Source organism: Rhizobium sp. P32RR-XVIII (genome assembly GCF_012641395.1).
Taxonomy (GTDB): Bacteria; Pseudomonadota; Alphaproteobacteria; order Rhizobiales; family Rhizobiaceae; genus Rhizobium.
In genome coordinates this window covers 401191-457820 of record NZ_JABAIH010000003.1, presented here as the reverse complement: position 1 = coordinate 457820, position 56630 = coordinate 401191, and the positions used below count along the sequence as shown (strand labels likewise).

The window sequence follows — 56630 nt, the reverse complement described above, 5'->3', positions numbered from 1 at the left end:
CGTCGCTTTAAAACCGGCGGCTGACCTGCCTCGGCGCTCGGCGGTGCGCTGTCGTCGATGGCTGCCGTTGTCTCGTTTTCTGCTATTTCTGGAAGCGCCGACCCCAAAAGCCCTCCCGTTGCACGCTGGGTGCGATCTTTGAGCGAGGCGAGGTATCGCTCCCGTGCCTCCGGCATTGTCAGTTCGCCATTGATCCAGGATTGGATCAAGGCGGCAAAGGCCGGGTCAGGATCGATTTCAAGCCCCAGTCTCCGGGCACGTTCAAAGGCTTTCGCTGCAGCCGCCCGGCGCCTTTCAATAGTCATGCGGAACTCCGCTTCTCATCGAAGCGAAGATGCCATGATCCGGCGCAGCTGCATATATGCAGTGTTGCGAATTTAAGAAAAACCAGATGAACTTCGTCGAACCTAGGGGACCTGAGCATCGCGTCGCAATCGTCGCAGATCATCAGCATCCGGGCGTCGGCCAAACCCGCTGCCGTGGCTTCGGCCATTTGTCGCGTTCATATCGGTAGGGCCTGTTTTGCCTGCTCAAGGGACGGGGCGTGAACGATCCGGCAGCGCGCCTCGATAAGGTTATATGCGCCGAAAGCGGCCAAACCGAGCGCAACAAGCGTGTAGAGGACTGCTCCGAAAGGCAGCTTGCGGATCCATGCCAGCGCATCGCGCATGCTACCCGCCTGCCCAGGGTCAACGGCGGAGGCTGCATAGACGAGCAAGCCGCCGATGATGATAAAGATCAGGCCGCGTGCCGCAAGCCCGTAGACTGAGATCAGCGTCGCGGCGCTCTTTATGTTCCCATCGAGCCGAAGATACCTTCTGAAGCGTCGAGTCAGCCCTTTGAAAATCGTTACGCCGCCGCCTATGACGATCACGAGGCCTGCCACACCGACGAGATACCGCCCGAAAGGCTGTGCCATGAGCCATGCTGTCCAGCTTGCGCCTCCAGAGCCCTCGCCCACCCCAAGCCCCAATGAGTGACTGGCGGCATAGGCTGTCAGACCGAGGTAGGTCAGCCCGCTTGCGAACAACGCGGCGCGGATGACGTAGCCCTTTGCCGAGTGCTCGTGATTGTCGGCATTAGCGACCGATTGCGCGAGACGCCAGAAGACGAAACCGAGCAGGCCGACCGCAATCAACCCCAACCACACCTTGCCGAGCGGCTGGCTGAGCACGACTTGGAGAGCTGATTTCGAATCCGGTGCGCCGCCGCCAAAACTTGATAGCAGCGCCAGTCCCGCGATCAGTAAAAACACAATCCCACGCGCCGCGTAGCCGCAGCGTGCCAGCCATTCGAGTTTCGATCTGGTATCCATAACGTCTTCCCCTTGAAGCCAATGATGAAACGTGACGGCTTCAAGGCAGTTCCTTCCCGCACATGCGGGAATGCATCGTGATACTTGCTGCATCCTTGCCCTGCGTGCGCGTTGGATCTGGGCTGCCACCGTCGGCGCAGACAAGCCGGTCCATCATAAGTTTGACGGGTGAGGAAGGCTGATACCAGTTTACTGGCGTGACGATCATGATGCCGCGCGCCGCGACCCAGAAAAGATGGGAAACTTGGCACAACGGAACAGAGCCCTCGCTGGGAAGGTCCCCAGGGCAGCAGGCCATCAGGGTACTTGCCGGCGAAAGATGATGCTGAGAGGGCTAAAGATGCAACCGACGAAAACCTGAACGACCCGAAGGTAAAAAAGGTGTCAGACGCGATGAAGACGAAAGGGGTCGCTGAGCAGTCAAAGAGTGTGAGAGGCGATAGCGTGCTTGTTCGCCAAATAGCCGCCGGCCCCGTGAGGTCCGGCGGGCATCTGCTGTCTACTTGGATTTTTTGTCGCTTTGCTGTCCCGATTTTGACTGCTGCTCGCGAGAGCTAGCCTGCTTTCCGGATGTCGACGACTTTGAGCCTGAGGCGCTCTTGCTGCCGCCCGACTTGCCGCCGCTCTCGTGTGTGCCACTTTGTCCTGCCATTGAATGGTTCCTCCATAGACGAGACCGAACTAGCCTCGGTCTATGAACTTCGAAGTGCAAAACAGGTTCCAAAGTTACCTGCTAGAAAGCCGATTCCGCCCTAAGTTCTGCTAGCGCATTGCCCCGATGAGCCGCTTGAATTCCCGCTCCGGAGCGCCATAGGCGTCTCCGGCAAACGCCTCCAGACCGGCCCGGTCGCGGACTGTAACCAGCCCTCTTTCAGCGACGATGAAGCGGTAACCCTCCAGCATGTGGAGCGCTGTCGTAACGCTCGGGCGCCGGACATTAAGCATCTCCGCCAGAAAATCATGAGTAAGCAGAAGACGATCCCCCACCGTGCGGTCATGCACCATCAGTATCCATCGCGCGAGGCGCTCATCGATCCGATGCGTCGCGTTCGAAAGAGCTGTGTAGGCGGTTTGCACGAACAAAGCTTGCGCATAACGGCTCAAAAGCTTGCGCATGGAATGGCTCTGTTTAAGAGCCTCGAACAGGTCATCATTTCTGATCCTGTGGCCATATCCTGCGATTTGCATGAATACCTTGAAGGGTGCCTGGTTATCCTCAAAAAGACTATTGGGCGGTGACATTCCCTCGGCGCCGAAAATCCCGACTTCGGCGGTTTGCCCCGAAGGAGACATACTGATGATCGAGCCGATGCCCGCTTCCAGAAAGAAGGTGTATTCTTGAGGTTGGTTGGGCTCGGAAAGGGTGAAAAGGCGTGGCAGATCGACGGGCTCCAGCTTTGCCAGCAACGGTTCGCGGTCCTTCATCTCGAGAAGACTGAGGATCTTGTTGAACATCGCCTTCCCCTCCCTGAGACTGAACAGTAAAACAACTCCCTCCCGCAGGATTGAACTGCAAGAAAACCGGAAAGTTCCGTCTTCGCCGACCTGTCGATGGTGCCGAAGGTTCGACAGTCCTTTCTGAGGCAGGGCCATTCCCAAAAACAACTGCGCGAGCCGCCCGATATAAACTGGAGTAAGTCTTATCGCTCCAGCTACAGATTCCGTGTTACTATAGTTTCTCTCACTATTATAAAGAACGCGCGATGCGTTAAAAGCATTTTTTCCGATCGATCTCTGTGCAAAAATCGAAAACCGGGTAAAGATGCGTCGCATCTCCTTGTCCAAATATTTCTAGGATTAAGAGCGGACGATGAAAATCGGCGTGTTGATTCCGGAGTTTCCCGCGCAGACACATATCTTCTTCCGGCGCGAACTCGACGCGCTGCGCGAATTTGGGATCGATACCGAAACCATCTCCACCCGCCTGCCGCCGGCGGCCCTCATGTCGCATAGCTGGGCGAAAGAGGCCGCGGAGTGTACGACATATCTCACACCGCGCGGCATTCCGGACATCGCATCGGCAATCGCCGCGCTTGTGGCAGCCGGACCCGTCAGGCTTGCCCGCGCCGCCGCTTCCATCGCGCGCGCGGATGGGCTCGGACTCATGGGCAAGGCCCGCCTGATGGCGCTCGCGGCCATGGGGGCGCGGCTCAAGCGCGGCGCACACGACCGCGGCATTTCGCACGTACATGTCCACTCCTGTGCCGACTCGGCGCACATCGCGATGTTCGCGCACCTCCTGGGCGGACCTTCGTACAGCATCACACTGCACGGCTCGCTTAGCGACTACGGCCCCAACCAGCGCGAAAAGTGGCGCCACGCTGCGTTTGCCGTGGTCATCACCGAACGCCTACTTGGGGAAGTTCGGCAAGAGCTCGCAGGTAGCCTGCCGCCTACCCTGGAGATCGCACCGATGGGCGTAGAAGCGGAACGATTCGTGCGCTCCGCCCCCTATCGTGCATTTTCGGGAGACAGTCCGTTGCGCGTGTTCTCATGCGGCCGGCTCAATCCGTGCAAGGGCCACAGCGATCTTATCCGCGCGATCGCCGAACTGCGCGCGCGCGGCTTCGACGCCCGTCTCGAGATCGCGGGCGAAGACGAGCGTGGAGGCGGCGGCTATCACCAGCCATGGCCGACGCCATCGAACGGATTGCACGGGACGTGAATTTGGCCTCAAAGCTTGCAAACTCGGCGAGAGCGCGCGTCGTCGGCAGCTTCGACAGCAAACGCAGCGCGTCCCTGATCGCGAAGTACGTTCACCGGCAGCCGTCCGCGAACACTGTTTAAGCCGCTGAATGCCGACATTTGCCGCGAGCCTTATGGCGCCCCATCCTCTGCCGGAGGTTCAGCGCGTCCTTTACTGCGGGAGCGCCCTTTCCATCAGCCGCGCCAGCCGCTCGGCAAAAGCGCGAGGATCGATCGGTTTATCGCCGTCCAGTACGCGTGCCTGGTCGAGCAGGAGAAAGGCCGCATCTTCGCGAAGAGATGAATCGATCGTGTTCGCCGCGAGAGCTTTGATCATTGGATGATCAGGATTGATTTCCAGAATCGGCTTCGCAGCGGACTGCAATCGGCCAGCGCCCTGGAGGATTTTCTCAAGCTGGCGGTCGTAACCCTGCTCGGAGGCGACCAGACAGACAGCACTTTCCGTCAAGCGATCCGATGCGCGAACATCGGAAATCTCCTGCCCCAGCTTATCCTTGGCAAAGGCGATGAAGCCCCTGATGTCGGACGGCGTTTCCTCGCTCGCAGCCGCTTGTCCATCGACCTTCTTGAATTGCGCGAGATCGGCAGAGCCTTGCGTAATCGACTTGAAGGCCTTCCCCTCGAACTCCGGCGCGTTCGTAACCCAAAAGCTGTCGACGGAATCCGTCAGGAGCAAAACTTCGATACCACGAGCCCTGAAGCCTTCGAGCTGAGGCGATGCCTTCAGCTGCTCAGGGCTGCTGCCCGTCAAATAATAGATAGCGGTCTGGCCTTCCTTGGCATTCTTCACATAATCCGCAAGCGACCGATAACCCTCGCCGGATGCGGTGGTGCGGAAGCGCGAGAGCGCCATCAGCTGCGCACGCCGTTCGTAATCCTCGTAGATGCCTTCCTTGATGACACTGCCAAAGGCTTCCCAGAGCTTGATGAACGCGTCGCCATCGCTTTCGGCAAGCTTTTCCATGGCGGTGATGACCCTGCTCGTCACGCCCTTTCGGATGGCCGACAGGATGGGGCTTTCCTGGATCATTTCGCGAGAGACGTTGAGCGGCAAATCGGCGCTATCGACCAAGCCGCGGACGAAGCGGAGATATCGTGGCAGAAGCTCGGCCTCATCGGTGATAAAGACGCGTTTGACGTAGAGCTTCATCCGGCCCTTGCGGTCGGGATCGAAGAGATCGAAGGGCGGGGAGCCGGGAACGAAAGCAAGTGCAGTATATTCGTGCCTGCCTTCGGCGCGAAAATGCACGTTAAGCGCTGGTTCATCGTATTGACCGGAGACGCCACGATAGAAGTCCGTATACTCCTCGGGCGTGATATCGGTTTTTGACTTTGCCCAGAGGGCTGTCCCGTCGGTCAGTTGCGCCGGCTCGTCACCCGGCTTCACGACGATGCTGATGGGCACCGGCACATGACCGGACTGCTCCTTGACGATGCGCTCGACGCTCCAGCGGGACGTATAGCTCTTGGCCTCCTCCATCAGATGCAGGGTGATGCGAGTCCCCCGCGCGGGAGCGTCAACCGCATCCACGGGAGCGATCCGATAATTCCCCTTGCCTTCGGAGGACCAGAGCCAGGCCTCATCTGCGCTAGCGCGACGGGAGACGACGTCGACGCGATCGGCCACCATGAAGCAGGAATAAAAACCCACGCCGAACTGCCCGATCAGCTGAGTCCCTTCGCCAGCCTTGTCAGCTTCGATGCGCTCCATGAAGGCGCGGGTCCCGGACCGAGCGATGGTGCCGAGTGCTTCGATCAGCTCGTCGCGGCTCATGCCGATGCCGTTGTCTTCGACAGTGAACTTACGGCCTTCCTCATCGAGCGAGATCGTAATCCTGCTGTCGGTATCGCCGGCAAGAAGTGCCGGATTTGCAATCGCCTCGTAACGCAGCTTCTCGCAGGCGTCGGCGGCGTTTGAGATCAGTTCGCGCAGAAAGACGTCCTTATCCGAATAGACGGAATGAACCATCATGTGCAGAAGGCGGGCGACGTCGGCCTCAAAGACGTGGCTCTCAGCTGGCTTTTCTGCGGTGGACGTCGTCATGTGTCATGGTCTCCTGGAGGTCTTAAATCGCCGGAAAAGTGGCAAACGGCGGCCCGAAATTCAAGACGGCCGTCCCGTCCTTCAACAATCGTGCCCTTCACGATCTTCTGCGGCGAGTGCGACCAGTGCAAGCCCAAGAATTATTCCGTTTGCGAGCGAACGCGCCCTCCCTTCGCTACGAGGCACAGAGATCTTCAGCGACCTAGACGGTGATGGTCGCGACAGACCGCTCCCTCTATCGAAGCATACGCAGATCGGCCAATCTCTCCTGCATCTCATCGACCAAACGGCGATAGCGGCTGCGGCGAGGTACGGCTGTTGCCCGACTGACAAGAAGGGCGACTGCCGTTGCGGCCGCGGCCGCTATCAGAAGCGCCAGTACGGGACGGAGTCTAACTGTGGCTTCAGTTTGCTGTGGAATTTCGGCCGCCCGGCTTCTCACCTTCTTTGCAACTTCGGCAACCTTAGCCTTCAAGCTGTCGATTTCCTTGCGAAGAGCGCCTATGTCCGCCTCCGAGTCGCTTTCAGGCTGCGGAGCGCTGACAACCTTCTTGTGCTTGTCGATGATCCGCGCTCCTATCGCAGCGGTCTCGCCGGTTTTCCCCTTGCGCACTGGCATGAACTGCTCTCCTTCCCAGATCTATCTGCTTCTGCGTTGGGACGCGATCAGGGCAACTGCAGCGGTGGCGATCCCGCTCAGCGAAGCGTGGCGAAGCATCCGGGCAACGATCGACGTCACCGCCATCGCGCCAAAGAGCTTCAGCCAAGGATATTGGCCTAGCTGCGCATGTGCACTGTCATCGATCCATTTGGCTTCTGCCCGGACGGCGTTGTGGGACGCTTGAGCCGCCGCACTGGCGTGCCGCCGCAAGTCTGCTACCCGCTGTCGCAGAAGCGCGACTTCCACCCTCAGATGCTTCCGCGATTGAGCAGCCGCACGACGAGCGGTCTCGAAGTCGTTTGCGCCCGTTTCCTCGACTCCGAAGACAGCCTCGCCGACTAGACCGGAGCTTGCTGCTTCCTCCGCCGACGAACGCTGCGTCCACGTTTCAGGTCCGTGTCCCATTTCGTTCTCCCCTTGCATTCCTGCAAGTGTCGCGGTTCTGTCGCAACACACTTCAATCCAAACCGCGATGCCGAAACCACTCACACGGACGAAATCACCCGGCATCGCGTTGGTTGAAACCCCTTTGAAAGATAGTTGTTCCCTGTCTCGGGAAGAGCGGAATGCGATGCAGGTTACGCCAAAACTGCCGTCGTCAGCCCGCTCTGATGCTGAATTCCGACGGCGCTTCGTCAATCGCGATCGGCTGCACCTCGACGTTGGACACTGCAGCGCCGCGGGGGCCTTTCCGAAACTCGCTCAGCATGGCGGAAACCGCAGGGGTCTCGCCCGCAATCAAGGCTTTGACGGAGCCATCAGCCTCGTTGCGAACCCAACCTGTCAATCCGAGACGCCGAGCCTGGTCGCGTGCCCAGAGGCGGAAGCCCACGCCCTGTACCCTGCCGGTTATTCGCACCAATGTTGCCTGGCGATCATCCGTCATAGCCCTCTCCCTCGGCTCATGTCCGCGTGAGTGCGGAAAGGTCGCTTCCGCCGTCCAAGCTTACGCTATTTTGGGCGGCGGATCAGCCGCCGATGAGCGCTGGCCGCGACGCACGGGCTGCCCTTCGTTGTCACTCCCCGAAGCAGTGCTCGTTGTTCAGCTCGAAGGCGGTCGAGAGCCGCGTGCCGGTTGAATTGCCGCATGGCCGCAATAGCTGTTGCTTGAGGAGGAATGTTCATGAACATCGTGACATCGGCGCTGCCATCTCGGATGAAGGCCGCGGTGCTTACGGGTGCTGGCCAGATGAGAGTCGATACCCTGCCGCTTCCCGAACCGGCCGCCGGCCAGGTGCGCGTCGCACTCGAAGGCTGCGGTGTCTGCGCTTCGAGCCTCACACCGTGGGCTGGGGCCGAATGGATGAAATTTCCGACAGAACCTGGCGGCCTGGGACACGAAGGCTGGGGGGTCATCGATGCCGTCGGGGCAGAGGTCGAAGATCTTTTCGTCGGGGATCGCGTTGCAGCGCTGAGCGATCACGCCTATGCGACCCACGACATCGCCGATAAGAATGCCGTCATACGACTGCCAGACCAACTGGCCGGCCAACCCTTTCCGGGAGAGCCGCTTGGCCGCTCGATGAACATCTTCAAACGCAGCCTGATCCGAACCGGCCACACCGTCGCGGTCGTCGGCATCGGCTTCCTCGGCGCACTGCTGATGCAGCTCGCAGTCTCGGCCGGAGCACGCGTGATCGCCATTTCCCCTCACCAGTTCTCGCTGGCACTGGCAAGACGCGCGGGTGCATCCGAAACCATCCCGATGCATGACCACTCCCGGATCATCGACGAGGTCAAGGCGCTCACCGATGGCCGCTTCTGCGACTGCGTTATCGAGGCCGACGGCAGGCAGTGGCCGCTCGATCTCGCCGGCGAACTTACGAAAGAACGCGGACAGCTCATTGTTACCGGCTATCATCAGGGCGATGCACAGCAGGATAACATGCGGCTTTGGAACCAGCGGGGATTCGATGTCATCAATGCCCATGAACGCGACCCTGCTGTTTGTGTGCAGGACGTTCGCGATGCCGTCGAAGCTGTTCAGGAAGGGCAGCTCGACCCCTCAAGCCTTTACACGCACCACTTTCCACTGGAGCGGCTCGACGAGGCGCTCGACATGACGCGTGACCGGCCTCACGGATTTCTCAAGGCATTGATGATGTACCTGTGAGTGAGGGTTTCAAAGCGCGAGAGGCCTAGTAGCCGTATTCCGGCCGTTGCAGATCAGGATCAAGCCGTCAGCTCTTCCACGCGCTTCAGGTTGAGAACCGCCTTGATGGGCAGGTGGTCGGAGGCAACGCGGGCGAGCGGCGTATCGTGCGCCTCGACCGCGGTGAGCACGCCTTTGCGGTTTGACATGATGCGGTCGAGCGCCAATACAGGCAGGCGTGCCGGAAAACTCGGAACGGCAGCGGGTTGCGAGTGGAAAGCGGATTGAAGCGTGTTCAGCGACGAGCGGTCGCCGAGCCGCCACTCGTTGAGGTCGCCGAGCAGAACCGTCGTCACCTCCGTGCGATCCGCCATCAGCTCGACCAGCATTTGCGCCTGTCGCGCGCGCGAATGGTGCAAAAGCCCAAAGTGCGCGGCAATGATGCGAAGCTCTCCGCCGTTCTCCAAAACCAGTTCCGCGACCAACGCGCCACGCGGCTCAAGGCCGGGCAGTTTGATCTGGTGCACGTCGCGCACCAAACCTCTCTTGAAAAGCACGACATTTCCGTGCCAGCCGTGCGCCTTTGACATGCCAGAAATCGGAACCGGAATAAGCCCTGTCTCGCGCTCAAGCCGCGCCAGGTCAAGGATGCCGGTGCGTTCGCCGAAACGTGTATCGGCCTCCTGGAGAGCGATCACGTCCGCGCCGATCTCGTGGATCACGCGGCTTGTCCTCTCAGGATCGCGGCGCCTGTCGGCGCCTACGCATTTATGGACGTTGTACGAGGCGATCAGTGTGCCCTCGGATCGAGGCTTTGCCTCTGCAAGCATGGCATCCAGCCGCTTTTTCCGGTTGCGGATCGACGTCAGAATGCTGGCGGGGAGATTGTCTTTTCGGGCATGCATCGGAGGTTGCGTGTGCTCCGTTGATCGAAAATGGCTAGGCCGGGGAGTATAGGCCGAACAGCGAAACTTGCCACGGTTTAGGCTGACAAAAAATCAGAGGTAAGGCGATCCCAGCCACAGAATCTTTTCGACAAGCCGCACCGGGAAAGGCCGCGCCCGCAGGCCTTTCAAGGTTACCGGCACCGCCGATTTAAGCATCTCGTCTATATGTTCGTCGATTTCCGTCGCAAAGCCTTCGTTCAGCACTTCGAGATCCACTTCAAAATTCAGCCGGAGCGAGCGAGGGTCGAGATTGGACGACCCGACATAGGCCCAGACGCCGTCAACCGTCAAAAGCTTCGAATGGTTGAAGCTGCCGGTAGCGCGCCAGATGCGGCAGTAATTCTTGAGGATCTGGTCGAATTGTGCCGTCATCGCCCGATCGACCAGCAGGAGATTGTTGACCGCCGGCACGACGATATCGACCTCGACGCCGCGTCTGGCGGCCGTCGTCAGCGCGCTGATCAGTTCGCGGTCCGGCAGGAAATAGGGCGACATGATGCGGATTGATTTCCGCGCAACGGAAAACGCGCCCATGAGCATCTTGTGGTTGGTTTCCAGGCTGCGGTCCGGTCCGGACGCCACGACGCGCATGAAGACGGGATCACCCGGCCGGCGTTCCGGCGTCTCGACTCGCCACGCCTCCTCGTTCAGAACCTCGCCTGTGGTAAACCGCCAGTCTTCAGCCGCGACGTCGAAGAGATCGGCAACCGCAGAACCCGTAACCGAGAAATGCGTGTCGTGCGCAAAATCGTCACCGACAAACGCCTGAGAGAAGCCTTCGCGGATATTCATGCCGCCCGTAAGCGCCAGGCGTCCATCGACGATCAGAATCTTGCGGTGGGTCCGGAGATTCGCATAGGGCAGCCGCAAGCCCATGATGACATTGCCATTGAAGACGGAAACCCTCACGCCGCCGTCGCCGAGATAGCCGAGAATGCTCGGCACGGAATATCGTGCACCGACCGCATCAATCAGCACGCGCACCTCCACTCCCCGTTTCACGGCCGTAATCAGCGCGTCGGCGATTTCGATGCCGACTTTGTCACGGTCGAAGATATAGGTCTCGAGCAGAATGCTGCGCTCGGCTGTGTCGATCGCAGCTTTCATCGCCGCGTAGGCATCGTCCCCGGTTTCCAGGACGTCGATCGTATTGCCAGTGGTCAGCGGATTGTTGGTGATACGATCGCCGAGCGTTTGCAAGGCCGCAAAGCGCCGCCCGTAGCCGCTGATGACTGTCTCCGGCTCGGCATCGAAACTCTCAAGCTCATCCAGGGTCTCTGAAGGTAGCAGAGCATCGCGGCGCAGGCTGAGCGATTTCCGCCGAATGCGGTTGATACCCGCGATGGCGTAGAGCACCGCTCCAACAATGGGAGACAGGATGATGACGCCGACCCAGCCGATGGCCGCGCGCACTTCCTCCTTCGTCATGGCGGCATGGATCGCCGCGGCGGCGCCCATAGCAAGCGATATGACGAATAGAATATGCGGCCAGTAGGTCGATATGAGATAAAACATTGGAAGAAGATATAACGGCAAAGCGGTGGCGTTCAAATCGCCACGGCTCGACTGAAACGCGAATTTTTTTGCATCGCTATTTTCAGCAGATCAGGATCCAGGTGCCGGCTTGTTTCTGCGCCGGAACAAACCTCTTCCAGATTGGTTCAGGCCAAAGACAAAAGGAGGAAGCCTGATGAATGTCGCGCCGAAGCTCGGGCCGGATTTCGCACTGGAGAACGCAGACGCCAAAGACCTCGGCGAGTTGAAGGCCCAGGCCGAGCACTGCACTCGCTGCGACCTCTACAAGTACGCGACCCAACTCGTCTTCGGCGAAGGTCCGGCCACAGCAGAGATCGTGCTGGTGGGCGAGCAGCCCGGTGACAAGGAAGACCTCGCCGGCAAGCCTTTCGTCGGGCCAGCAGGACTTCTACTCGACAGGTGCCTCGAGGAGGCGGGGGTCGATCGGTCCCGCTGTTACGTCACCAATGCCGTCAAGCACTTCAAGTTCGAGCAGCGCGGCAAGCGGCGCCTGCATTCCAAGCCCAATGCCGGGGAGATCCAGCGATGCGCCTGGTGGCTCGGCGCAGAACTCGAGATCCTGCAGCCAAAACTTGTCGTCGCGTTGGGCGCCACGGCGCTTTATTCGCTGCTCGGTCCCAAAGTGAAGCTCACCCCCGAGCGGGGGCATGTTCTTCGGCTGGCGAACCATCCACCGGTTCTTGTAACCATCCACCCGTCCTATCTCTTGCGTATCCGCCACGAGGACGATGCCCTCGCCAACCGGAAGAAATTCGTGCTCGATTTAGAGCAGGCTGCCGCATTTCAGAGCACCTGACTGCCTATTTATGTTGCAGCGCAAAAATATACCATGCAGCGTGTCAAACTCCTCTTGAATATCGCCCCTTCCTCTGGAACCATCGCAGCCAGTCTAGCGTTTGATTGCAGGATGGGACTGGAGATCAGCGATGACCGAAACTCGAGAAGAGTGGATTAAAAAGCGCGCATATTCCCTCTGGGAAGAAGAGGGACATCCTACCGGGCGCGATTCCATACATTGGGAAAAAGCAAGGAAAGAGCGTGAAACGCTCGAACGTTCTGCCGCGTCCAAGGATGGGTCAGAAGTCAAGAGCAAGGCAAAGCGCACTGCGACAACCGGCGCAAAGAACAGCGCGACAGCAGCCGCAAAGGCCAAAAGCGTTGCAACCAAGAGCGGCGAAAAGCCGGCTCCAAAACGGGCCGTCAGCCCTAAATCGGCCTGAACACATTCGATACTGAATTCTACCCGCGCGGACGCTGCGAAGGCGGCGTCCGAGAGAGTGTCATACATTTGAATTACTTGTACTTTATGGTCGTACAACAGATGGCTCAGGGGGGCTTGGTCAGCTGAATGAAGACGACGGCGTGGGACCTCCCGAAAAATATCGGTACATGGCGTCAAATCGTGGAACCAATTTTTGCCTCGGCGGTTGATGGCGGAAATGGGAGGCATGCCATGAACAGAGGCTATTTCGACGCCATTCTCCTGTCCCTGATCGTAGCGGGTTGCTACATGTTTATAGCGCCGGTTTAAGAGATGCTGATCCTGTCCTTCGCTGCCTTTCTTTATCTGGCTCTCGCGCTGGGTCTCGTCTTCGCAATCGACAATCTGGTCGGCTTCGTATTTCCTGAAAACTCTGCCAAGCCCGGCCGACTCGTTGATCTCAGCAAGTCATTCGCTATCCTACATCGGCGCTCTGGCCGCTAGCCTCTAAGGCAAACCCTCCAACGTCTCAAACTCCCTTTTCGGCATGCCGGCATTTGCGACTGCTTCTGTTCGCCGGAACTTTTCCTGGTTTTGAGGGGTTGATCCTCTTTGCAGCCAAGGTCGCGCGGCGTTTCCGAAAAGGAAGCGGAGCGTCGAGCCTGGGCCACGGTGAACAAGGAAAGTGGCGGCGGGAACAAGTCCGGTTCGGGCCGCGGCAAGAAGGATACGCACGAATCCTCTGAAAAAGGCGGCCGCAAGGGCGGCGCTGCATCCGCGTCCCGCTCGGCAGCGGAACGGTCCGCATCCGCGAAAAAGGCCGCGGCAACGCGCAAGTGCCACGAGCAGCATACCCATCACTGATCACTGAAACGGCATGCCGTTCTTCGATCAAGGAGTTTTTTTCCATGACCAAGGCGACAAAAAAGAAATGGTCGCAAGATGTGACCGAACACAGCGATGCCATGGACCTCAAGGAAGGCGTCTTCAAGTTTGGCGATCCCAAGAAGATCGCTCACTCCATCAAGCAATCGGCGGAAGAGAGCCACCGCCGCAAGTCGAGCCCCTTTCGCTCGGCCATGTCGATGCTGAGTTTCTACATCAATCGGGCCGGCGACCAGTTGACGAAGAAACAAAAGGACACACTTGAAAAGGCAAAGGACGAATTGCGGAAGGATTTCGGCCGCGAGCCCAGACACTGAGGGGATGGATGGCATTCGAGCTTTATTATTGGAACGGCATCCAAGGCCGCGGCGAATTCGTCCGCCTGGCACTGGAAGAGGCGGGCGCAGTCTATATCGATGTCACGCGCGAATCCGGCCCCGGCCGCGGAACCGGCGCGATGATGCGGCTGATGCGCAGCAGCAGCGAGTCCCACATTCCATTTGCTCCGCCGCTCCTGAAGGACGGCGAGCTGATCATCTCGCATGTCGCCAATATCCTCTTCTATCTCGGCCCGAAGCTGAATCTCGCGCCGAAGGATGAGGGGCTCCGTTACGTGCTGAACGGCTTGCAGCTGACGATCACGGACTTCGTCGCCGAAGTGCATGATACGCACCACCCGATCGCCACTTCGCTCTACTACGAGGACCAGAAGGAGGAGGCAAAGGCCCGTTCTGCCGAGTTTATCAGGGAGCGCGTCCCGAAATTCCTCGGCTACTTCGAACGCGTGCTGCAACAGAATCCGAAGGGCGCGAAACACATCCTCGGTGACGCACTCACCTATGCAGATCTCTCCCTCTTTCAGATCATCGAAGGCCTGAACTACGCCTTCCCGAAGGCGATGGACGGCTACGAGGAGAAATACCCGGCGCTGTCTGCCCTGCATGATGCGGTGGCCGCGCGCCCGAACATCGCCGGCTACCTGAAGTCCGAACGCCGCATTCCCTTTAACGAAGACGGCATTTTCCGGTACTATCCGGAACTCGACAGGGCGGCTTGAGGAGACCAGCCATGGCGCGACAAGCATTCTGGAAAGGCTATCTCAAGCTCTCGCTCGTTACCGCGTCGGTGTCGCTGACGCCGGCTACCACGGAGAGCAACAAGGTTCGCTTTCATGTTCTGAACCGCCAGACCAGGAACCGGGTCGAAAGCCGGTATGTGGACAGCGTCACCCATCGCGCAGTCTCCGACAAGGAGCAGGCCAAGGGCTATCCGAAGGGAGAGGATGATTATGTCATCCTCGAAGACAAGGAACTCGACGAGGTCGGGCTTGAGAGCACCCGCACCATCGATATCGACACCTTCGTGCCGAGCGGCTCGATCGACTGGATCTGGTACGACAAGCCGCATTTCCTGGCGCCGGAAGACAAGGTCGGCACGGAAGCCTTCTGCGTCATTCGCGAGGCGATGAAGGCCAACAATGTCGTCGGTATCGCGAGACTGGTTCTCTACCGTCGCGAGCGAGCCGTGCTGCTTGAGCCTCAGGGCAAGGGTATCATTCTATGGACGCTGCACTACGGCAATGAAGTCCGGGAGCCGGCCTGGAATGTCGACCTTGACACCAAGGTCGACAGCAAAGTGCTGGCCATGATGAAAAAGCTTGTCAAGGAAGAGACCAAAGAATGGAGCCCTTCCTTGGTCCAGGACCCGATCCAGAAGCAGCTCCAGATGATGATCCGCAACAAGCTGAAGGATATGAAGAAGGTTGCACCGGCGAAGAAGCAGCCCGCCATCAAGTCCACCGGCAATGTCATCAACATCATGGATGCCTTGCAGAAGAGTTTGGCTGCGGAAAACGAAAAACCAAGGTCGCCTAAATCGCACTGAGCGCGGCGGCCGTTTCCAACCCCAAATCGTCGTAAACGGAACGGCGCGCCCTTCATTCTGCACTAATCTGTTCGAGGCGGCACGCATCGGGAGGATGCCGTGCACGGCTGGCAACATTTTCAATGGAGGAGATGAAAATGAGCAAGAACCGAGGCGTCGTTTATTTGGGGCCTGGCAAGGTCGATGTCCGCGACATCGACGATCCAAAAATGGAAGCACCGGATGGCCGCCGCATCGAACACGGCGTCATCTTAAAGGTAGTTTCAACGAACATCTGCGGCTCCGACCAGCATATGGTCCGCGGACGCACGACTGCCATGCCGGGCCTTGTTCTCGGCCACGAAATCACCGGCGAGATCATCGAGAAGGGCGTCGACGTCGAGATGCTTGATGTCGGCGATATCGTTTCCGTGCCGTTCAACGTCGCCTGCGGCCGCTGCCGCTGCTGCAAATCGCAGGACACCGGGGTCTGCCTGACGGTCAACCCGTCGCGGGCCGGCGGCGCCTATGGTTATGTGGACATGGGTGGCTGGGTCGGCGGACAGGCGCGCTACGTCATGATCCCCTATGCCGATTTCAATCTGCTGAAACTTCCCGATCGTGACCAGGCGATGGCGAAGATCCGCGATCTCACGATGCTCTCCGATATCCTCCCAACGGGCTTCCATGGCGCGGTGCGCGCCGGCGTCGGCGTCGGCTCGACGGTCTATGTCGCGGGCGCCGGTCCGGTCGGCCTGGCCGCTGCCGCTTCCGCCCGCATCCTCGGTGCTGCTGTCGTGATGATCGGCGATTTCAACAAGGACCGCCTGGCGCATGCCGCCAAGGTGGGCTTCGAGCCCATCGACCTTTCGAAGAGCGACCGCCTCGGCGACATGATCGCCCAGGTCGTCGGCACCAATGAGGTCGACAGCGCGATCGATGCCGTCGGCTTCGAGGCCCGCGGTCATTCCGGTGGCGAGCAGCCGGCGATCGTTCTCAACCAGATGATGGAGATAACCCGCGCCGCCGGCTCGATCGGCATTCCGGGCCTTTACGTCACCGAAGACCCCGGCGCCGTCGACAACGCTGCCAAGCACGGCAACCTGTCGCTCCGTTTCGGCCTCGGCTGGGCAAAGGCGCAGTCGTTCCACACCGGCCAGACGCCTGTCCTGAAGTACAATCGCCAGCTCATGCAGGCAATCCTCCACGACCGCCTGCCGATCGCCGACATCGTCAACGCCAAGGTGATCTCGCTTGAGGATGCCCCGCAGGGTTACGAGAGCTTCGACCACGGAGCCGCCATGAAGTTCGTGCTCGACCCTCATGGCGATGTGGCGAAGGCTGCTTGATTTCAGAAGGGGCGGATCAGATCCGCCCCCTCTCTCAGAGAATCACTCAATCGCCAGTTGACCCCCTGCACGTTTGCCGGTAGCTCTAGGGCATGACGATCGCGATGTTTCTCGCAGTGGTGATAGGGCGCATGGGCACGATGGCATAGCCATCTGGCGAAAGCACCCATGCGCGGTAAGCAGGCTCCTGACGGGGCCTTTTTTATTGCCCGGATTTCAGGCCGGCCCCGTTGGAACTTTCACCCTCCTAGCAAACGAGAAACGAAACGATGACCGGTGAAACCGAATCCGAACCGTCGGCTGCACGCTCAAACGAGGCAGCCACACCACCCCGACTGGGCACCCTTATACTGCTCACTGCGCTATCCGTTCTGCCCGTGAATATGATCCTGCCGTCCCTGCCTGAGATTGCCTCGGCCTTTGAGGCCGATGCTGCTTTGGTCAACCTGACGGTGGCGGCCTATGCGGCCCTCACCGCGCTGGCGGAAATCGTCGGCGGTGCCCTTTCCGACCGGTATGGCCGTAGGCCGGTCGTCTTGGCGGCGTTATCCGCCTTCGTCCTGGCATCGCTCGGCTGCGCCATGGCGAACGACATCTACATCTTTCTGCTTTTTCGGACGCTGCAAGCCTCGATCGCGACATGTTTCTCGATCGCACTGGTCATCATCAAGGAAACGTCCGGCGGGCACAAAGCCGCTAGCAACTTCGGATATCTCGCCATGGGCTGGGCTATTGCGCCGATGATCGGGCCGACAATTGGCGGATCGGTGGAGGAGTTATTCGGATGGCGGGCGAACTTCGTTCTCCTTGCGGCTTTCGGCATCGCGGCACTGGCATTGGCCATCAGCGAGATAAAGGAGAGCACCGCCGATCTATCGAGGCGAAGGCCGGCGTATTTCTCCTCGTACCGGCAGCTCCTGAGTTCACAGCGTTTCCGGCTCTATGCCCTGTGCATGGCGTGCTCGATGGGGACGCTTTATGTCTTTCTGGGCGGCGCGCCACTGGTCGCGGGAGAGGCGCTGGGCAGATCGAGCGCCAGGCTTGGCCTCTGCATGGGCATGGTGCCCGCCGGCTTCATACTGGGCAGCTATCTGGCCGGACGATATGCCTCCCGAATGCGAATCGGCACCGTTCTCGTCGCCGGGCGCTTCCTGACCTGCGCCGGCCTGTTGGCCGGCGGGGCTCTGTCGGCCGTCGGCGTTACGCCGGTTGTTGCCTTCTTTGGAGCCTGCATATTCATCGGTATAGGCAACGGGCTCATAATGCCCGCCGCCAATGCCGGTGTGCTCTCGGTGCGTCCCGATCTGGCAGGCACCGCGGCAGGGTTGGTAGCGGCGATGAGCGTCGGAGGTGGCGCAGTCATCGCCGCGATTGCCGGTCTGGTTCTTGGCGGTTCGGCGAGCTTCAATGTCTTGCTCGGCGTGTTGCTGGTCCCCGCGTCACTCGCGCTGGCAGCAGCAATTTGTGCGGCAGCGCTAGACAGGCGCGTACCAGCCGCCATCTGACGCTGGCTCAGTGGGCGCTGCCTCTCATGACCGTTTCCTCTTCTCCAGCGGCTTTGCCGCATCGAAGAAACCGGCCCATGGGTCTTTGGATAGCGCGTCGACGCGCGCGGGCGTGTTGGCCACGGTGAAATAGGCCGGGCCTATTTCACCGGTGAGCTCGCTCCAATCCAGCGGCATGGAGACCGGCGCTCCGGGGCGGGCGCGCGTCGAATAGGCGGCAACCGCCGTGCTGCCGCGGCCATTGCGCAGGTAGTCGATGAAGATCTTGCCGTTGCGCTCGGCTTTCGTCGCCTTGGCGATGTAGCGGTCGGGATCTTCCGCGGCCATCGAGTCCGCCAGCCGTTTGGCAAGCGCCTTTACCTCCGCCCAGCCGGCCTTGGGTTTCAGCGGCGTCACCACATGCAGCCCCTTGCCGCCTGTGGTCTTGACGAAGGCGGCAAGCCCTTCGGCCTCGAGACGCGCCTTGATCTCCTGAGCCGCTGCGATGACGTTCTCCCAGGGGACTTCCTCGCCTGGATCGAGGTCCATCGTCATCGTGTCCGGCTTCTCCCAATTGTCGGTCGTCGCACCCCAAGGATGGATCTCCAGGACAGCCGATTGCACCAGCGCCGCCATTCCATCGAAATCGGTGATGCGGAGAAGCTTCTCGCCGCTTCTATCCTTCGGGTCTGTGATTTGTTCGATATTCTGGTTCATGCCCTTCCAGGCATGCTTCTGGAAGAAACGCTGGTGCCCCTCGATACCGTCCGGCAGGCGCACCAGCGCCAGCGGGCGATTGACGACGTAAGGCACTATCGAGCGCCAGACCTGCGCGTAATAATCGACGAGCCCCTCTTTGGTCACACCGACGTCCGGCCAGTAGATGCGGTCCGGATGCGTGAGAGTAACGGACGATTTCGGCAGGTCTTTTGCGGCGGGTTTTTCCCCGGCGGTCTTTTCCATCTCGCGCCCTACCTCGTTCGCCTGCTTGTCTTCGCGCAAACCGCGGAAGGCGGCGTGGCGCAGGTTACCATCGGCGGACCATGCACGGAACTCCACTTCCGCGACAAGCTCCGGCTTCACATAGACGAGACCGCGGCGCTCCTCTGCTGTCAGCGTATCGTCGAAGGAATTCTCCTCCTGCTCGATCTTCGAGAGCCGCTCATAAAGCTCGTGCGCCATCGTCGCCGTATAACCGGTGCCAACCCGCCCGATGTGCTTCAGTTTGCCATTCTCGTAATAACCCATCGCCAGCGAGCCGATGGCATTCTTCATCGAGGTCGAGGCCACATAGCCGCCAATGACGAATTCCTGCCGTTGCGAGCACTTTGACTTGATCCATTCGCCCCCGCGGCCGGAAGTATAGGTGCTGTCGCGCTGCTTTGAGATGACGCCCTCAAGGCTCAGCCTGCAGGCGTGGTCAAGAACGACGCTGCCTCTCTCGTTGAAATGCTGGCTGTACCGCAGTTTGTCGCTTCCGCCAGGCAGCATCTTTTCGAGCATGCGCTTGCGCTCGACAACAGCCGCGCCACGCAGATCGTAGCCGTCGAGATACAGCAGATCGAAGGCATAGAAGACGAAGCGGTCGTAACGCCCCGCGCTCAGATCGCTCTGAAGCGCGGAAAAATCCGAGGCGCCATTATCGCGCTCGACCAGGAGCTCGCCATCGACGATCGCTGATTGGATGGGCAATGCCTTGAACGCCTCGACGATATCCGTGCCGAACTTCTTCGTCCAATCGAGCCCGGTGCGAGTGAGCATCTTCACGTCGCCGTCTTCGACCCGGATCTGCAGCCGGTAGCCATCGAACTTGATTTCGTGGATCCAGTCGTCGCCGGCGGGCGGCTTGGGCTTCAGCTTGGCAAGCGTCGGCTCCACAAAATCCGGCATGGCGGCCTTCTTGGCACCCTTTGGCCAATCATGCGTCTGGGGCTCGGCCTTTTTCGGAGCGGCTTTCACCGGCACGGCCTTTCCGCCCTTTGGCTTGGAATTCCAGGTATCCGACGGATTCTTTGCGACCTCTTCGAGCCGCCGCCCGGTCTTTGCCGATTCCGGGCGCTGCTTCAGAATATCCTTGCGGTCATGGCGTGCCTCGGCGTCCTCCGCCTTGATCAGCAGCCAGTTTTCGCGCTTTTCACCAGGCCGCCCGTGCATCCGCACCAGATGCCAGCGGCCCTTCAGCTTTTCACCATCGAGTTCGAATTCGAGATGGCCCTTTTGATAGCCCTTCTTCGGGTCGCCGACTGGGGTCCAGGTGCCGCGGTCCCAGACGATGACCGTCCCGCCGCCATACTGGCCTTTGGGAATGGTTCCTTCGAAATCTCCATAGGAAAGCGGATGATCCTCGACATGAACAGCAAGCCGTTTCTCTTCCGGGTTGAGGCTCGGTCCTTTGGTCACCGCCCAGCTTTTCAGGACGCCGTCCATCTCCAGGCGGAAATCGTAGTGCAGCCGTGTGGCGTCGTGCTTCTGTATGACGAAGCTGTTTCCCTTGCTCCGGCCTTTGGCACCTCTGGGCTCTGGCGTGAGCTTGAAGTTGCGCTTCGCTTGGTAAGCTTCTAGCGCCATGCTCAGCTCGCCTTCTTGCGGCGGCTAGCGGAAGGAGCAGGCGGCGCCTTCTTCCTTGCCGGCTCTTTCGTTCCGCTCATCTTGGCGCTCTGGCGCAGTGCCTCCATGAGATCGACGACCTTACCTTCCGGCTTGGGTTTCTTCTTCGGCAGCTCCCTGCCCTCGATCTTGGCCTTCACCAATTCGGTCAGCGCCGCCTCGTAGCGGTCCTCGTATTCGCTCGGATTGAACTTGCCCTTCTTCGTGTCGATGATGTGACCGGCAAGCTCGAGCATTTCCTTGTCGAACTTGATGTCGGGAATGTCCTTGAAGACGGACGAGCCGGCGCGAACCTCATAGTCGAAGTGCAGCATCGTCGCGACGATGCAATCTTCCCGGGCGCGGAGCAGCAATTTACGGTTACGCCGAAAGAGCACGGCTTCGGCAAGCGCCGCGACGTTGTTCTCCTGCATGCTTCTGGCTATCAGCCGAAGCGCTTCTTCGTCATGCTCGTCGACCGGAGCGAGATAGTAAGGCTTGTCGAAAAAGAGCTTGTCGATTTCGTCGAGGGGGATGAAGCCCTCGACATCCATCACCTTGTCGCTTTCCGGCATGATGCCGGCAATCTCGTCGCCCTCGATGACGATATACTCGCCGTTTTCCGTGCGGTATCCCTTCACCTGATCGTCGCGCTCCACGGGCTTGCCCGTTTCGCTGTCGACGAACTGGCGCTCGACACGATGGCCGGTCTTGCGGTTGACGATGTTGAATGAGAGCCGGTCTGAAGAAGAGACCGCAGTATAGATGCCGACCGCGCAGCTAAGATCGGCGATCTTCAGGTGACCTTTCCAGCTTGCTCGCGCCGCCATGCTCGTCTCCTCAGGTCAAAGCCGACTGCCGCTCTTGTCCGTCGCAAGGGGCACGAACTTCCAGCCGCCACCCGGCGCCGGGAAAGCCAAGGTCGCGTCGCCACCGCCAATCTTCTGGCGGGATGCGGCACGCTTGGCGTGATCGATCGCCTCTTCCACCGTAGCATATGTTTCCGAAAGCGTGTCGCCAAGCTTGTAAGCCCAGCCTTCGTCATGCGGCACGATCTGATAGGTGATGTCGACCATAATCCACTCCTCTCTCAGTCGTCGTCGCGCGAAGCGCGCTTGCGGCGCTCGTCGAGTGCGATGATCTTTTCGACGGAGGCGAGATCGTCGCTGGTAACGGGTCTCACGGGATCGGAAGCGATCGCTTCGAGAACCTCTTCGGAGAGCCCACCGTTGCGGATGACCCATTCCAGGGTTTCGCGCGTTTCGCGCTCCGCCTTCAGCTGCGCATAAAGCGCCACGATCAGCCGATCGCGCGGATCGAGCTTTTTGGCCTTTTGGCCAACTTTCCGGACATACGACATTGGAGAGCGCCCTTTGAAGATTCTCCCTGATCCAAGCCCTTTAACTGATAACGGCCCGAAAAGTTCCAATATTTCAGCGCCAAAGCGCGGTAAGTCCGCCGCTGGCCCCAGTCACGGGATCAGTTTCAGGTGCTGGCAATTCCCGTATCCGCTTCAACTGCTCCGGCGTCGGCGCTTCGCGGCAGAGATCGTAGTCGGCTCCCGAAGGATAAGCGCCGATCACGAGGAAATCGCTGCTCGCCGAGATCCGGCAATGTCCCGTTCCGGCGGGCAGGATCGCAGCATCGCCCGCATGGACCTCGACCTCGATGCCCGATGGCCCGCCGAGCATCAACCTTGCCCGCCCGGCAGCAAAGCCCAAGGCTTCATGCGTTTTCGAATGGTAATGATGAAACGGATAGACGCCATTCCGCCACATATTGCTCCAGCCGTTTCGTCCGAACAGCGCTTCGAAGCCGGCCGCGCCGTCACCATTCCTCAGCACGCCTCGATAGAGCATCAGCGAAAATGTGGGATTGTTCGGGACGAATTCGCTGGGTTCCAGCCGGATTGCTTCTGGCTCCATCTTCTAGCCTCCTCTTCCGCTGGAGCGATAACAGATCTTGGCCGGCCCGAGTTCCGCCTGTTCCAAAAATGTCGGAACCAACAGCGCCACGAGTTGTTCTGCTTTCTGATCCCCAATTCAAGAGACGAGGGAAAGGACATCCGCAATGCCTTCCATCGATTCCGCAAAGATCCTCATTCTGGCCACTGACGGCTACGAACGTTCCGAGCTGCGCGTCCCGTATGAGGAACTGAAAAAGCGCGGTGCAGCGGTCAAGATCGCCTCTATAAAGGAGGGGAGCATCAGGAGCTGGGACAAAAAGGACTGGGGCGACAGCGTCGACGTCGACCTGCAGGCGAAGGACGTGAATATCGAAGATTTCGATGCCATCGTCTTGCCCGGCGGCCAGATCAATCCCGACAAGCTCAGGATCAATGACGATGCGATGCGCGTCGTCCGTGAATTCGTAAGGTCCGGCAAGGTGGTCGCCGCCATATGCCACGCGCCGTGGCTGCTGATCGAAGCTGATGCGTTGCGCGGTCGGGAGGCAACCTCCTATTGGTCGATCAAGACCGATGTGACGAATGCCGGCGCGACCTGGAAGGATGAAAAAGTCGTGGCCGACGATGGCATCGTCACCTCGCGCTCGCCTGACGACCTGGACGCATTCGTCAATAAAATCATCGAAGAGATCGAGGAAGGCCGCCACGAGAAGCGCGCCGCTTGATGGACCCTCCTGTCAGCTCGAGAGCCCGCGCAACCCTCGCGGGCTTTTTTTATGAAGCCTTCTGCTCCGCCGCCGCCCAAAGTCCGGCCTCCGGCAGGAGAAAGTCAAGCAACCGATTTTCCTCGGCCCGCAATCCCCGCAGAGGTTCGCTCACTGGCGGCATCTCGTTTTCCGGCAAAGGACGGTTTTTGTCGGCGAGGGCGATGATCGACGGGTGAATATAGCTCGAGCGCGAGATGGCGGGCGTGTTGTGCAACACTTCGGCCGAGGCCTCCGCCATTTCCTTCACGGTCGGCCGCTCCCCCATTTCTATCGCCGCCCGTGCGGCGCCGAAGGCGGCTAGGGAGCCTGCCCAGGTGCGGAAAGTCTTTGCGGTGATTTGTATGCCGGAGATTTCCGCCAAATAAGCGTTGAGGCGCCCGGATTCGACCGGCTTCAGCGATCCCGTCTCATCCTTCCAGACGAAGAGCTGGCGACCCGGCAGGTCGGCGATCTCTTCCAATATCTTTTGCAGCCGCGGATGCTTGAGGCTGCGCTGCACTCGCTTTCCGCCCTTGGCGCGAAACTTGAGCTCAATCCGCCCGTCCGTCATCTTGATGTGCCGTTTCAGAAGCGTCGTTGCGCCATAGGTACCGTTTTCCTTGACATAAGCCTGGTTGCCGACCCGAAGATGCGCTTCGTCGAGCAGCGTCGTCAGAGCCGCAAGAATGCCGCGGACATCGTCTGCGCCGGTATCAAGATCACGCAGGACCTGTCGCCGTATTTTGGGCAGCGCCTGGCCGAATTCGACGAGCTGATCGAATTTCGCAACGCTGCGGAAGGATTGCCAGTTCTTGTGATATCGATATTGCTTGCGACCGCGGGCGTCGAAACCCGTTGCCTGCAGGTGTCCGTTTTCCTGCAGGCAGATCCAGACGTTCTCGTAGGCGGGAGGCAACCCGAGGGAGGCGATGCGGCGCCTCTGCTCCTGTTCGCAGACCAGCGATCCATCCGGCAAGCGGTAGCAAAAGCCCTTGCCTTTTCTCTGTCTGCGAATACCCGGCTCGGTATCGCTTACATAGATGAGGCCCAATTCGCTTATCGCTTCCGCATTCATCGCTTCGGTCGAACTCGTTACTTTTTCCTGCGGCCGAAGTTAAACCAGTGCCAGCGTTCGGCTTGGGTTGCATTCTTCGGCGGTTCCGTCGCCCCCTTGGGCGCAAAGGCGGCGATGCTTTCCCGGTAAACGATCAGCGGATTTTTCGGCTCGAGTATCTCGAACGGGTCGTCGGCTCCGGTGTCCACCACACGCTGCCACTTCTTGATGCCGTTAACGCTCGGCAGCTTTACCTCGCAATCGCCGCCCGCATTGAAGATCATGAAAAGGCCGTCCATCTTTTCCGTGTCCGGCGCATCGACGCTGCGGGATATGTAGACTGTCAGCACGCGCAGTTCGGGGTCGTTCCAGGCGCCGTCGTCCATGAAATTACCGTCCGGTTTGTACCAGGCAATTTCGATGCGCCCGTCTTCCGCGGTCTTTCCTGTCAGGAACCGTTCCTGCCGAAGCTCCGGATGCGCCTTGCGGAAGGCGACCATCCTTTGACAGAAGGTGAGGAAAGGATCGTCAAGACCGCCCCAGTCGATCCAGCCGATCTCATTGTCCTGGCAATAGGCATTGTTGTTGCCACCTTGGCTGTTGCCGATCTCATCGCCCGCAAGGATCATCGGCAAGCCCTGGCTGAGCATCAGCGTTGCCATCATATTTCGGCGCCGTCTCAGCCGCGCATCGTTGATGCCGGCTTCATCGGTCGCACCCTCAACTCCCATATTGTCCGAGTGATTGTCGGAATGGCCGTCAGCATTGTCCTCACCGTTGGCCTCGTTATGCTTATCGTTGTAGGAGACCGTATCCAGCAGCGTAAAGCCGTCATGAGCCGATAGCAGGTTGACCGAGGACGTTACGCCGCGGTCCGAATGGTTGAACTGCATCGCCGAACCGACGACGCGCTCCGCCAATTCCGAAGCCATTCCGCCGTCACCCTTCCAGAAGCGGCGGACATCATCGCGGAATTTGTCGTTCCATTCGCGGAAGGGATGCGGAAATCCGCCCACCTGATAGCCGCCTTCGCCGACATCCCAGGGTTCGGCAATCAGCTTGACGCCTGCAAGGATCGGGTCCTGCCTGATGGCGCTGAAGAAAATGCCCTGGCGATCGAACTCCAGTTCCTGACGGCCGAGCGTGCTGGCGAGATCAAAGCGGAAGCCGTCGATATGCATGACGCCAACCCAATAGCGCAGGCTGTCCAGCACCATGCGCATGACCATGGGATTGGCGACGTTCAGCGTATTACCGGTGCCCGTCGTGTCGAAGGTGTGACGGGGATCGTCCGGCGAGAGAATGTAATAGCTGGCATTGTCTAGACCACGGAACGAAAGGGTGGGACCTTTCTCGCTGCCTTCGGCCGTGTGGTTGTACACCACATCCATGATGACCTCGATGCCGACGGCATGGAACTTGCGTACCATGGTCTTTATTTCGGTAATCTTGTCGGTCGACATGTAGCGCGACTGCGGCGCGAAAAAGCCAAGCGTCTGATAGCCCCAGTAGTTTGTCAGGCCTTTTTCTTCCAAATAGCGATCATTCGGGAAAAACTGGATGGGAAGCAGTTCCACCGCCGATACGCCGAGTTTCGTCAGATGATCGATGATCGGATCGCTGCACATGCCGAGGAAGGTTCCGCGCAGCCGGTCGGGTACCTTGGGGTGCGTCATGGTCATGCCACGCACATGCGCTTCATAGATGATCGTTTCGGTCCAGGGCCGACGGATGGCTTGGTCGCCATCCCAATCGAAATCCGGATCCTGCACGACGCTCTTGACGGTGAAGGGCGCGCTATCGCGATCGTCAAAGGAAAGATCGTCCTCGCCGATGGTATAGCCGAAGAGCGCATCGTCCCATTTGAGATCGCCAACAACCTGCTTGGCATAGGGGTCGAGCAAAAGCTTGTTCGGGTTGAAGCGGTGGCCGTTCTGAGGATCATACGGTCCGCTCGCACGATAGCCGTAAACGGTACCGGGCTTTATTCCGGCTATATAACCCGACCAGATGTCGCCCTCGCGCTTCGGCAGCGGCAGGCGATCCAGTTCCTTCTTGCCGTCCTCGGAAAAGAGGCAGAGGTCCATCTGCTCGGCATGGGCGGAGTAGACGGCGAAATGCGTGCCCGACCCGGTATATTCGGCGCCTAGTTCAGGCTTCAGGAAATCGAGTTCCGAAAAGGAATAGCTCATGTGGATTCCGTCCATCCCTTTTCCCGGTCAATTGATGAGGTCGGGCATAGCGCGAACGCGCATACCAGGCAGGACTGCAGCAATGAGCTTGGGCTCTAGCATGAAGCATCCGTTTCAGACGTTCGAAGGACAACCGGCTTTTGCCCCAAGCCTGAAACGTCAAAGGAACCCGAAGGTTCCTTTGTGCAGTGCAAAATTCCTGTAGTCAGCCGCCCGGTCAGGGCATCAGCTGGCCGCCATTCACCTCGATGATCTGGCCAGTGACGTAGCCCGAGAGCGTGGGTGACGCGAGGAACAGATAGGCGCCGACGCAATCTTCCGGGGCGCCGACAAAGCCCATCGGAATGGTCTTACGCTGCATCTCCATCTGTTCGTCATTGGTATAGCGCTCGTGGAATGGCGTTGCGATGACGCCGGGAGCCACGGCATTGACGCGGATGCGGTCCGCCACGAACTCCTTCGCATGGCCGTGCGTAATCGTCGAGACGAACCCCTTAGAGGCCGCATAGAGGATCGCGCCGTTGCCGCCGCCGTTTCGAGCAGCGATCGACGTCGTGTTGATGATGAAGCCGCCCTGCTTCTTCAGCCAGGGATGGGCGGCGCGCGTTGCGGCAAGAACCGATCGGGCATTCAGGTTCATCACCCGGTCATAATGCTCGTCGGTATATTCCGATGTGGGCTTGCGACCGAGCATCCCGCCAGCATTGTTGATGAGGCCGTCCAGATGGCCGAAGGTCTTTGCCGTTTCCTCGACGACGCGCTCGGTCTCGCCTTCCCTGGAAACGTCGCCATGGATCAGATGCACGGTGGCGCCGGTCGCCCTGATCTCGTCGGCAAGCTTTTCGGCCGGCTCCCGGCTCGCATTGTAGTGGATGCCGACTTTCATGCCCTGCGCTGCAAAAGCGCGCGCAAGGGCCGCGCCGATGCCGGTCGACGCGCCGGTGATCAGCACCGCCTTGCCGTTCAGATCAGGTATCTTGATGGACGCAAGTGATTGAGCAAGATCCGTCATGGCAGCTAGAGCCTCCCGAAAAAGCAAATGAAATGGATAGTAAAGTGGATATGCGAGTCTAGCAGGCGCGATCGCAGGTCGGCAATCCACAAAACCGGAAGAACGGTACTGTTGTGTGCACTGTCAGACTTTTTCGAGAGCGATTGGGCGCCGACGCATATCGTCGAACTGCATTTTCAGGAGCTAAATCGGAAGCAATACGCTATGGTGCGAATGGGCCATTGGCGACAGGACAGGAAACCGGCGTGAAGATCCTTATGCTCGCAATTGTCATCGGAATGATCGGCGGGGTTCTCAGTCTTGCGCTTTTTGCCACGCCCGGATCCAAGCAGATCGCCAAGGGTCAGCCGCTCCAAACATCGCTATCGCAAGTCATGGGACCGCGCTAATCGCCGCGGAATTCTCGCGAGGCGCCTCTAAAGAACGGGCATCAAATTCCGCCTTCTGCGAAGTCCCAGTGGCGCTTGTCTGCCTCAATGATGCCGCGATGCGCTATCAGAACATTTAGCAGGGCCGCAACCCCAGCGTTCAATATGCGCGCAACAGGGCGGAAGGGACATTTTATTTCCTGACATCGATCCGCCGCCAGACGGTCAATTTTCCCTTGCTTTCTAGCTGCTTGCGGACTGCTGACGGCCGTTACGCCAGGGTCAAACAATCACAACGTGTGCCATATAAGCCAAAAGTACTAGTTCTCGGGTTGTTAAGGATGCTGCAGTGCAGTATGTCTTGGGCGGGCTGAACGTTGATGGTGGAAACATGCAGAAAACATTCGGACACGTCCTGGCGGCGCATAGAGGTCTCGGTCCAGGTTTCGATTTCCTCAGAATTGCTTTGGCTTTTTCAATCGTATTTTCACACTCGTTTTTGCTGACCGGCAATGATGATTTTTTCCGCTCGAGCCCGCTCTGGTTTGCTGAATACGCGCTGGTGCCGATGTTCTTCGCGCTCAGTGGATTTCTGATCGCCGGCAGCGCTCAGCGCCTGAGCCTGAAAAACTTTCTTCTGAACCGCGGATTGCGCATCGTCCCGGCTCTTGCCGTGGATATTGTCGTCTGCGCGTTCATTATCGGCCCGCTGGTAACGACCGTTGCCTTGCACGACTACTTTCTTGGCGCCGATTTCTACAAATACTTCCTCAACATCATGGGCTGGATTCACTACAGCCTGCCGGGCGTGTTCGAAACCAATCCGACCCATCGGGTCAACGGTGCGCTCTGGACGGTTCCCTGGGAAATCTTCTGCTACATGATCATGTCGGCGCTGATGATCACATCGATCATCAAGTCATGGCAGAAGCTGGCATTGCTGACTGTCGGCTTCATTGTTGCCGGGCTCGTCGTCCAGTTCTTCGGGCATCTGCTGCCCTATCGCGTGAACCTGCTTTTCAGCACCCTGTTCGTCAGCCGGGGCGCGCAGCTGGTTTTCGCCTTCCTGCTAGGCATACTTGCCTATCAGCTTCGGGATTTCATCCCGCATAGCAGATCGTTGTTTGCCGCCAGCCTGGTGATTGCCGTTCTGGCGATGCTGCTTTTGAGCAGCTCTTCCATCGAGAGCGTTCCGAACAGGCTGCTGGTGATCCCGGCGCTCGTCTATGTCACCACATTTATCGGCCTGACGCGCATGCCTCTGCCCTCAGTGTTTCACAAGGGGGACTACTCCTATGGCGTTTATCTCTATCACGACCCCTTCCTGCAGATTTTGATCACACTGGCACCCGGCCTGTTCCTGATCCCCAAAACGGGAGCGATTGCGCTCTATGCCGTCGGCATCTGCGCCGCCATGGGCGTTGCCGTCATTTCCTGGCATATGATCGAGAAGCCTATCCTGGGCATGAGAAAGAAATTCTCGTTTGTTGCGAAGGCACGTGGCGTCGACGACAATCCGGACGTCAAGATTGGGGCAGTCGAGAGGCCGGCAAAGGCATAGACGGATAAGGAGCGCCCGCCACCTGGGCGCTCACCCGTTCGTCGCCTCGAAGGCCACATCGTAGGTGACCGTGCCGGAGGCCATGTCGCCGTTGAAGCTCAGAGCCTGGAAATATTGTGGCGGAATGCCCGCAAATCGCAGGCGCGCGTTCGCCTTGAAGCCGAAGCGGCCATAGTAGCTGGGTTCGCCAACCAGCACGCATCCCTGGGCGCCGAGCTTGCGGATGGCGGCCAACCCCTCGCGCACCAGCGTGCTGCCAACCCCCTGACCCTGTCTTGCCGGCGTCACTGCAATCGGACCGAGACCATACCAACCGAAATCCTCGCCATCGATCAGCACCGGTGAGAATGCGATGTGGCCGGTGATCACGCTCTCGTCTTCGGCGACCAGCGACACGGAGAGCATGCCGTTCCGGCGTAGCGCATCGACGATTGCCGCTTCGGTCTGGCTGCTGTAGGCCATGCCGGCAAAAGCATCGCTCACCAGCGCCCGGATCGCCGGGATATCGGCTTCGGTTTCGTTACGGATGTGCATGATCGTTTTCCTCGCCCGGAGCCGGAAGTAGCAGATTGAAGCGGCTGGCGTCAAAGCGGTGACTTGCATTGATCCGGCAACTCCTCTTCAATCGGGTTCAGCAAAGAGGAGTTCCGTTTGTCCTTTCCCCTGTTCGATCTCACCGGCCGCCGCGCGCTCGTGACCGGCTCAAGCCAAGGCATCGGCTATGCGCTGGCGCTCGGCCTTGCCGAACACGGCGCATCCGTTGTCATCAATGGGCGCAATGCCAACAAAGCCTCGGAAGCGGCGGAAACGATCAGAGCAAAGGGCTTCCATGCCCTCAGTGCGGCTTTCGACGTCACGGATGCGGCAGCCGCTCGCAGCGGCATTGCCTATATCGAAAGCGAGATCGGCCCGATCGACATCCTCATCAACAATGCCGGCATGCAGTTCCGCACCCCGCTGGAATCCTTTCCGGTTGAAAAGTGGGACGAGCTTTTCAAGACCAATGTCTCGAGCATCTTCTACGTCAGCCAACCGGTGGCGCAGGCAATGATTGCGCGCGGCCGCGGCAAGATCATCAATATCGCCTCGGTGCAGGCGGAGCTCGCACGGCCGGGCATCGCGCCCTATACAGCGACCAAAGGCGCTGTCAAAAACCTGACGCGCGGCATGGCGACGGATTGGGCAAAGCATGGGTTGCAGGTGAATGCGCTCGCGCCCGGCTATTTCAAGACGCCGCTCAATCAGGCTCTGGTGGACGATGCGAAATTCACAGCCTGGCTGGAGAACCGGACGCCCGCAGGCCGCTGGGGCAATGTCGAAGAGCTGGTGGGTGCCGCCGTCTTCCTGTCATCGGACGCCTCGTCCTTCGTCAACGGCCATATGCTGATGGTCGATGGCGGCATCACCGCCAGCCTTTAATCCGCAAGCACCGACCGAAACCATCGCCGAAGCGTAGGAACCGGCGCGCAAGGGAAGTTAAAACGCGAGGATTTGCATTTTCTGGCCGGAATTGCCACTTAATAGGAATGAAATGTCCGCCACCCTGCAAGACTGCGATACTTCCGTTTACGGAAAGCAAACCATATCCGATTGCGGACCATGCAGGTGCGAGAGCCTTAGGAAAATCTAATCGTTCTCCTCCTAGTCTTGGAAAATACACGGAACAGGGCTCCCCCAATTACGCGCTTCGCATCCGGGTCAAACTATGATTACGATAGAGCCTTGCGGGAGCCCGATTTTGAAGAACCATGAGTAACGATCTTTTCCAGGTAAAATTTTGGGGCGTACGCGGCAGCATCCCGGTTTCGGGTCCCGAATTCGATCACTACGGCGGCAATACCTCCTGCATCGAGATACGCTGCGGCGACCACCGGATGATCTTCGACGCTGGCTCCGGCCTTCGCGAGGCGGGACTCGCCATGATCAATGAAGGCGTCATGGACGTCGACCTGTTCTTTACGCATTGCCACTACGACCACATCATCGGGCTGCCGTTCTTCAAGGCGATCTACTATCCCTCGATCAATGTCGATATTTGGTCCGGCCATCTCGACGGCAAGATGAGCACCAAGGAAATGGTCAATCAGTTCATCAGCCCGCCGTGGTTCCCCGTCAAAACGGATATCTGCCAGGCAACGATGAACTTCCGCGACTTTCACGCGGGTGACACGCTCTCCCCGCGCGACGGCATCCGGATCAAGACCTACATGCTCAACCACCCCGGTGGCGCGATCGGCTATCGCATCGAGTGGGGCGGCCGCGTCGTGGCATTGGTGTTCGACGTCGAGCACGTTCCGGGCGCTTACGACCCAGTGTGCCTGGAATTGATGAAAGACGCCGATCTCGCGATCTACGATTGCACCTACAACGAAGACGAGATGCAGCGTTTCAAGGGCTTCGGCCACTCGACCTGGCAGCACGGCACTGAGCTCGCCAAAATGGCCGGGACGAAGCGTTTTGCTCTCTTCCATCACGCGCCGTCGCGCACCGACACACAGCTCGGCCAGATGGAAAAAGACGCTCAGGCGGCGTTTCCCGGGGCATTCGCCGCTCGCGACAATCAGGTCGTTGAAGTCTAAGGCTCAGGTCCTAAGCCTTCATAAGTTCTGCTGCCGGATGCCACGCGACAGCACTGTGGCGACCAGTCTCGGCAAGCAGCGCTTCGGTGAATTCCCAGGCCATCGTGTCATGAGCCAGATGATGCGTCAGCAATCCAATCGGCTCGGCGCGTCCTTCGAACCGGTCCTGCAGTTCCGCCACCAGTTCGCTCACAAGTTCCCCATGTGGCCGCCCGATGCGCGGTTTGGTTCGGTCCGCTCCACGTCCCATGACGTCGATATGCGTGTTGAGGAGCGGGATTGATGCTTCCGCACCCACTCGTCCGAAAGCGGACATGCACTCGAAACCGAGTGCTGGGAGCTTGGGGATGAAGCCTCGATCAATGCGGTTCCACGGCGGCACCAGCATGGGAATGAACCGATCCGGATGCAGACGCTGCAGTGTCAGGAAGCCGTTATAGAGCTCGCCCAGCGCCACTTCCGCCAATCGGTGTCCGCCAAGCTCCTGTTTTTTCTCGCCCGGCGGAGCATGGTTCTCATGCGACCATCCATGCACAGCGACGCTGACGCCGCCCGCAGCCGACAGCCGCTCGGCAAGTGCCCCACCGGTCTTTGCCGGAACGACTGCAATCGTCAACGGCGTATCATTGGCGCTGGAAAGGGCGAGCAATCTCTCCAGAGCTGCCGTTGGCTCGATGGCATCGTCATCCCGCCACCAGAACCGCGCCACTTTACCGGCTTCCTGCCAGCGCGCCAGCTCCTCGTGGAGAGGTTGCCATACCGAATTGCCGCTCATGGTCCGACTCCTGCATACGCGTTCAATATCCTGCCCAGTTCCTGGGCGGCAATCTCCAGCGATCGTTCCTCCAGCACGAAACGCCGTGCTGCCGCGCCTATTGCCAGCCGCCGCTCCGGATCCTGCAACAACCCGCCAATCGCTGCTGCAAAGCGTTCGACATCTCCCTCAGCGGTCAAGTGGCCGGTAACGCCGTCTTCGATCACCGCCGGGACTCCTCCGGTCCGCTGCGCCACGACCGGCAGGCCGGCGGCCTGCGCTTCCAGATAGGCAAGACCGTAGGCTTCGCCACAGCCGGGCCACACATAAACGCCCGATGTCCCGAGGAGGCCTGGGACGTCGACCGGGCTCCGCTCCCCCAGCCAGTCTATGCGGCCGGGTGCGAAATCCGAAAACAGCATCTCGACCTGCGCCCGCATCGGCCCGTCGCCGACAATGGCAAGCGTCCAAGGCTTGTCTTCGATCAGCCGCAACGAATGGGCAAGCATTGCATAGCTGTCCATCTTGTCGCCGGGCCGCATCATAGCGACTGTCACGAGACGTTGGGAATCCGGCTGCAGCGGGACATTCCTGAAAGGTGCCGTATCGATGAAGGGCTTGATCGAAGCAAACCGAGCGTCCGGAATAGCCTGCTCGACGCCGGCCCTGTCCCGTTCGGTCAGCGCGATGTTGATTGCTGCCTGCCGTATTGCCGCAGCGACCGATGCCTGCGACGCGGCCCAGCCGGTGGCATTGCGTTTCGGGGAATAGGACGTTTCGGCCGTGACGTAGGAGATGCCGAATTCCGCAGCCAGAATGGGACCGAAGGGATCCGGCGATTTATAGTAGGGATGATAACAGAACCAGAGATGCGGCCTTGGCTCTTGACGCCATTTGTCTTTCAATCGCGAAAGCTCCGCCTGCCGCTCGCCCTCAAGGGCCATAGCTGCCTCGGGCGTCGGCGCGAAGTTTCGGAAGTCGGATACGATCTCGACAGAATGGCCGGAGAGTTCCAGCGCTCTTACAAGCAGCCGTCCCATAAGGCGGTCGCCTGAGGGGATGGGATGATTGGGAGATTTCAGCGGCGCGTAAAATGCAATCCGCATCAACGCGCTCCTTCCTGAACGCACTGTATCTGACTGGCCATCCAGCCTATTGCGAAAATTTCCCCTATTGTAGGCTCCTTAAAAGTTACTGATAAACATATAGAATGTGATCATGGATGGTGAAGGCGGCATTCCGCTTTTATCCAAACATCTCTAGAGTATGACGCCGAAAACTGTGAAGCCGTTTTCAGCTGATCGTGCTCCGGCGTTTCGATTGAGAGCGGATCTGGTTTAGGTCGAGTCGATCTAGGATCATCCGGGTTCGGCATCCAAGATTCGAACGTTCAGAACGGGAATGAATGGCGAGCATCGCAGACACAAGGTTTTTTTCGGAGCGCAACATCCGGCGCGCTCGGCTGGGCTCAGGCCTCGTCCTGTTCACTTTCGTGGCCCTCCATCTGTCGAACCATGCGCTCGGCCTCGTTTCCATTGACGCCGCCGATGATGGCCGTCGGCTGTTTCTCGCGATCTGGCGCAATCCGCTGGGCACGCTGATCTTCTACGGCGCCATTTTCGTTCACATCGCACTCGTGCTTCGCTCGCTTTACATGCGCCGGAGCCTGGTCATGCCAGTCGGCGAGATGGCCCAGATCGTGCTCGGCCTCGCGATCCCGCTGCTCCTGATCGATCATGTCGTCGGAACGCGGATTGTTCACGAACTCTATAGATACATCGACAACTATGAGACGATCGTACGCCTCCTCTGGATCACCTCGTTTGGAACCGGCATCCGGCAGGCGGTTACCCTGGTTGTCGTCTGGGCCCACGGCTGTATCGGTCTGCGTTTCTGGCTGCGTTACCGGGCGTGGTACGCAGGATTTGCGCCGCTGCTTCTGGCGTTCGCCATTCTCCTGCCGGTACTTGCGCTGCTTGGTTTCATCGAGATGGGCCGCACCATCGCCGAGCCGGACTATGAAGGACTGGTCGATACCGGCCGCTACCAGGAAAACCTGAACAGCCGCTACCAAACCGATCCGGAAGCGCTGCAGCAGATCGCCTTGATCCGGGCCGGACTCTACGGCGGCTTTTCGCTGGCATTGCTTTCCGTCGTCGCAGCACGTGCGCGCCGCAAGTGGAAAGAGCGTACCGATCAGATCGCTGTGCATTTTCCGGGAGGCGAGATAATCAAGGTGCCGCGCGGCTTCACCGTTCTGGAGGCAAGCCGCCTCGGCGGACTGCCGCACTATTCCGCCTGCGGAGGCAAGGGGCAGTGCTCCACCTGCCGGGTGCAGATTCTCGGCAATTACCAACGCCTGCCGCCGCCCGGCGAGTTGGAGCAGAGGACGCTGAGGCGCATCAACGCGGCGCCGGATGTGCGGCTGGCCTGTCAGCTTCGGCCGGACCACGACGTCACGGTCGCGCCGCTGCTGATCCCGGCGACGGAGACCGCTCTTCCCGCCAATGCGCAGGAGACGAGCCCCGGCCGCGAGCGGGAGATCGCCGTGCTCTTCTGCGATATCCGCAATTTCACGACCCTGACGGAAACCCGGCTACCCTTCGACATTGTTTTTCTGCTCAACCGATACTTCGCTGTTGCCGGCAAGGCGGTGGAACAGGCCGGCGGGCGGATCGACAAATTCATCGGTGACGGCGCCATGGCGCTTTTCGGCATCAACACTTCGCCGGAGAATGCCTGCCGGCAGGCGCTGTCGGCCGCGGCAACGATTTCGTCCGAAATCGAAAAGCTGGGTGCCGAGTTCGCGGAGGAACTGACGATCCCCCTTCAGATTGCGATCGGCATCCATTTTGGACCCGCCGTCGTCGGGACCATGGGCTATGGCAGGGTGAGAAACCTTACCGCCGTGGGCGACACGGTAAACGTCGCGAGCCGCCTGGAGGGCGCCGCAAAGGAATTCGGCGCGGCGATCGTCATTTCCGAACCGGTCGCAGAACTTTCCGGCGCTGACATGAGCGGCATCGAAAGCCGCGAAATCAGCGTGCGTGGCCGCGCACTGCCCTTGAAAGTCTACGTGATCGGCAAGGAAAAGGCGGGCGAACCGCTCGAAGGAAAAGCCTGATGTCCGGTTTGGGATGGCGCTCGCGGAAATTCTGGCGAAAGCGCCTGCGCAGGATGCGCAACGCCATGGCAAGCCGCTTCTTCGATACCCGCTTCGGCCGCCGCCTGCTGATCGAGAACATCGGCCAGCGCGTTGTTTCCATAACCGTCGATGCCGGCGACCATCTGATGACCTTCTCGCCGTCGGACTATGTCGGCCGCAAGGTCTTCCGGAAGGGTCACTTCGAGCGCGAGAACGTCGACCGGCTGCTGGCGGTGCTGCGCGAACGGGGTTTGCTGCGGAAGGAAGGCACCCTGCTCGAACTCGGCGCCAATATCGGCACGCAAACTGTTTATTTTGCGCTGAGCGGCACCTATTCGCACATCATCAGCGTCGAGCCGGACCCCCGCAATTTTCCGCTGCTGGAGACCAACATCCATCAGAACCGGCTGGAGAAGAAGGTAACGCTCGTCAATTGCGCTGCCGGCGAGATTACGGGCGAGATCGACTTCTTCCTCAACGCGAACAATCACGGAAAGAGCAGCGCGATTCGCCAGAGTCCGTCGGATGCAAAGATCAGCGTACCGGTCAGGCCGGTGGCCGATATTCTCAGCGGGGCTGGCCTAGACCAAAGCGATGTCGCCCTCGTCTGGATGGATATCGAAGGCTACGAGCCTGTCGCGTGCCGTTCGATGGTGGCGCTGATGACGCGGCGCGTGCCGCTTTACATGGAATTTACGCCTCTCTTCTACGGACCCGAACAGACGCGCGAGTTCATAGAATCGCTTTCCGGCTTCTACGAGGATTGCATCGTTTTCTTCGAAGACGGCGAACAGGACATGAAGGTTCGCGACCTGCCGCGCGATATCGATCAATATGACGTGCTCTTTTTGCCCTGATCACATGCGCCGGTAGAGAAAGTATCGTCCTTCCTTGATCCCCGGCGGCAGCGACAGCGGTTCCAGCCCGGGCCAGTCGAGTGGCAGACCGCTGACGGCGATGCCGTCCCTTACGAGAACGCCGGCCACCAGCTGCGGCAGCCAGGTCAGGGTCACCGCATCGATCTCATCGTGACCGGTCCCAATATCGGCATGGGCAAGTGCCGCACCGATGCCGACAAAGGCTTGGCCACTCTCTCGGATATCGCCTGTCACCATGTCTGCCGCTGGCGGCGTCGAGGCGGAGTAGGAGCGCACTTCGCGGTCGAAGGCGATGATGCGACGATTCGGGAATAGCTCGCGCAAATGATCGTAGGTGCGGCCGTTCCCTAGACCGAATTCCAGAACCGGACCTTCCGTATCCTTCACCAGATCGCCGATGGCGTTGAGGATGTCGCGCTGAGCCGTCAAACGGCGGATGAAGCTGTCGAGGCGGCTCATCTATGTCCTTGTCTGTCATTCTTTTTTGCAATCCGGTGCTATCACATGAAACTGCGCGAAGTCGATCACCGTAGATCAAAATGCCGTTGCTGCGGCGATGTGGGTCTGTGATAAGGTCGAATCATGAGTGGCGTTTCAGATCGAGAATTCTTCGCGACCGTCCCGGTCTTCACCGATTTCGAGGGCGTGGCCGATACTGGTAACTATCGGCCGCTGCCGGATGGCTGGATTCTGGCGCTTGCCGATATCGTCGGCTCGACACAAGCGATCGAAGGGGGGCGTTACAAGGACGTCAACATGGCGGGCGCCTCCGTCATCTCCGCCGTGCTGAATGCGGTTGGCAAAGGTGATTATCCCTTCGTCTTCGGCGGTGACGGTGCGCTCATTGCGCTTCCCGGATCGCTGGAGAAAGTTGCGCGCGAAGCGCTTGCGGCTGTGCAGGTCTGGGTCGCAGAGGATCTGGGCTTCACGCTGCGCACAGCGGTCGTGCCGCTTGCGGATATTCGCCGTGAAGGTCTCGATGTGCTGATCGCCCGATATGCCGCGAGCCCTTACGTCACCTACGCGATGTTCTCGGGGGGCGGCAACAGCTGGGCCGAACGGCAGATGAAGGCCGGAAATTACACCGTTGCGCCCGCAGCGCCGGGCACCCGGCCGGACCTCGCCGGCCTCTCCTGCCGCTGGAGTCCGATCGAATCGCGTCATGGAGACATTGTTTCGATCATTGCCGTCCCCGGCACAGCCGGCCCAGGAGCGGAGTTTCAGCAACTGGTGACGGCAATCGTCGCGATCTCTGGGGAGCAGGGTCGCAGCGGTCATCCGATACCGCCCGAAGGTCCGAAGCTGTCTTTCTCGATGAGAGGCATCGATCGTGAAGCAAAAGTGAAGGCGCCAAAGGGAAGACGCCTCATAATGAAGCTCTTCATCATGCTGCAGCTCGGCCTGCTGGTCGTCCTCTACAAGCTTGGCCTGCCGTTCGGCAAGTTCGACGCCCACCGCTACAAGAAGGACCTTGCCGGCAACTCGGATTTCCGCAAATTCGACGACGGGCTGAAAATGACCATCGATGTCGATGCCGCGCGGCTGAAGCGGATCGAAAATCTGCTTGACGAAGCACAGTCCAAAGGCATTGCCCGGTATGGCCTGCACCGCCAGCAATCGGCGCTCATGACCTGTTTCGTGCCGACGCCTCTCTCACGCGACCATATGCATTTCATCGACGGCGCAAGCGGCGGTTATGCGGTCGCCGCCAGCAAAATCACAGGCAAGACGCTGTCAGCGATAGACGTCACGCCTTGACGACGTGATCTCCCGAGAGGCCGAGCCGGTTGAAGACGTTGCGGGTATCGACAATCAGCGGTGCGTTCCGGGCAAGCATGGCATAGTCGACCTGGTCGTGATCGGTTGCGACCAGCACCGCATCGTAATCCGCCAGAGCTTCCGGTGACAGTGCTACGGATGCCCTGCCTTTCAGCGCCTGATGTTCGCGGGTCGGCGGAATTTCGGTGACGAACGGGTCGTGATACTCCGCTTTGCCGCCGCGCTCCTCGATGATCTCGATCAGCCGCAGCGAGGGGCTCTCGCGGATATCCGCGACGTTCTTTTTGTAGGCAAGGCCGAGAACCAGAATTTTGCTGCGGCTGAGCGCCTTCCCTGACCGGACATCCAGCGCTTCGGCGAGCTTGCCGACGACGTAGCGCGGCATCGCCGAGTTGATCTCGCCGGCAAGTTCGATAAAGCGCGTCGGCAGCTCGTATTCGCGGGATTTCCACGTCAGATAGAACGGATCGATCGGAATGCAGTGGCCGCCGAGGCCGGGACCCGGATAGAAGGGCATATAGCCGAAAGGCTTGGTCTTGGCCGCATCGATCACCTCCCAGACGTCTATGCCCATCGCCGCATAGACGGTCTTCAATTCGTTGACGAGCGCGATATTAACCGAGCGGAAGATGTTTTCGGTGAGCTTCACGGCTTCGGCTGTCGCGTTGGAAGAGACAGGCACAATGGTTTTCACTACCGCACCATAGAATGCGTTCATCAACTCCAGCGCATGTCCGCCGTCTCCGGCGACGATCTTTGGAATGGTTGCGGTATGATAATGCTGGTTGCCGGGATCCTCGCGCTCCGGCGAAAAGCCGACAAAGAAATCAACGCCGGATTTCAGCCCCGTCGTTTCAAGAATCACCTTCACGACATCGTCGGTGGTGCCGGGATAGGTCGTCGATTCGAGTACGACAAGCTGTCCGGGGCGGAGATGGTCGGCGATCGAACGCGAGGTCGCCTCGACGTAAGAAAGATCCGGATCGCGATGTTTCGTGAGCGGCGTCGGCACGCAAATGACGATCACGTCACAGGCCTTGAGGCCCGCGAAGTCGGTCGTCGCAGAAAAGCGGCCGGCCTCCGCCTCCGCAGTCAACGCCTCCGCCGTGACCGCGTCAATATACGATCTGCGAGCGTCCAGGGCGACGATCTTGTTCGGATCGATATCGAAGCCAGTGACGGCAAAGCCGCTCCTTGCAATTGCCATGGCCAGCGGCAGGCCGACATAGCCAAGTCCGATGACGCCGGCGCGGGCGGACCGGCTTTCGAGTTTTGCGGAAAGCACAGAGAAGAAGGATGGGCTGGCCAAGGCAGATCTCGTGAAAGGAGGAAAGCTAGCCTGTGAGATAATGCAAGATCAAAGGGATTGAAACCCGCCGCCTCGTCCTGACGCCGATGTGAGTGAGGAGTGATCGGCAGGCCTGAGGGGCGCCGCATTCGGCAAGCACCGTCGCCAGTGTGACCGAAAGGACTCGCAACGCATTTGAGTGATCGCGCAGGAGGATAATTTATGTGAATGCCATTGTTTCGCGTTCGCAGCACGCCTATCTGAACAGGATAAGTGAATTGCAGAAAGGATAGCCCGTCCGCGGATTTTTGCGGGTTGGGTGTGTCTGCCGGGCTCCTCGGCAGATCGTTGACAAATAACTCCGCTCGTCCATCCTGAATTTCCGCCTGCGCACCGACGGTGCCGCGGGTCGGGTACTTTATCGTTTCAGGAGCGGACGTGCTTGATGAGGATAATACCAGGCATGAGCACGATCGATTCCAGCGTGTCCTCGATTCTTCTGGACCGTGTCGCCGAATGGCTGACCAACTCTTCCCTTGCAGGTGATGATCTCGAAAACATCGTTCGCGGTTTTTGTGAGCGGATCGCCGCCGCCGGACTGCCGATCGCGCGCGTGCACCTGACTTTTTCGATGCTGCATCCGCTTTATGACGCCCTGGGCTTCACCTGGCGGCGTGGCAGCGGCGTCACGATCGAAGGCTATCGCCATTCGGTGGGTGCAAAGCCGGACCGCTTTCTCCAGAGCCCCTATTACTATTTGCTCGACAACAACCTCCAGCACATCCGCCGTCGCATCTCGCACGATGGCCCGGCCGAATTCCCGATCTTCGAGGACCTGCGCGCCGAGAAAATGACTGACTACCTTGCTTTCGTACAGCCCTTCGGTGACGGCTCCGTACAGGGCATGATGGGCTCATGGTCGACGGACAATCATTCCGGTTTCTCCGACGACATGGTCGATGCGCTGCTTCGCATGCAAAATCATCTGGCGGTTGCCGCCAAGATGGCCGTGCTCGGAAAGCTCGCCAACAACATGCTGACGACCTATCTCGGCGGCGACGCAGGCAAGCGCGTGCTGAACGGCCAGATTCGCCGCGGCGATGGAGAAACGATCCGCGCCGCCTTGGTGATGGGTGACATGCGTCAATCCACTGTCTATGCCGAAAAGGAAGGTCGCCAGGCCTATATCGATACCCTGAACGAATTCTTCGATGCGATTGCTGCGCCGTTCAATCGAAACGGCGGCGAGATCCTGAGCTTCCTGGGCGATGGCTTTCTCGCCGTATATCCCTGTGGCCGGCATAAGGACCCGTCGAAGATTGCTTCGCAGGCAGCCCTTTCGGCCGTCTACCAGGCACAGGCCCGGGTTGCCAAACTCAACAACGACCGGGCTGAGAAGGGTCTCGGTGCGGTCCGTTATGGGATCGGCCTGCATATCGGCAATGTGATGTTCGGCAATGTCGGGCTCAAGGACCGGTTGACATTCTCGGCCTTCGGTTCGGCCGTCAACGAAGTCCAGCGCCTGCAGTCGCTGACGAAGAAGTACAATCGCGAAGTCGTGGCCAGCCAGGCTTTTGCCGGCTATTGCGGCGGCGAATGGACGACGCTCGGCGAGGAGAAGCTGCGCGGCATCCGTCAGAAGGTGACGATCCTTCAACCCCGTGCACCCGCCCCGGCGCTCTCCATTGAAGGCAGTTTCCGCGAGGCCGCTCAGAACCTTCTTTCCGAAGCCGAACAGGTCATCCTGCTCCATCGCGATGCGAAAAAGCAGCTGAAGCCGACGGCAGTCGAAAAATTCGTCCAGTAAGGCCGAGCAAAAAGGCCCTTGTTTGCTTGTTGAACTCAGGTAACCAAGCCCAGTCTCTGATCTGTGTCATCAACTGGACACCCCGTTTGCGGTACGATAGTGTGCCTTAACGGGAACACAAAAGAGACTGGGGTATATCATTGGTATGGCGTCTACTTCCGACCTGTTGCGTATCGAGAATCTAGACGTCTCGTTCTCGGTGTTCGGGGACAAGCTACGCGTTGTAAGAAATGCCGAACTACGCATTCTCCCAGGAAAAGTAACCGCCCTTGTTGGAGAGTCCGGCTCCGGCAAATCGGTGATCAGCCAGTCGATCATGGGTATCCTGCCGAACGCAGCGCAGGCGACAGGCAGCATCCTTTTTAACGATCCGCTGAACGGCGAGACCACCGACATTCTTCAGTTCGGCCGCGACAGCGAGGAAATGCGCGATTTGCGCGGCAAGCGCATGGCGACCATCTTCCAGGAGCCGATGACGTCGCTCTCGCCGCTCCACACGGTCGGCAACCAGATCAGCGAGGTGCTGCTGATCCATACCGATATCGACAAGAAGGAGGCGCGCGCCAGAACCGAAGAGATGCTCGGCCTCGTCGGATTTGCCAATCCGAAGCGCACCTATGACATGTATCCGTTCGAGCTTTCAGGCGGCATGCGCCAGCGCGCGATGATCGCGATGGCGCTGATCTGCAAGCCGGCACTCCTGATCGCCGACGAGCCGACAACTGCGCTCGACGTGACAATCCAGGCGCAAATTCTAGAGCTGCTGCGCGACCTTCAGCACAAGCTCGGCATGGCAATGCTGCTCATTACCCATGACCTCGGCGTGGTTGCCAATATGGCGGATGAGGTGGTCGTGATCTACCACGGTGAAATCATGGAAGCTGGCCCGGTGAATGCGATTTTCCGCAACCCGCAGCACCCCTACCTCAAGGGCCTGATGGCCGCCGTGCCGCATTTCGACATGAAGCCAGGCGAACGGCTGAAGGCCGTGCGCGACGTACCGGTCAATCTGGAATCGCTCATCGGCAAAAAGCAAACGGTCGATACGAACGCGCCGAAGGTGCTGCTTTCGGTCAATAATCTGTCCAAGACCTACAAGACTCGCAACCGCGGCCTTTTCGCCAGGGGGGAAGCCGCAGTCGTGCGCGCCGTGGACGACGTCACCTTCGATATCCGCCGCGGCGAATGTCTCGGGCTGGTTGGCGAATCCGGCTGCGGCAAGACCACCGTCAGCAAGATCCTGATGCGCGCCATCACGCCCGACACCGGCTCGGTGGTCTTCAATGACGGAAACGAAGTGATCGACGTGCTTTCCGTCAAGGGCGATGACCTGCAGGAATTGCGCACCAAGATCCAGATGGTGTTCCAGGATCCGGTCTCATCGCTGTCGCCGCGCATGACGGTGCGCAATATCCTGAGTGAGCCGCTGGAAATCCACGACCGCGGCGACAGTACCGAGCGCAAACACAAGGTCGAAGCGCTGATGGGTGCGATCGGCCTCGACCGGCGCTACCTGAACCGCTACCCCCACAGTTTCTCGGGCGGGCAGCGCCAGCGCATCGGTATCGCGCGCGCCTTGGCGCTCAATCCCAAACTCATCATTCTCGATGAGCCGGTTTCGGCGCTCGATGTTTCCGTGCAGGCGCAGATCCTCAATCTGCTGAAGGACTTGCAGAAGGAGCTCGGCCTTACCTACCTGTTTATCTCGCACAACCTTGCGGTCGTCGATTACATGGCTGATCGCATCGCCGTGATGTGCAAAGGGCGCATTGTCGAGATCGCGCCGCGTGAGGTCATTTTGCGTGATCCGGTGCATCCCTATACGAAGTCTCTGCTTGCTGCGGTCCCCTTCCCCGATCTAGATCGTCCGCTCGATTTCGAAGAGCTGCGCAAGAGTGGTGCCGCCGACAAGCAGAATTGGGGCGTGACCTTCACCGCCGAACATGACGACGCATCCGAGCTCGACTATGCTGATCTCGGCAACGGCCATCTCGTGCGGGCGCGAAAGGGTGCCGACGCGAAGGAGCTGCGCGCATGGTAACCCGCCGAACGTTTCTGGGCGGCCTTATCGGCTCGGCCATCGGACCCTCTCTCGCAAACGCTGTCGGCGAACGCGACATCGAGCCGGAATTCCTGAGCGACCTGCTGAGAGCAGATCGCATTCCGCTGATGGCCGATCGGCTGCCGAAACACCCCCGCATCGTCAACATGAAGGAGGCCGGGCTGACGCCAGGCGTCTATGGCGGATCGGTGCGCACGATCATCGGCAGCGCCCGCGACATCCGCTACATGACGGTCTATGGCTACTCGCGCCTTGTCGGCTACGACAAGCACCTGCGTTTCCAGCCGGATATCCTGGGCGGCTACACCTCGGAAAACGACAGCGTCTTCACCTTTCACCTTCGCAAAGGCCACAAGTGGTCCGACGGTCATCCGTTTACGGCCGACGATTTCCGCTACTGGTGGGAAGACGTCATCCTGAACAAGTTTCTGACGCCTGGCGGTGGCGCGCTGGAGCTGCGACCTCACGGCGAGCTGCCCCGTTTCGAGGTGCTGGACGAACTCGTTGTCCGCTACAGCTGGGATATACCCAATCCGAATTTCCTGCCGTCGCTCGCCGGGCCGCTGCCGCTCGTGATCTTCGGCCCGGCGCATTACCTCAAGCAGTTCCATCAGAAATATCAGGATGACTTCCGGCTTTCAGCCTTGATGCGGGAAAACCGGGTGAAGAAGTGGGCCGACCTGCACATCAAGATGTCGCGAGCCTCGCGCCCGGAAAACCCTGAACTGCCGACGCTTGATCCCTGGCGCAACACGACGGCCCCGCCGGCAGATCAGTTTGTCTTCGTGCGCAACCCGTTCTTCCATCGCGTCGATGAGAACGGCATGCAATTGCCTTATATCGATCGCTTCATCCTGAACGTCAGTTCGTCCTCGATCATCGCGGCGAAGGCCGGCGCCGGGGAGTCCGACCTGCAGGCGACCGGCATCGATTTCAACGACTACACCTTCCTGAAGGAAGCCGAGAAGCGTTTTCCGGTAAAGGTCAACCTCTGGAAGCAGGCGCGCGGTTCACGTCTGGCGCTCTACCCGAACCTCAATTGCGCAGATGAGACCTGGCGCAACCTCTTCCGCGACGTACGTTTCCGCCGCGCGCTCTCGCTTGGGGTCGACCGGCACGAGATCAACATGGTCGCCTTTTATGGCCTCGGGAGGCCCAGTGCCGATACGGTTCTGCCGGATAGCCCGCTATTCAAGCAGGAATATGCCGACGCCTTTGTGCAGTTCGACCCCGATCAGGCGAACAAGCTGCTCGACGAACTCGGTCTCGCAAACCGCGACAGCGACGACATACGCCTGCTGCCGGACGGGCGGCGCGCGGAAATCACTGTCGAGACCGCAGGCGAAAGCACGCTCGATACCGATGTGCTCGAGCTCGTGCGTGATCACTGGAAGAATATCGGGCTGGCGCTTTTCACGCGAACCTCCCAACGCGAAGTTTTCCAGAGCCGCGCCATGAGCGGCACGACCACGATGTCGATATGGTTCGGAATCGAAAATGGCGTACCGACGGCCGACATGGCGCCGAGCCAGTTGGCCCCGACCATGGACGACCAACTACAATGGCCGATCTGGGGCATGCACTTTCTTTCTGCCGGCCAGGAGGGCAGTCCGCCCGACCTACCCGAGGCCGCTGAGCTGGTCGACCTGCTCAACCAGTGGGGCTCCACGTCCAACTTCCGCGAGCGCGAAGAGATCTGGCACAAGATGCTGTCGATCTACACTCAGCAGGTGTTCTCGATCGGCCTTATCAATGGCGCACTGCAGCCCATCCTGCGTTCGGCGAAGATGCAGAACGTGCCGGAGAGCGCGCTCTACGGTTTCGATCCGACCTCCTATCTCGGAATCTACATGCCGGATACGTTCTGGCTGAAGGAGGCGTGAGGTGCTGAGATATATCCTCTGGCGGATTGCCGCCATGGTGCCGACGCTGATCGTGATTTCAGCGCTCGTTTTCACGATAATCGAACTGCCGCCTGGCGATTTCTTCGAGAGCCAGATCGCCGAACTGAGGGCGCAGGGCGAGACTGCGAACCTGCAGGAAATCGAAGAGCTCCGAAAGCAATACGGTTTCGACAAGCCCGAGATCGTTCGTTACCTTTATTGGGTCGGCGGCATGCTACAGGGGGATTTTGGCTATTCGTTCGAATACCAGCTGCCTGTTTCCGAAGTCGTCGGCGAGCGCCTGTGGCTGACGATCCTCGTTTCCTTCTCGACGATCCTGGTCACCTGGCTGATCGCCTTCCCGATCGGGATCTATTCCGCCACACATCAATATAGCTGGGGCGACTACGGGCTCACTTTCCTCGGCCTGCTCGGAATTGCCATTCCGAACTTCATGCTGGCATTGATCCTGATGTATTTCGCCAACGTCTGGTTCGGGGTCTCGATCGGCCATCTGATGGATCAGAGATATCTCAATGAGCCTATGAGTTGGGAAAAGGCGCGATCTATCCTCTCGCACCTCTGGATTCCGGTCATTATCGTCGGCACGGCCGGAACGGCAGGCATGATCCGCCGCCTGCGCGCCAATCTGCTGGACGAGATGCAGAAGCAATACGTGACGACGGCGCGCGCCAAAGGTCTTCATCCTACCCGCGCCCTCATCAAATATCCGCTGCGCATGGCACTCAACTTCTTCGTCGCCGACATCGGTTCGATCCTGCCGTCGATCATCTCCGGCGCCGAGATCGTCGCCATCGTGCTGTCGCTTGAAACGACCGGCCCGATGCTCATCAAAGCGCTCCAGAGCCAGGACATGTATCTTGCCGGTTCCTTCCTGATGTTCCTTGCCTTCCTCAACGTCATCGGTGTGCTGATATCGGATATCGCGCTGGGCTTCCTTGATCCGCGCATCCGTCTGCAGGGCAGGAGCACCAAATAATGTCCTCTTTGCCGCCGCCTGGCGCTCCATTGCCGCACTACGTTTCGACCGCGCCTTTCGACCCGATCGCTACGGAGACCATGACGGCAGCAAATTCGCGTATTCACCTTGCTTCCCAGAAGCAGCTGATGTGGTGGAAGTTCAAGCAGCACCGATTGGCGCTGGCATCTGGCATCTTCCTGCTGGCCGTCTATCTGATGATCCTGGTCGTCGAATTCCTTGCGCCCTACGGTCTGCACACGCGCAATGTGGACTACATCCACTCCCCGCCCCAGCGGGTGCACTTCTTCGACAAGGGCCAGTTCGTCGGTCCGTTTGTCTATGGCCGCACGATGCAGCTCGACCTCGACACGCTGCGGCGAATCTACACCGACAACCCGAACGATGTTCAACCGATCCGCTTTTTCTGCCGCGGTGACCCATACAAGTTCTGGGGCATCATCCCGTCCAATCTCCACCTCGTCTGCCCGGCAGAAGGCGGACAGATGTTCCTGCTCGGTACCGATCGGCTTGGACGCGACGTGCTTTCCCGCATTCTTTACGGCGCGCGGATTTCGCTGACGATCGGCCTGATCGGCATCACGATCAGCTTCGTACTCGGCATCGTCATCGGCGGTCTTGCGGGTTATTGGGGCGGCGTTTTCGACCTTGTCGTCCAGCGCCTGATCGAGGTTCTGCAGTCGCTGCCGAGCCTGCCGCTCTGGATGGCGCTTGCGGCCATCATGCCGGTGACGTGGAGCCCGATCGTCATCTATTTCGGCATCACCGTCATTCTCGGTATCATCGACTGGACCGGACTTGCGCGTGCGGTGCGCTCGAAGCTCCTGGCATTGCGTGAAGAAGACTACGTGCAGGCTGCCCAGTTGATGGGCGCGAGCACCCCCCGCATTATTGGGCGGCACCTGGTTCCCGGCTTCATGTCACATCTGATTGCCTCTGCGACAATCTCGATCCCGGGCATGATCCTTGGTGAAACCGCGCTGTCATTCCTCGGTCTCGGTCTTCGTCCTCCGATCACGAGCTGGGGCGTCCTGCTTACCGAGGCCAAGAGCGTCAGTGTCATCGCTTTTTATCCATGGCTTCTTTTCCCGATCATACCGGTCGTCCTCGTGATTTTAGCCTTCAACTTTCTGGGAGACGGATTGCGCGATGCGGCTGATCCCTACAAATAGTAGAACGCCTGGCGGAGATATCGCGCTCCGCGACTTTTCAACCTCCGGTAAACGGAGGGGCTAAGATGTCGTTCACTCCAAAGGAAATACCCATGGCCAGACGCGTGGAAGATGCTCGGATCCTGATGTACAGCCACGACACGTTTGGGCTCGGCCACCTGCGCCGCTGCCGAACAATCGCCCATGCGCTGGTCGAGGATTATCGCGGGCTAAACGTGCTGATCATCTCCGGCGCGACCATCGCCGGCGCCTTCGATTACCGGGCTCGCGTCGATTTCGTGAAGATCCCGAGCGTGATCAAGCTGCACAACGGTGAATACACATCGATGGCGAGCCATATAGACCTGCACGAAACGCTGAAGATGCGGGAATCGAGCATCCGCCATACGGCCGAGACCTTTCAGCCGGACATCTTCATCGTCGACAAGGAGCCGATGGGCCTCAAGGGCGAAGTCGAGGATACGCTTGCCTATCTCAAGGCCCAGGGTACCACGCTGGTCCTCGGTCTCCGTGAAATCATGGACGCGCCGCACCTGCTCGATGCCGAATGGAAGAGAAACGGCATCATGAAGAAGATCGAACAGTACTATGACAGCGTCTGGGTCTACGGGCCGCCGGATTTTTACGATCCCCTGATCGGCCTCGACGTCCCGCAAAGTCTGCGCCGGAAGATGGATTTCGTCGGCTTTCTTCAGCGGAGCGTCTCAAAGGACAAGAAGTCGATCAACGCCCGTAAGGACGATTATATCCTCATCACCACAGGCGGCGGCGGAGATGGTTCCGATCTCGTTCATGACGTGATGAACGCCTACGAGCATGATGCGACGCTGGAGCAAAAAGCACTGGTCGTCCTCGGACCTTACATGCCGTCAGCCGAACGGGCGAAACTTGTCGAGAAGGGCGAGAAGATTCCCTATATCGAGGTGATCGAGTTCGACAACCACATGGAAGAGCTCATCGCGGGTGCCACCGGCGTCGTCGCCATGGGCGGCTATAATACCTATTGCGAAATCCTCTCCTTCGACAAACCTGCCCTCATCGTGCCCCGGGTCAAGCCTCGCGAGGAGCAGTTGCTGCGTGCCCAGCGTGCCAGCGAACTCGGTCTTGTCGACATGCTACTTCCTGACCAATCGGCTGATCCTGCCGTCATGGCGGAGGCGCTGAAGCGTCTGCGGGAACGACAACCACCATCGAAGGGTGGATGCGATATGCAACTCGAGGGGTTAAACCATATTTCGCAAACTGTCGGCCACTGGCTCGACAATCGACGCAATCGTCTCGCCCTTGTCGGCGCAGAATAAAGAACAAAACCTTGCTCGAACGCCGGAAGATCCTCGTCGTGCTGAAAGGCTATCCACGCCTTTCGGAGACCTTCATTGCGCAGGAGCTGCTTGGGCTCGAGAAAGCAGGCTTCGATCTGACGCTGATTTCAATGAGGCGTCCGACCGACAAGAAGCGCCATCCGGTGCATGACGAAATCAAGGCACGTGTCGTCTACCTGCCGGAATACTTGCACGATGAGCCGCTCCGCGTGCTGAAAGGGCTTTTTTCCGGCTTCGGAAGGCCGGGTTTTGCAGTACTGCTGAAACGCTTCCTGATGGATTTGCCGCGCGACATGTCGCGCAACCGCTTCCGCCGCCTTGGTCAGGCGCTCGTCTTGGCGCGTGAATGGCCGGACAACGGGCAGTGGCTGCACGCACATTTCATCCACACGCCGGCATCCGTCACCGAATATGCCAGCATTCTGACCGGCGTGCCCTGGACCGTCTCGGCGCATGCCAAGGACATTTGGACTTCGCCCGACTGGGAGCTGAGCGTGAAGCTCGACAGCGCGCGCTGGGCGGTCACATGTACCAGGACCGGCTACGAGCATATGCGCAAGCTGAGCAGCCGCCCGGATTCAGTTCATCTCAGCTATCATGGACTCGATCTTGCCCGGTTCGCCCCTTTCGAAGGGCTGCGCTCGAAGCGGGATGGCACCGACCCTGCCGACCCTGTTTTTCTGTTGAGCGTCGGCCGTGCGGTGGAAAAGAAGGGCTACGACGTCCTGCTGCGCGCCCTCGCCTTGCTTCCCAAATCCCTGCACTGGCGCCTCGAGCACATCGGCGGCGGCGAGGAGCTTGCGAAACTCAAGGCGCTCGCTTCAGAACTTGGTCTCGCCGGCAAGATCACCTGGAAAGGCGCGTTGGCCCAGGAGGATGTGCTCGACCACTACCGCCGCGCCGATCTCTTCGCGCTCGCCTGTCGCATTGCGGCCAACGGTGATCGCGACGGCCTGCCGAACGTCCTCGTCGAGGCATCGAGCCAGCGTCTCGTGTGCATTTCCTCCGAGGTGTCCGGCGTTCCGGAACTTCTGACGAATGGCGAGGACGGTTTTACCGTTCCACCAGAGGACCCCCGGGCACTGGCCGGCGCGCTTGAAACAGCGATCCGTGATCCTGCGCTCCGAAGCCGCCTCGGCGACGCAGCGGAAAGACGCGTGCGCGAGCGTTTCGACTATCAGTCGAGCATAAAGCAACTGGCCCGCCTCTTTGAAGACGAATGGCAGAAGCCCTGATGACGGCAAAGAGCATTTTCTTTTATGTTCAACACCTGCTCGGCATCGGCCATATCGCCCGTGCAAGCCGCATCGCCAGCGCTCTGGCAAGGGACGGCTTCGACGTGACCGTCGTCACCGGAGGCTTGCCCGTTCCAGGTTTTCCGGGCGAAGGGGTGAAAACCGTGGCGCTGCCGCCTGTTGTCGCAAGCAATGCCGGCTTCTCGGGCCTGGCGGACGCCGAGGGCAATGTAGCCGGCGAAGCGTTTCTTTCGGCGCGTCGCGATCTGCTGCTTGCTGCTTTTGAAAAGGCAAGGCCGGATGCTGTCATCATTGAGGCCTTCCCATTCGGCAGGCGCCAGATGCGCTTCGAACTGCTGCCTTTGCTCGATTTAATCGAAAGGAGCAATCCACGGCCGAAGCTCTTCAGCTCCGTGCGCGACATCCTGCAGGAAAACCGCAAGCCGGGGCGCGACGCAGAAACCGCCGAGCTTGTGAAGCGGCATTTCGATGTCGTGCTCGTTCATGGTGATCCCGATTTCGTGCGGCTTGAAGACACCTTTCCGCTGGCGGCCGAGATCGCCCACAAGGTACGCTACACCGGCCTGGTTACGCCGCCGCCGGCCGCCGAGCCGAGCGAGACCTTTGACATTATTGCATCTGCTGGTGGCGGAGCCGTTGGCCTCGAGCTGATCCGCGCAGCGCGCGATGCGGCCGCCATGCTTCCCGAAAGCCGCCGCTGGCTGCTCGTCACCGGGCCCAATCTGCCGGAATCCGACTTCGTTTCGTTGAGCCGGGAAGCCCCTGCCAACGTCACGCTTGCGCGCTTCCGAAAGGATTTCCCCTCGCTCTTGCGTGGCGCGAAAGTCTCGATTTCACAGGCGGGCTACAATACGGTCGGCGATCTCCTGCGAACGGATTGCCGCGCGATCCTCATCCCCTTTGTTGCCGGCGGCGAGACGGAACAGACCGTGCGGGCCGAGCGCCTGCTGGCGATGGGCCTTGCTGCCATCCTCCCGGAACAGGGATTGACCGCCGAGCGGGTGGCTGCGGCGGCCACGGAGGCGCTTTCGGCGCCAGCGAGAAAGGAAGCGGAACTCGATCTGACCGGCGCCGAGACAACCGCTTCGATCATTCGCTCGATGCTCGGTTGAATTGCTCGCCTATTACGAAAGTCCTATGATATAAGTGAGCTCTGGGGAGAATCGGCATTCAACAGTAATCCGCTTCGCCTTGATTTCATTTCGACATCGGGGGGCGGTTGCATGAATCTGTTTTCTGCATCTCCTCTTCCGAACGGCCCTAGTCTCGGCCTCACTCCTTCCCAACTGGCTGACGGTTAGCAATGGAAAAAAGCCTCGCCCGCTACATCTGGTCGAACACGCGGCTGCAACAACTTTGGATACTGGCTGTCGTTGCCGTTTCGATGATCCCCTACTTCCTGTCCTTCGATCTGCCGAAACAGATCGTCAACGGACCGATTCAAGGCGATGGCTTCGACAACGCAAACGCGACGCAGACCTTCATGCATATTGCCTATGACATCCCGCTGATCGGGCATGTCGAATTCTTCGAGGGTATCCAGCTCAACCGGCTGCAGATGCTGATGGCGCTCAGCCTGGTCTTCCTGGCGCTCGTGGTTCTGAACGGCCTCTTCAAATTCTATATCAACACCTACAAGGGCCGGCTGGGCGAACGGATGCTGCGGCGTATCCGATTCGAGTTGATCGACAGGGTTCTTAGATTTCCGCCCGCTCATTTCAAGCGCGTGAAATCCGCTGAAGTTGCCACGATGATCAAGGATGAGGTGGAGCCGATGGGCGGCTTCACCGGCGATGCTTTCGTCGCGCCTGCCCTTCTCGGCGGCCAGGCGCTGACGGCACTCGCATTCATTATTGTCCAGAATTTCTGGCTGGGCATGATCGCGGCAGGGATTGTCGGCGTTCAGGCGGTCATCATTCCCCGGATGAGGAAGCGCCTGCTCGAGCTCGGCCGCCAGCGCCAGCTCACCGCCCGAGAGCTTTCCGGCCGCGTCGGCGAAATTGTCGATGGCATAGGTACGATCCACTCCAACGATACCTCGAACCTTGAACGAGCGGACATCGCCTCCCGCCTCGGCCTGATTTTCTCCATCCGCTACGATCTTTATCAGTGGAAGTTCCTGGTGAAGTTCCTGAACAACTTCCTCGCTCAGGTGACGCCCTTTCTCTTTTACGCGATCGGCGGCTATCTGGCGCTGCAGGGACGCCTCGATATCGGCCAGCTCGTCGCCGTCATCAGCGCCTATAAGGATCTTCCCGGACCACTGAAAGAACTGATCGACTGGGACCAGATGCGCCAGGACGTTCAGGTGAAATACCAGCAGGTTTATGAGCAGTTCAATGTCGAGCCGCTTATCGAGAGCCGTATCCAGGAAATCCCGACGGACACGATCGTTCCGCTGACGGCGGCGCTGGTCGTCAGCAATCTTGCCATCAGCGACGATAGCGGCGCGCGCCTGGTCAATCACGTCTCAGCCGAGATCAAGCCGAACGAGACGGTAGCGGTCGTCGGGCCGAACGGCAGCGGCGCGGAAGCCTTTGCCGACGCGCTTGGCCGCATTGTCTGGCCGGAAGCCGGCCGGATCACCATCGACGGTCGCGACCTGCTGGAGTTACCGGAGTCGATTACGGGCCGGCGCATTTCCTATGCCTCTGCCGATACCTATTTCTTCCACGGCACGCTGCGCGACAATCTTGTCTACGGTCTAAAGCATGCGCCGCTGACCGACCCCGGATACGAGGACCAGGCCGCGCAGGAATTCAAATGGCATGCGGCCGAGGCGCTCAAGGCAGGCAACCCGGTGCTCGACCTCAACAGCGACTGGGTGGACTATAGTGCGGCCGGGGCAACCGGGCCGGAAGACCTGCTAAAGGCGATCCGTCCGGTGCTCGATGCCGTCCTGATCTCGCAGGACATCCTGGACCTTGCGCTCCGCTCGACGGTCAACACCGCCGCCCATGTAGCGCTGGCCGACAGCATCGTCGATCTGCGTCGGTCGTTGCGGGAACGCATGAAAGAGGAGAGCCTCGACAACATCGTCGTGCCGTTTGACTTCGACAGCTATAATTCCCAGGCGACAGTCGGCGAGAACCTGCTTTTCGGCACGATGAAGCGGCCGATGATGACGAACCGGAGGCTTGCGGCACACCCCTATTTCCAGCAGCTTTTCCGCGAAACCGGGCTCAGCAACGACCTCTATGCGATGGGTCTGGAGATCGCCGAGAACGCTGTCGAACTCTTCCACGATCTGCCGCCGGACCACCCCTTCTTCCAGCAACTGACCTTCATGACGCCGGATGATATTCCGACCTATCAGGGATTGCTGCAAAAATTGCAGAGCCGCAGGTTCGAGGATGCGACTGCGGACGAGCGCTCGATGATTATCCGGCTGAGCTTTGCCTACATCGAGCCGCGCCACCGCTTCGGCTTGCTGACCGACGAGCTGATGGCAAAGATCGTGGCCGCCCGCAAGCAGTTCCACGAGCATATCCCGGCCGATCTCGCAGCACTCATCGAGCGCTATGATTCCGAGCGCTTCACGTCGTCAGCGTCGCTGATGGACAATGTTCTGTTCGGCCGCATCGCCTATCAGCAGGCGGACGCCTCCGACCGCATCCGCACCATCATGGCCGATCTCTTCGATGCGCTTGACCTTTATGACGACGTGCTTTCGATCGGCCTTGAATTCGACGTCGGCTCCGGCGGTAAGCGATTGACGATGGTCCAGCGCCAGAAGCTCAACCTTGCCCGTGCTCTCCTGAAACGTTCGGACTACTTCATCTTCAACCGGCCGCTTCCAGCGCTCGATCAACGTGTGCAGGACCAGATCATTCGCAATGTCATCCAGGATTTACACGAGGACGGCAAGCGCCCGGCGATCGTCTGGGTGCTTTCGAATGCAAGACTTGCGGAAATCTTCGACCGGATTTTGCTATTCGATCGTGGTGACCTGGTGGAGGCCGGAATCTATCCGGAACTTTCCGAGAAAAACGGTATGTTCAAGGAACTGTTATCGTAATATTCTATTGGGGCGGCATAGAACGGCATTCTTGCGAGGGAATGTCCGTAGAGTTTTTGAAAGCGCATTCTCCTACGGCAGGAGAGGCGGTAAGGGGTAAAACGCTCATGCTGTTGAGAGATGAAGTCGAAATGCTGCGTCGGGTGCCGATCTTTTCAAGGGTCGCCCCGGCGAAACTCAAGCTTTTGGCTTTCACCTCCGACCGGATGACCTACAAGGCCGGCCAAGATCTTTTCCAGCAAGGCGATCCCGGCGACGCCGCCTATGTCGTGCTTTCCGGCACGGCCGATATTCTCGTGCATTCGCCGGCGGGCGACATAAAGGTCGCCGATGTAGAGGTTAATTCCATCGTCGGCGAAATCGCCATTCTCTGCGACGTATCGCGCACCGCAACCGTGCGTGCGACCTCGCCGCTCGAAGTGCTGCGTATCAGCAAGGAACATTTCCTGAAGCTGCTCAGCGATTTTCCCGAGATCGCAGTCGAGATCATGCGCGTCCTTGCCGACCGGCTGAACCATACGACCGCAGAGTTGACGGCAGCCCGCGCCAAACAGCCGCAAGCGGCCTTCCAGTAAATTTCGATAGATTCCAGCTCAAAAAGCCCGCACGGCTTGCGCTGGCAAACGGGTGCCAGCGTCCAGCTGCACCTTTGCCACCCTCGAGCGTCTCGATGATCAGCAAGGCCGGCATGAAGCGCGGATCATCAGGCGCCCCGCCAGCACGATCTGCCGGCTCGGCTGCTCATTGCGCCCGGCAATTCGTTCAAGGATCAACTGTGCCGCCTGCTCCCCGATGGCATGGACCGGCTGGGCAATCACCGTCAGGTTCGGTTGGAAAACATCTGCCCAGGGGAAGTCGTCGAAGCTCGAGACCGAAATGTCGTCGGGGCAGCGCAGGCCCATGTCGCGGATCGCCCTCATAACGCCGATCACCATGAGGTTGTTGGCGGAAAAGAGCGCGCTTGGCCGCTCGGGCTGTACGAGGAGTTGCATGGCGGCATTATAAGCGTCGCGTTCCCGGAAATTACCGAACCGGATCAGTTCATCGCTTAACGGGATGCCCGCGGCTTCGAGAGCTGCTTTATAGCCGGCAAGACGGCTCCGACCGGTCCAGGTGTCGGGCGAGCCGGAAATATATCCGATCCGGCGGTGACCGAGGCCTATGAGATAGTTGATGGCGTCATGCACCGCGCGCTGATTGTCGAGCACGACGGCATCGGCATCGATGCCGTTGCAAATCCGGTCGATGAGCACGGTCGGGATGTCGGTTTTGGCGAGCGAACGTTCGAGGGCATGGTCGTCGCCGGCCGGCGCGATTATGAGGCCATCCACCATGCGGTCGACCAGGAGCGAAATCTGTTCGTCCTGCAAAACAGGATCTTCGTCGGTGCAGCAGAGCATGACCGCATAGCCCGACCGGTGAAGGACATCCTGGATCACCGAGGTCACATCGGTGAAAAAGGGGTTGGTGATATCGGCGATGACGAGGCCGACTGTCTTGGTGGTACCCATTTTCAGGCTGCGGGCGATGGCATTGCGCTTGTATCCGATCGACTGGATTGCATGCTCAATCCTGCCACGCAGCTCAGTGCTGACCGGTGCCGTGCCGTTGACGAAGGCGGAGACGGTCGCAACCGAGACTCGCGCTGTCGCCGCGACGTCGAGCATCGTCGGTGCCGATTTTCTTCGCTTTGACGAAACCGGGTCCATTTTCGAAACGTTTAGAATGCCAATTTCGCTAATACTTACGGTATTGGTGTCTTTTCGGCAATATCGCAGAACCCGCCATCCTTGGAATCCCTTGACATAATCTAAACGTTTAGATTAGCTTTCATCCATCGCTTGCAGCCGCCGCGGGACAGAGATGGGGGGAGGCCGTCATTGTCATGCAGGACGACGCGAATGCTTTTCCCGGGGGCGTCGTTGCGCCTCTTCTCCCTGGCGCGCCATTGCTCGCTGCCAAGGACATTTTCAAGACATTCGGCGGCATCACGGCGCTTGGCGGCGTGAGCTTCGACCTTGTGTCCGGCGAGATCCACTCGCTGATGGGGGAGAACGGCGCCGGCAAGTCGACACTGATGAAGATCCTGTCCGGCGTTTATTCCGACTACGACGGAACGATCAAGATCGACGGCAGTAGGATGCGCTTTGCCAGCGTGCGAGATGCCGAGGCGGCCGGT

At 59.5% G+C, this 56630-nt stretch carries 51 protein-coding genes and 2 pseudogenes (2 of these 53 only partly in view); 29 read left to right on the top strand and 24 right to left on the bottom strand.

Translation table 11 applies throughout. From position 1 onward, the window contains the following. From HGP14_RS11785 to HGP14_RS11770, 4 genes and pseudogenes are all read right to left on the bottom strand, one after another. Positions 1 to 305: the 5' portion of a hypothetical protein gene (locus HGP14_RS11785; RefSeq protein ID WP_168830015.1), read on the bottom strand. It extends 31 nt beyond the left edge of the window; 305 of the gene's 336 nt are visible here — the first part of the coding sequence; the start codon lies at positions 303 to 305; its stop codon lies off the left edge, out of view. A gap of 197 nt (positions 306 to 502) precedes the next feature. After that, positions 503 to 1315 (bottom strand): DUF1206 domain-containing protein, encoded by an 813-nt coding sequence (locus tag HGP14_RS11780; RefSeq protein ID WP_168830014.1) that lies wholly within the window; start codon positions 1313 to 1315, stop codon positions 503 to 505. Between the two features lie 88 nt (positions 1316 to 1403). Beyond that, a pseudogene (locus HGP14_RS11775) lies at positions 1404 to 1544 on the bottom strand (NADPH-dependent FMN reductase); the annotation flags it as partial. A gap of 533 nt (positions 1545 to 2077) precedes the next feature. Further along, positions 2078 to 3088, bottom strand: a complete 1011-nt coding sequence (locus tag HGP14_RS11770) for a Crp/Fnr family transcriptional regulator (RefSeq protein ID WP_246704426.1) — start codon at positions 3086 to 3088, stop codon at positions 2078 to 2080. A 37-nt stretch (positions 3089 to 3125) separates the two neighbouring features. On the opposite strand from HGP14_RS11770, the gene HGP14_RS11765 reads away from it, so the two are divergent. Beyond that, positions 3126 to 3980 carry a glycosyltransferase family 4 protein gene (locus tag HGP14_RS11765; RefSeq protein WP_168830013.1) on the top strand — a complete coding sequence of 285 codons (855 nt, stop codon included), beginning with the start codon at positions 3126 to 3128 and terminating at the stop codon, positions 3978 to 3980. A 192-nt stretch (positions 3981 to 4172) separates the two neighbouring features. Here the strand turns inward: HGP14_RS11765 and htpG are convergent, their stop codons facing one another. From htpG to HGP14_RS11740, 4 genes are all read right to left on the bottom strand, one after another. After that, positions 4173 to 6065 carry a molecular chaperone HtpG gene (htpG, locus tag HGP14_RS11760; protein WP_168830012.1) on the bottom strand — a complete coding sequence of 631 codons (1893 nt, stop codon included), beginning with the start codon at positions 6063 to 6065 and terminating at the stop codon, positions 4173 to 4175. A gap of 235 nt (positions 6066 to 6300) precedes the next feature. Further along, on the bottom strand, positions 6301 to 6684 hold the full coding sequence (locus tag HGP14_RS11750; protein ID WP_168830011.1) for a hypothetical protein: 384 nt from the start codon (positions 6682 to 6684) through the stop codon (positions 6301 to 6303). 21 nt (positions 6685 to 6705) lie between these two features. Continuing rightward, positions 6706 to 7131: a hypothetical protein gene (locus HGP14_RS11745; protein ID WP_168830010.1), complete on the bottom strand. Its 426-nt coding sequence runs from the start codon at positions 7129 to 7131 to the stop codon at positions 6706 to 6708. 193 nt (positions 7132 to 7324) lie between these two features. Beyond that, positions 7325 to 7612 (bottom strand): acylphosphatase, encoded by a 288-nt coding sequence (locus HGP14_RS11740; protein WP_168830009.1) that lies wholly within the window; start codon positions 7610 to 7612, stop codon positions 7325 to 7327. 237 nt (positions 7613 to 7849) lie between these two features. Here HGP14_RS11740 and HGP14_RS11735 point away from each other — a divergent pair, with 237 nt between their 5' ends. Continuing rightward, complete coding sequence (locus HGP14_RS11735; protein ID WP_246704425.1) at positions 7850 to 8839, top strand: MDR/zinc-dependent alcohol dehydrogenase-like family protein; 990 nt, start codon at positions 7850 to 7852, stop codon at positions 8837 to 8839. A gap of 59 nt (positions 8840 to 8898) precedes the next feature. Here the strand turns inward: HGP14_RS11735 and HGP14_RS11730 are convergent, their stop codons facing one another. Beyond that, complete coding sequence (locus tag HGP14_RS11730) at positions 8899 to 9723, bottom strand: endonuclease/exonuclease/phosphatase family protein (protein WP_168830008.1); 825 nt, start codon at positions 9721 to 9723, stop codon at positions 8899 to 8901. Positions 9724 to 9816: 93 nt separating this feature from the next. Further along, positions 9817 to 11280 (bottom strand): phosphatidylserine/phosphatidylglycerophosphate/cardiolipin synthase family protein, encoded by a 1464-nt coding sequence (locus HGP14_RS11725; RefSeq protein WP_168830007.1) that lies wholly within the window; start codon positions 11278 to 11280, stop codon positions 9817 to 9819. A gap of 175 nt (positions 11281 to 11455) precedes the next feature. Here HGP14_RS11725 and HGP14_RS11720 point away from each other — a divergent pair, with 175 nt between their 5' ends. The 8 genes and pseudogenes from HGP14_RS11720 (at position 11456) to HGP14_RS11685 (ending at position 18104) form a co-directional block, all read left to right on the top strand. Continuing rightward, a complete protein-coding gene (locus HGP14_RS11720; protein ID WP_168830006.1) occupies positions 11456 to 12097 on the top strand; it encodes a UdgX family uracil-DNA binding protein in 642 nt (213 codons plus the stop codon). 130 nt (positions 12098 to 12227) lie between these two features. After that, entirely contained in the window at positions 12228 to 12521 is a 294-nt protein-coding gene (locus tag HGP14_RS11715) for a DUF2934 domain-containing protein (protein WP_168830005.1), read from the top strand. A 608-nt stretch (positions 12522 to 13129) separates the two neighbouring features. Then, positions 13130 to 13366: pseudogene (locus HGP14_RS11710) on the top strand (plasmid stabilization protein); the annotation flags it as partial. A 44-nt stretch (positions 13367 to 13410) separates the two neighbouring features. Then, positions 13411 to 13704 carry a DUF3175 domain-containing protein gene (locus HGP14_RS11705; RefSeq protein WP_168830004.1) on the top strand — a complete coding sequence of 98 codons (294 nt, stop codon included), beginning with the start codon at positions 13411 to 13413 and terminating at the stop codon, positions 13702 to 13704. Between the two features lie 8 nt (positions 13705 to 13712). Further along, complete coding sequence (locus HGP14_RS11700; RefSeq protein WP_168830003.1) at positions 13713 to 14444, top strand: glutathione S-transferase; 732 nt, start codon at positions 13713 to 13715, stop codon at positions 14442 to 14444. An 11-nt stretch (positions 14445 to 14455) separates the two neighbouring features. After that, positions 14456 to 15271, top strand: coding sequence for a Ku protein (locus tag HGP14_RS11695; RefSeq protein WP_168830002.1), 816 nt, complete (start codon positions 14456 to 14458; stop codon positions 15269 to 15271). A gap of 137 nt (positions 15272 to 15408) precedes the next feature. Further along, positions 15409 to 16599, top strand: a complete 1191-nt coding sequence (gene fdhA / locus HGP14_RS11690) for a formaldehyde dehydrogenase, glutathione-independent (RefSeq protein WP_168830001.1) — start codon at positions 15409 to 15411, stop codon at positions 16597 to 16599. A 269-nt stretch (positions 16600 to 16868) separates the two neighbouring features. Then, complete coding sequence (locus HGP14_RS11685) at positions 16869 to 18104, top strand: MFS transporter (protein WP_168830000.1); 1236 nt, start codon at positions 16869 to 16871, stop codon at positions 18102 to 18104. A 24-nt stretch (positions 18105 to 18128) separates the two neighbouring features. On the opposite strand, the gene ligD is transcribed toward HGP14_RS11685, so the two are convergent. From ligD to HGP14_RS11660, 5 genes are all read right to left on the bottom strand, one after another. After that, positions 18129 to 20651, bottom strand: a complete 2523-nt coding sequence (gene ligD / locus HGP14_RS11680; RefSeq protein ID WP_168829999.1) for a DNA ligase D — start codon at positions 20649 to 20651, stop codon at positions 18129 to 18131. A gap of 2 nt (positions 20652 to 20653) precedes the next feature. Next, entirely contained in the window at positions 20654 to 21499 is an 846-nt protein-coding gene (locus HGP14_RS11675) for a Ku protein (RefSeq protein WP_168829998.1), read from the bottom strand. A gap of 15 nt (positions 21500 to 21514) precedes the next feature. Beyond that, on the bottom strand, positions 21515 to 21745 hold the full coding sequence (locus HGP14_RS11670) for a DUF2188 domain-containing protein (protein ID WP_168829997.1): 231 nt from the start codon (positions 21743 to 21745) through the stop codon (positions 21515 to 21517). A 14-nt stretch (positions 21746 to 21759) separates the two neighbouring features. Further along, positions 21760 to 22029, bottom strand: coding sequence for a hypothetical protein (locus HGP14_RS11665; protein ID WP_168829996.1), 270 nt, complete (start codon positions 22027 to 22029; stop codon positions 21760 to 21762). 73 nt (positions 22030 to 22102) lie between these two features. Next, positions 22103 to 22594: a cupin gene (locus HGP14_RS11660; protein ID WP_168829995.1), complete on the bottom strand. Its 492-nt coding sequence runs from the start codon at positions 22592 to 22594 to the stop codon at positions 22103 to 22105. 145 nt (positions 22595 to 22739) lie between these two features. Here HGP14_RS11660 and HGP14_RS11655 point away from each other — a divergent pair, with 145 nt between their 5' ends. Then, complete coding sequence (locus tag HGP14_RS11655; RefSeq protein WP_168829994.1) at positions 22740 to 23300, top strand: type 1 glutamine amidotransferase domain-containing protein; 561 nt, start codon at positions 22740 to 22742, stop codon at positions 23298 to 23300. Positions 23301 to 23349: 49 nt separating this feature from the next. Here HGP14_RS11655 and HGP14_RS11650 read toward each other — a convergent pair whose 3' ends face one another. The 3 genes from HGP14_RS11650 to HGP14_RS11640 form a co-directional block, all read right to left on the bottom strand. Beyond that, positions 23350 to 24396, bottom strand: a complete 1047-nt coding sequence (locus tag HGP14_RS11650) for a DNA topoisomerase IB (RefSeq protein ID WP_168829993.1) — start codon at positions 24394 to 24396, stop codon at positions 23350 to 23352. 17 nt (positions 24397 to 24413) lie between these two features. Then, positions 24414 to 26567 (bottom strand): glycogen debranching protein GlgX, encoded by a 2154-nt coding sequence (gene glgX / locus HGP14_RS11645; RefSeq protein WP_168830297.1) that lies wholly within the window; start codon positions 26565 to 26567, stop codon positions 24414 to 24416. A gap of 217 nt (positions 26568 to 26784) precedes the next feature. Beyond that, positions 26785 to 27579, bottom strand: coding sequence for an SDR family NAD(P)-dependent oxidoreductase (locus HGP14_RS11640; RefSeq protein ID WP_168829992.1), 795 nt, complete (start codon positions 27577 to 27579; stop codon positions 26785 to 26787). Between the two features lie 245 nt (positions 27580 to 27824). On the opposite strand from HGP14_RS11640, the gene HGP14_RS11635 reads away from it, so the two are divergent. Both HGP14_RS11635 and HGP14_RS11630 read left to right on the top strand, forming a co-directional pair. After that, positions 27825 to 27968, top strand: a complete 144-nt coding sequence (locus tag HGP14_RS11635; RefSeq protein WP_168829645.1) for a hypothetical protein — start codon at positions 27825 to 27827, stop codon at positions 27966 to 27968. A gap of 370 nt (positions 27969 to 28338) precedes the next feature. Then, positions 28339 to 29508: an acyltransferase gene (locus HGP14_RS11630; RefSeq protein WP_168830296.1), complete on the top strand. Its 1170-nt coding sequence runs from the start codon at positions 28339 to 28341 to the stop codon at positions 29506 to 29508. Between the two features lie 30 nt (positions 29509 to 29538). Here HGP14_RS11630 and HGP14_RS11625 read toward each other — a convergent pair whose 3' ends face one another. Next, a complete protein-coding gene (locus HGP14_RS11625) occupies positions 29539 to 30042 on the bottom strand; it encodes a GNAT family N-acetyltransferase (RefSeq protein WP_168829991.1) in 504 nt (167 codons plus the stop codon). Between the two features lie 117 nt (positions 30043 to 30159). Between HGP14_RS11625 and HGP14_RS11620 the strand changes: the two genes are divergently transcribed. After that, on the top strand, positions 30160 to 30927 hold the full coding sequence (locus HGP14_RS11620) for an SDR family oxidoreductase (protein WP_168829990.1): 768 nt from the start codon (positions 30160 to 30162) through the stop codon (positions 30925 to 30927). A 329-nt stretch (positions 30928 to 31256) separates the two neighbouring features. Continuing rightward, positions 31257 to 32087, top strand: a complete 831-nt coding sequence (locus HGP14_RS11615; protein ID WP_168829989.1) for an MBL fold metallo-hydrolase — start codon at positions 31257 to 31259, stop codon at positions 32085 to 32087. Positions 32088 to 32097: 10 nt separating this feature from the next. Here the strand turns inward: HGP14_RS11615 and HGP14_RS11610 are convergent, their stop codons facing one another. Further along, entirely contained in the window at positions 32098 to 32862 is a 765-nt protein-coding gene (locus HGP14_RS11610; protein WP_168829988.1) for a polysaccharide deacetylase family protein, read from the bottom strand. Beyond that, positions 32859 to 33947: a glycosyltransferase family 4 protein gene (locus tag HGP14_RS11605; protein WP_168829987.1), complete on the bottom strand. Its 1089-nt coding sequence runs from the start codon at positions 33945 to 33947 to the stop codon at positions 32859 to 32861. The genes HGP14_RS11610 and HGP14_RS11605 overlap by 4 nt, the downstream gene beginning before the upstream one ends. A gap of 299 nt (positions 33948 to 34246) precedes the next feature. On the opposite strand from HGP14_RS11605, the gene HGP14_RS11600 reads away from it, so the two are divergent. Together HGP14_RS11600 and HGP14_RS11595 are read left to right on the top strand one after the other, a co-directional pair. Then, the gene (locus tag HGP14_RS11600; protein ID WP_168829986.1) at positions 34247 to 35965 is read left to right on the top strand and encodes an adenylate/guanylate cyclase domain-containing protein; all 1719 of its coding nucleotides are present in this window, start codon (positions 34247 to 34249) and stop codon (positions 35963 to 35965) included. Further along, entirely contained in the window at positions 35965 to 36843 is an 879-nt protein-coding gene (locus HGP14_RS11595; RefSeq protein ID WP_168829985.1) for an FkbM family methyltransferase, read from the top strand. Before HGP14_RS11600 ends, HGP14_RS11595 begins: the two co-directional genes overlap by 1 nt. On the opposite strand, the gene HGP14_RS11590 is transcribed toward HGP14_RS11595, so the two are convergent. Then, positions 36844 to 37323, bottom strand: coding sequence for a class I SAM-dependent methyltransferase (locus tag HGP14_RS11590; RefSeq protein WP_168829984.1), 480 nt, complete (start codon positions 37321 to 37323; stop codon positions 36844 to 36846). A gap of 123 nt (positions 37324 to 37446) precedes the next feature. Here HGP14_RS11590 and HGP14_RS11585 point away from each other — a divergent pair, with 123 nt between their 5' ends. Next, a complete protein-coding gene (locus tag HGP14_RS11585; protein WP_168829983.1) occupies positions 37447 to 38622 on the top strand; it encodes a DUF3095 domain-containing protein in 1176 nt (391 codons plus the stop codon). Here HGP14_RS11585 and HGP14_RS11580 read toward each other — a convergent pair. Continuing rightward, complete coding sequence (locus HGP14_RS11580; RefSeq protein WP_168829982.1) at positions 38612 to 39952, bottom strand: nucleotide sugar dehydrogenase; 1341 nt, start codon at positions 39950 to 39952, stop codon at positions 38612 to 38614. The two genes, HGP14_RS11585 and HGP14_RS11580, sit on opposite strands and share 11 nt — an antisense overlap. Before the next feature lie 442 nt (positions 39953 to 40394). Here HGP14_RS11580 and HGP14_RS11575 point away from each other — a divergent pair, with 442 nt between their 5' ends. The 10 genes from HGP14_RS11575 to HGP14_RS11530 all read left to right on the top strand — a co-directional run bounded on the left by HGP14_RS11575 (position 40395) and on the right by HGP14_RS11530 (position 55026). Further along, positions 40395 to 41738, top strand: coding sequence for an adenylate/guanylate cyclase domain-containing protein (locus tag HGP14_RS11575; RefSeq protein ID WP_168829981.1), 1344 nt, complete (start codon positions 40395 to 40397; stop codon positions 41736 to 41738). A gap of 145 nt (positions 41739 to 41883) precedes the next feature. Further along, positions 41884 to 43779, top strand: a complete 1896-nt coding sequence (locus HGP14_RS11570; protein ID WP_168829980.1) for an ABC transporter ATP-binding protein — start codon at positions 41884 to 41886, stop codon at positions 43777 to 43779. Further along, positions 43773 to 45683 (top strand): ABC transporter substrate-binding protein, encoded by a 1911-nt coding sequence (locus tag HGP14_RS11565; RefSeq protein ID WP_168829979.1) that lies wholly within the window; start codon positions 43773 to 43775, stop codon positions 45681 to 45683. The genes HGP14_RS11570 and HGP14_RS11565 overlap by 7 nt, the downstream gene beginning before the upstream one ends. A 1-nt stretch (position 45684) precedes the next feature. Beyond that, positions 45685 to 46683, top strand: coding sequence for an ABC transporter permease (locus tag HGP14_RS11560; RefSeq protein ID WP_168829978.1), 999 nt, complete (start codon positions 45685 to 45687; stop codon positions 46681 to 46683). Then, positions 46683 to 47855 carry an ABC transporter permease gene (locus HGP14_RS11555; RefSeq protein WP_168829977.1) on the top strand — a complete coding sequence of 391 codons (1173 nt, stop codon included), beginning with the start codon at positions 46683 to 46685 and terminating at the stop codon, positions 47853 to 47855. The genes HGP14_RS11560 and HGP14_RS11555 overlap by 1 nt, the downstream gene beginning before the upstream one ends. A gap of 92 nt (positions 47856 to 47947) precedes the next feature. Further along, positions 47948 to 49156: a glycosyltransferase family protein gene (locus tag HGP14_RS11550; RefSeq protein ID WP_168829976.1), complete on the top strand. Its 1209-nt coding sequence runs from the start codon at positions 47948 to 47950 to the stop codon at positions 49154 to 49156. Positions 49157 to 49167: 11 nt separating this feature from the next. After that, a complete protein-coding gene (locus HGP14_RS11545) occupies positions 49168 to 50412 on the top strand; it encodes a glycosyltransferase (protein WP_168829975.1) in 1245 nt (414 codons plus the stop codon). After that, on the top strand, positions 50412 to 51545 hold the full coding sequence (locus HGP14_RS11540; protein WP_168829974.1) for a glycosyltransferase family protein: 1134 nt from the start codon (positions 50412 to 50414) through the stop codon (positions 51543 to 51545). Before HGP14_RS11545 ends, HGP14_RS11540 begins: the two co-directional genes overlap by 1 nt. Before the next feature lie 191 nt (positions 51546 to 51736). Further along, the gene (locus HGP14_RS11535) at positions 51737 to 54451 is read left to right on the top strand and encodes an ABC transporter transmembrane domain-containing protein (protein WP_168829973.1); all 2715 of its coding nucleotides are present in this window, start codon (positions 51737 to 51739) and stop codon (positions 54449 to 54451) included. 107 nt (positions 54452 to 54558) lie between these two features. Then, positions 54559 to 55026, top strand: a complete 468-nt coding sequence (locus HGP14_RS11530; protein WP_168829972.1) for a cyclic nucleotide-binding domain-containing protein — start codon at positions 54559 to 54561, stop codon at positions 55024 to 55026. A gap of 99 nt (positions 55027 to 55125) precedes the next feature. On the opposite strand, the gene HGP14_RS11525 is transcribed toward HGP14_RS11530, so the two are convergent. Continuing rightward, positions 55126 to 56118: a LacI family DNA-binding transcriptional regulator gene (locus HGP14_RS11525; protein WP_168829971.1), complete on the bottom strand. Its 993-nt coding sequence runs from the start codon at positions 56116 to 56118 to the stop codon at positions 55126 to 55128. 218 nt (positions 56119 to 56336) lie between these two features. On the opposite strand from HGP14_RS11525, the gene HGP14_RS11520 reads away from it, so the two are divergent. Next, on the top strand, positions 56337 to 56630 hold the beginning of the coding sequence (locus HGP14_RS11520; protein WP_168829970.1) for a sugar ABC transporter ATP-binding protein. 1308 nt of this gene lie beyond the right edge of the window; only the first 294 of its 1602 coding nucleotides appear in the window; its start codon is at positions 56337 to 56339; the stop codon falls past the right edge of the window.

Bases quoted from the DNA above. Each gene is read 5' to 3' on its own strand.
- HGP14_RS11740 (WP_168830009.1), bottom strand. From the start codon at position 7,612: ATGACGGATGATCGCCAGGCAACATTGGTGCGAATAACCGGCAGGGTA.
- HGP14_RS11730 (WP_168830008.1), bottom strand. From the start codon at position 9,723: ATGCATGCCCGAAAAGACAATCTCCCCGCCAGCATTCTGACGTCGATC.
- HGP14_RS11550 (WP_168829976.1), top strand. From the start codon at position 47,948: ATGGCCAGACGCGTGGAAGATGCTCGGATCCTGATGTACAGCCACGAC.
- HGP14_RS11570 (WP_168829980.1), top strand. From the start codon at position 41,884: ATGGCGTCTACTTCCGACCTGTTGCGTATCGAGAATCTAGACGTCTCG.
- HGP14_RS11765 (WP_168830013.1), top strand. From the start codon at position 3,126: ATGAAAATCGGCGTGTTGATTCCGGAGTTTCCCGCGCAGACACATATC.
- HGP14_RS11555 (WP_168829977.1), top strand. From the start codon at position 46,683: ATGTCCTCTTTGCCGCCGCCTGGCGCTCCATTGCCGCACTACGTTTCG.
- glgX (WP_168830297.1), bottom strand. From the start codon at position 26,567: ATGAGCTATTCCTTTTCGGAACTCGATTTCCTGAAGCCTGAACTAGGC.
- HGP14_RS11600 (WP_168829986.1), top strand. From the start codon at position 34,247: ATGGCGAGCATCGCAGACACAAGGTTTTTTTCGGAGCGCAACATCCGG.
- HGP14_RS11720 (WP_168830006.1), top strand. From the start codon at position 11,456: ATGAATGTCGCGCCGAAGCTCGGGCCGGATTTCGCACTGGAGAACGCA.
- HGP14_RS11525 (WP_168829971.1), bottom strand. From the start codon at position 56,118: ATGCTCGACGTCGCGGCGACAGCGCGAGTCTCGGTTGCGACCGTCTCC.
- HGP14_RS11625 (WP_168829991.1), bottom strand. From the start codon at position 30,042: ATGCACATCCGTAACGAAACCGAAGCCGATATCCCGGCGATCCGGGCG.
- HGP14_RS11780 (WP_168830014.1), bottom strand. From the start codon at position 1,315: ATGGATACCAGATCGAAACTCGAATGGCTGGCACGCTGCGGCTACGCG.
- fdhA (WP_168830001.1), top strand. From the start codon at position 15,409: ATGAGCAAGAACCGAGGCGTCGTTTATTTGGGGCCTGGCAAGGTCGAT.
- HGP14_RS11605 (WP_168829987.1), bottom strand. From the start codon at position 33,947: ATGCGGATTGCATTTTACGCGCCGCTGAAATCTCCCAATCATCCCATC.
- HGP14_RS11535 (WP_168829973.1), top strand. From the start codon at position 51,737: ATGGAAAAAAGCCTCGCCCGCTACATCTGGTCGAACACGCGGCTGCAA.
- HGP14_RS11610 (WP_168829988.1), bottom strand. From the start codon at position 32,862: ATGAGCGGCAATTCGGTATGGCAACCTCTCCACGAGGAGCTGGCGCGC.
- HGP14_RS11750 (WP_168830011.1), bottom strand. From the start codon at position 6,684: ATGCCAGTGCGCAAGGGGAAAACCGGCGAGACCGCTGCGATAGGAGCG.
- HGP14_RS11630 (WP_168830296.1), top strand. From the start codon at position 28,339: ATGCAGAAAACATTCGGACACGTCCTGGCGGCGCATAGAGGTCTCGGT.
- HGP14_RS11590 (WP_168829984.1), bottom strand. From the start codon at position 37,323: ATGAGCCGCCTCGACAGCTTCATCCGCCGTTTGACGGCTCAGCGCGAC.
- HGP14_RS11695 (WP_168830002.1), top strand. From the start codon at position 14,456: ATGGCGCGACAAGCATTCTGGAAAGGCTATCTCAAGCTCTCGCTCGTT.
- HGP14_RS11735 (WP_246704425.1), top strand. From the start codon at position 7,850: ATGAACATCGTGACATCGGCGCTGCCATCTCGGATGAAGGCCGCGGTG.
- HGP14_RS11565 (WP_168829979.1), top strand. From the start codon at position 43,773: ATGGTAACCCGCCGAACGTTTCTGGGCGGCCTTATCGGCTCGGCCATC.
- HGP14_RS11705 (WP_168830004.1), top strand. From the start codon at position 13,411: ATGACCAAGGCGACAAAAAAGAAATGGTCGCAAGATGTGACCGAACAC.
- HGP14_RS11655 (WP_168829994.1), top strand. From the start codon at position 22,740: ATGCCTTCCATCGATTCCGCAAAGATCCTCATTCTGGCCACTGACGGC.
- htpG (WP_168830012.1), bottom strand. From the start codon at position 6,065: ATGACGACGTCCACCGCAGAAAAGCCAGCTGAGAGCCACGTCTTTGAG.
- HGP14_RS11615 (WP_168829989.1), top strand. From the start codon at position 31,257: ATGAGTAACGATCTTTTCCAGGTAAAATTTTGGGGCGTACGCGGCAGC.
- HGP14_RS11530 (WP_168829972.1), top strand. From the start codon at position 54,559: ATGCTGTTGAGAGATGAAGTCGAAATGCTGCGTCGGGTGCCGATCTTT.
- HGP14_RS11575 (WP_168829981.1), top strand. From the start codon at position 40,395: ATGAGCACGATCGATTCCAGCGTGTCCTCGATTCTTCTGGACCGTGTC.
- HGP14_RS11770 (WP_246704426.1), bottom strand. From the start codon at position 3,088: ATGCGACGCATCTTTACCCGGTTTTCGATTTTTGCACAGAGATCGATC.
- HGP14_RS11725 (WP_168830007.1), bottom strand. From the start codon at position 11,280: ATGTTTTATCTCATATCGACCTACTGGCCGCATATTCTATTCGTCATA.
- HGP14_RS11675 (WP_168829998.1), bottom strand. From the start codon at position 21,499: ATGGCGGCGCGAGCAAGCTGGAAAGGTCACCTGAAGATCGCCGATCTT.
- HGP14_RS11650 (WP_168829993.1), bottom strand. From the start codon at position 24,396: ATGAATGCGGAAGCGATAAGCGAATTGGGCCTCATCTATGTAAGCGAT.
- HGP14_RS11585 (WP_168829983.1), top strand. From the start codon at position 37,447: ATGAGTGGCGTTTCAGATCGAGAATTCTTCGCGACCGTCCCGGTCTTC.
- HGP14_RS11745 (WP_168830010.1), bottom strand. From the start codon at position 7,131: ATGGGACACGGACCTGAAACGTGGACGCAGCGTTCGTCGGCGGAGGAA.
- HGP14_RS11660 (WP_168829995.1), bottom strand. From the start codon at position 22,594: ATGGAGCCAGAAGCAATCCGGCTGGAACCCAGCGAATTCGTCCCGAAC.
- HGP14_RS11595 (WP_168829985.1), top strand. From the start codon at position 35,965: ATGTCCGGTTTGGGATGGCGCTCGCGGAAATTCTGGCGAAAGCGCCTG.
- HGP14_RS11640 (WP_168829992.1), bottom strand. From the start codon at position 27,579: ATGACGGATCTTGCTCAATCACTTGCGTCCATCAAGATACCTGATCTG.
- HGP14_RS11715 (WP_168830005.1), top strand. From the start codon at position 12,228: ATGACCGAAACTCGAGAAGAGTGGATTAAAAAGCGCGCATATTCCCTC.
- HGP14_RS11665 (WP_168829996.1), bottom strand. From the start codon at position 22,029: ATGTCGTATGTCCGGAAAGTTGGCCAAAAGGCCAAAAAGCTCGATCCG.
- HGP14_RS11670 (WP_168829997.1), bottom strand. From the start codon at position 21,745: ATGGTCGACATCACCTATCAGATCGTGCCGCATGACGAAGGCTGGGCT.
- HGP14_RS11685 (WP_168830000.1), top strand. From the start codon at position 16,869: ATGACCGGTGAAACCGAATCCGAACCGTCGGCTGCACGCTCAAACGAG.
- HGP14_RS11700 (WP_168830003.1), top strand. From the start codon at position 13,713: ATGGCATTCGAGCTTTATTATTGGAACGGCATCCAAGGCCGCGGCGAA.
- HGP14_RS11540 (WP_168829974.1), top strand. From the start codon at position 50,412: ATGACGGCAAAGAGCATTTTCTTTTATGTTCAACACCTGCTCGGCATC.
- ligD (WP_168829999.1), bottom strand. From the start codon at position 20,651: ATGGCGCTAGAAGCTTACCAAGCGAAGCGCAACTTCAAGCTCACGCCA.